This window comes from Paenochrobactrum sp. BZR 201-1 (assembly GCF_044987585.2).
Classification (GTDB): Bacteria; Pseudomonadota; Alphaproteobacteria; order Rhizobiales; family Rhizobiaceae; genus Paenochrobactrum; species Paenochrobactrum pullorum.
This window is the reverse complement of the sequence record NZ_JBJDRZ020000013.1, coordinates 1-51,439: the sequence shown is the minus strand read 5'-3', so window position 1 is coordinate 51,439 and position 51,439 is coordinate 1. Positions and strand designations below refer to the sequence as shown.

Genomic DNA, 51,439 nt, shown 5'->3' with positions numbered 1-51,439 from the left:
TAGCTAATTGCCCATACTGCATATAGTAGGGTTACAAGCCAAGATATAATAATCGCATAATCTATGATCTTTTCCATTGTGAGCGAATAGCTGAGCACTCAAGAAGCGGCAATTATCCTAAAGGATGACACTTTAACAAAACCCGCCACGCCCCGGCGCACCAAGGTGGGTTGCTTAATAGCGGCGGCGCCTTTAGCTCGACTATCAGAAACTTGATAAGAATCATCCTATATGTAAGATACTTAGTGCTTGGCAGTATTGCCGAGCTTTTTGTGTAACTATCAGATTTAGGAGGTTCTTATGAAATTCGCCATGAATACATTTGATAGCCCCAATCGTGATGGTGCGCGGGTTAAAGCCAGAGAGCTTACAAAAATCTACACTACTCCGCAAATCCCGGTTGTGGAGATAGCAGAGATGAACGGTGTTAATGTTGTTTTCTCTGATATGGGAAAGTTTGCTGAAAAGGTAGCTGACTTACTCGATTTTCGTTCCAAACGGATTTACGTAAATGTAGCTGACCGACCTCAAAGGCAGAGGTTTACTGTCGCCCATGAGTTAGGGCATTGGATATTACATAGAGAGGCTTTCGAGAAAAACCCCAAGGCTTACCCAGTTCTTCCACGGTTTCAAGCTGTTGAACGTAGCAATGCTTTTGAGCAAGACGTGAATGCTTTCGCTTCGGAAGTTCCTCGTCCCTAAGCACTTCTTACGCCTGTAGCCAAAGCTCCCGTATCTATGCTTGCTGATATTTTCGATGTTAGCAAAACTATGATGGAGATACGACTACAATATGCTTGATGATACGGCGTCTCAAACCGTAAAACATCTGAGCCTACCATAGACGATATTCTCAAAGAGATAACTCGCTTTGGTGAGCCTGTGCCTACAAACCGTCCTGAAGCGATTGATGATGTAGTCCGGGAAAGAGAGTGGGCTGATGATGAATTAGCGTGCGCTAAACTGTCAGCCTTTCAAAATCACCATGATAGCAAAAAGAAGTGGTCGGATTTGGCTGGTGGGATTTTACTTCATATGCTTGGCTGCTTCCTATTCTGCTGGTGCAGAATTTTGCACAAATTGTTGGTCTAGCGATTGTGATTGTAAAGGCATTATTTGGGTCTTTCAAAAAATAGTGTCCTGCCTGTTCTGTAGCCGTCAGTAGTAATCTCTAGCCCTGCCTAGTGCGGGGTTTTTGTTTAGAGAAGGGCAGGTGCTTAAACACCCACCTCAATCTCATGTCGCGCGGCTTGCGCTAAGAATGATGAGCGCGTTAAACCACGGTCTTTTGCAACACTGTCGATTGCTTTAAGAATGCCACGTTCAAATGTGACATTCACTCGTATGACTGCGTTATCGTCTTCGATGAGGGGTACAGATACGAGATAAGCGCCTTCGGCTAATTCAGCGCGCACATCGTCACGAGCTAAGATGTCGGCATGACTGGACGCCTCAGGCAAAGTTTCATCCTCAGCATAAAGCTGCAAGGCTTCAATTGCGTTCTTTACGATATCTTCAGCTTCGTCAGACGCAGAAAAGACATTTGGTAGATCAGGAAACTGAATACCATAGGCGCTATCTGCATCTTTATGTACCAATGCGAAATAGTGTTTCATTTGGTTTTCCTCTTATGTGGAGCTTTGCTAAAACAATGATTATTGCGGTTAAGGGGCTGGTTATTCCCAGCCCGCTTGTTTCGCTATCGCCTTTGCCGTTCCAATCGGAAGGTCTTTCTTAGGGTGGGGAATTATGATTGTAACTTCCCCTTTTCTGAACTTGTGGTGAGAACCTTTCACCGATATTAATTCAAACCCTTCGCTTTCTAGGCGTTTAATAATCTTCTTACTGTCTCGTAGCATCAGCCCTCTGCGCTTCTTAATGTGTATATAAATACACAACAACGGGTATGCAGTCAATAGTGGTGTGTAAAATAATACACATAAACTAGGATAATTATGACTGCTGACATCATAGACTTCACGGGCACCACTACACTGGACATAGACCCAGATCGTATTTTGCAAAGCGCAGTTGGCCAGATGGAGCAGGTCGTTATCATTGGTTGGGATAAAGACGGGCAGACATTCACTACGCATGAAGTGATTAATGGGAAGCGGGTTAAAGTCCAAGATAGTTTCCGACAGTTTTCCAGCCCCTCTGATAGCGTCTCCGGCTACGCTGATTTTCTGAGTTCGAATAAACGTTATCAACCAATGCTTCAGGCTCAAGGACTTGATGCTCAGGTGGCAGCGCTCGGGCGTTCAAACCAGAGCTGATCGCTTCAGCTGGTGGTTTGCTTTCAGGGCTTGGCGGTATGGCCGCTGGATCATCGCCAATTCAGTGGGCGCTTGCCATTATCATGGTTGGGGCTTTTGGTATCGGTGTTTATTTCCTGATTAAACGCATGCAGGAACAATCTGCATGAGGCTCACACTTCAACACATCACCGGCGCGATTATCGGAGGGGCAGTTTCAGGCCTCTTTTTTTATGCGCTTGGGGTTCATGACGGCAAACAACAGGCCGCGCTTAAAGCTGCCGAGGCAATTAATCAGGCAATCCAGAACAGGGCAGGGATTAATGAAACAATCAACAATATGGATGCTGAGCGTCTCTGTGTTGAGCTTGGCGGGGTGCGCGACCAGTGCGAGCAATTGCGCGGGATGGCAGAAGATCAGCCTTAAGCCTGAAACGGCTGTCTATGTGGCAAGCAATGATAAGCAGGCTGGCAAAGCGATTGCCGGTCACAATGCATATGGAAATAAGGTGGGGTGCTGGTGATGGACGATCCATTGACACCATACGGTCTAAAGGTATCGGTGGCGGTGTGCTTAGAGCGCTTTCGCATAAAAACTATACATTCCGCGAGGTCATTGCGTCACCGGTGTGTGGTGTGCTTGCGGCAGGATACCTGACGGAGCCATTCGTTCATTATTTGAGGGCTGTACACTTCCCACTCCCGCCAGATGATGGGAGCAATGTCGCTATGCATGCGGGGGCGTTCCTAGTAGGGGTGTGTGGTATGTGGATCAGCGATGCTGTCTTTGAGTTGATCAGCAGGCGCTTGAAAAGCGATAAAAATTAATAATAGGTTCATTGAACCTAAAGGCCGCTACTTATAGTACTGGCCTTATTCATTTAAGTCTTTGATTTTATGGAGGATCGAATGGTGGGCGTAATAGGGATTGAACCTATGACCCCTACAATGTCAATGTAGTGCTCTCCCGCTGAGCTATACGCCCATTCGATGAAGCGCATACACCATATCAAGATGCGCTCGTCAATGCCTTTTGTGTATAAAAGTTGTTTTTTTTAGCGTGTCTTTTCAAAGGCGTGGAAAAAACACGCTGTTTTTTCACTAATCAAGCAGCAATCAGCATCTTTTCGATTTCAATCACCAAATCACGCAGGTGGAAAGGTTTGGAAAGTACCTTTGCATCTTTTGGTGCATCCGAATCGGGGTTAAGCGCAACAGCTGCAAAACCGGTGATGAACATCACTTTCAGATCCGGATCGATTTCGGTCGCACGACGCGCTAACTCGATACCGTCCATTTCCGGCATGACAATGTCGGTCAGAAGAAGAGAAAAAGGCTCTTCGCGCAAGCGCTCGTAAGCGCTGGCACCATTGTCAAAGTGGGTTACATGATAGCCGGCCTTTTCCAGTGCTTTCACCAGAAAGCGGCGCATATCATTGTCGTCTTCAGCAAGAAGGATTCTCTTCATTGGTCCGTCCGAGTGTCATGTCGTTTCAGGCTTATGCTTTTGGGGGCGTACACCTGTTGCGACTCAATAGCTTTTGCTGTCTAGCAAACCCTTTTTAGGTAAATATGGAATGAATTTTCGTTAAAACAACGCCAAAAACTTTAAAAAATGCTACATAATGTCGAGTTTTGACGAAAATATGATGGAAGATTGAAAGTGCAAAGCTTGTTAGGATCAGATAAATATTCCTAAAATCGACAAGCTGTTTTCAAGATGTGCGCAGGATAACCGATCACTTGGCTGAATATGATGATTTTTTAATGACACCGGCATTCGATGTTTTGGCACCAGCCGAACAGCGCATTCCGTTCGTTTTTAATTCACCTCACAGCGGTTCGCATTATCCTGACAGTTTTCTTGATGCGTCTGCGCTTGATCGTTTGACCATCCGTTCATCTGAAGATTGCTATGTGGATGAGCTTTATGCATCAGCGGTTTTGTTGGGAGCACCAATGTTAAGGGCGCGTTTTCCACGCGCTTATCTCGATGTGAACCGTGAAGCCTATGAGCTGGATCAGCGGATGTTTTTTGAAGCAGTACCAGCTTATGCCAATACGTATTCAGCACGTGTTGCAGGTGGTCTGGGCACCGTTCCACGGCTTGTGGGGGAGGGGCGGATGATTTATCAGGGCAAAATACCGCTGCAATCCGCACTCGACCGGATCGAAAAACTTTATAAACCCTATCATGCACAATTGCGTCAATTGCTGGATAAAACACGTGACAAATTCGGCTATGCCGTGCTGATCGATTGTCATTCGATGCCGGCAGGTTTGGAGCAGCCCAATGGACGACGGGCAGATTTTATTATTGGCGACCGCTTTGGCCGTGCCTGTCATATCGGCTTGGCGGCTGCAACTATCGATCTTTTGCAAAATTATGGTTTTGATGTTGCCTATAACAAGCCTTACGCGGGTGGTTTTATCACCGAACATTATGGCAAGCCCGCCGAAAATATTCACGCATTGCAATTAGAATTGAACCGCAGTCTTTATATGAATGAAAAGACGCTTGAAAAACTTGTCAGTTTTGATCTGTTGCGTCGTGATTTGTATAGTTTTTTAAGTGATTTGACGGCATTGCCGGACAGTGCTTTGGGCTATACGCAACTAGCCGCGGAATAGGATTTATTCGCCGGTGGCAAATGTAAACATCTTTGTATAAATCAACAGAGATTTGTAGTTATGCAGGGAGAGCGGGTTTGCTTATTGATCAGGCATTTTTTCAAAAATTGGCAGATGTAGCCGCAGCCGAAAGCTTGCCGCGGTTTCGTCAGTTTAATGAAATTGATAATAAATATACGGTTGGCTTCGATCCGGTAACGGAAGCGGACCGCGCGGCAGAGCGTGCAATTCGTGCAGTCATTAGCGAAGAATTTCCTGATCACGGTATTTTGGGCGAAGAATATGGCGCGCATAATACCGATCACAGCCATGTCTGGGTTATTGATCCGATTGATGGAACGCGTGCTTTTATTTCCGGTTTGCCGGTATGGGGAACATTGGTGGGGCTGACAATTGATGGTGATGCCAAGGCCGGAATGATGTCACAGCCATTTACCGGTGAACTTTATTTCAGTGATGGAAGGGGCGCTTATCTCAGTCATGGTTCGGCTCCTTTGCGAGTATTGAAAACCCGTCAAACGAAGAATTTGAAAGAAGCGACACTATTCACCACCACTCCGTCGCTTTTTAAAGATAAAAAACATGCTGGCTTCAAGCGCTTGCAACAAGAGGCACAGCTGACACGTTATGGTGTGGATTGCTATGCTTTTGCCATGCTGGCGTCAGGTTTTGCTGATGTGGTGATTGAAACGGGGCTGCAACCTTATGATATTGTTGCTCTTATTCCAATTATTGAGCAGGCAGGCGGCGTGATTAGCCAAATTGACGGGGGGGCAGCCGAAGCTGGCGGCGATGTGATTGCTGCCGCAACCCATGAACTTTATGAAGCAGCTATTGCGACTTATCTTGGCTGATGATCGGCTTGTTTTGGGCGTCGGGAATAAAAGCATCGAACGCCGCCCAAAATTGCTGTCGGTAATGATCATCTTCCTGCATCAACTCGTGACGGGCGCCATCAATCGTGATGAAAGACGCTCCTCGGATTTTACGGGCATAATCTTGTGCAGCTCTGCTGGAGACGATTGTATCGCCACCAGCCAAAATGAAAAGCGTTGGTATTTTCGGGGAGGTCAGATTTTTCGGACGATTTAATTGGTGAATGGCATGTAGTGCATTGAAAACCCAAGTAAAAGTGGGGCCAGCCAGTCCGAGTGTCGGATGGTTATAAATGATCTTCTGATTGCGCTCGTAGCGTATTTGATCGCTAGTGAGAATATTACCGGAAAATTCACGCTTATTGCCTGGGGGAATTCCACGTTTGGCATAGGTTTTGCCGAAGCCAGAAAATGTCATCAAACGGCTCAAGCGGCGCAAGTTTTTTTCGGACAATTTGTTGCTTGGAAAGCCTAATAAAGGTGCGGCGAGCACAATGCGGTCAATATACGGTATAAGATGCGGCATGGCTGAAAGTGTGATCAAACCACCTGCAGAATGCGCGAGGATATAATAGGGTGGCGGGCATTCGTTTAAAACGATTGAATGGATAAATTGCTCCAGATCATCGGTATAATCTTTGAAGCGGCGCACAAAGCCACGGTTTTTATTTTTGATGAGTCGGTCGGAATGTCCCTGACCCCGCCAATCCATGGTTGCGGTATGAAAGCCGCGCATATGCAAATCATCGATGGTTTCGTAATATTTTTCAATACACTCATTGCGCCCGTGCAGCAGAATGATTGTGCCACGATTGTGCTGCGGATGCGAAGGCACCAAGGCGTAACGCAATTTTTTATGATCTTTGCTGGTTAAAAACCCGGCCTGAAACTGTTGTGGTTTCAGATTGTCGCTGGTCTCGAATAAAATCTCGTCGGCTTTTTCATGTGTATCTGGTTGGGCGGAGGTGGTCACATGAAGGCCTTTCAGGGAACAAACTGATATAATTCAATATTTATATAGGAAAGATATTATGATTGCAGTGGTTAAAAAATTAAGTTTGAGAGAATGTTAGCGTGTTTTTTTAAAAAATAAACCGGAGCGGATGAAAAAACCAACCGCTCCGGTTTGTATATTGCCCATATAAGGGACGTTATCCGGGCAATATTAATTTATGTGCGGGTAAAGTGCGGACGACCGATATAACGCTGGCCGACAATTTTACCGCTGCGGGCATTGACGATGAGCATAACCTGACGACCTTTGTTATTATGGGCACGTACATAATATTCATCGCGTTGCTGACGAATATTATGTGTGCGATAGCCTTGGCGATGCAGCATTCTTTTAATTTCGCCCGGCTTCATCATCTGATTGCGGTAGTTGTGCGGCGGTTTTTTCCAATCATGGTGCGGGCTGTGGCGGCCACGATCGTTCCATGAAGAATGAACTTTAACGGTTAGTTCGTTAGCCGGCGCAGCTGCCGCAGGAAGCGATATGCCGGTGACGATGGTTGCAAGGGCTGCCAGAGTAATAAGCGCTTTTTTCATCTTCAATTTCCTTCAACTTCAAATTTCAATGCCCCGGATATTGAGGGAGGCGTGGTTATTTTGTCGATGATGCCAATATAAAAGATGCTGCCTGAACGAAATCAGAAGTCCTTGTTCATTTCATATTCATACGGATTGCGGCCGTTAAAGTGGTCAAAAAAAGCTAAAAAACTTCAAATAAAAAGTCTTGAAAAGGAGAAATATGGTTCCCACATCTGGATTGTAGCCGCCACATAAGGGGCTGCCGGCAATAAGAATTCGCCATATCGGGGGTTCTGCCGCCATTAACGCAACTTTGTCGCTCTTAAGGAGGGCTTTATTCATGCGTCATGTAGATTTTTCTCCATTGTACCGTTCCACTGTCGGTTTTGACCGCCTGTTTTCAATGTTTGATTCCTTGGCTCAGCCAACAGAAGGTGCGCAGAGCTATCCGCCTTATAATATCGAGCGGACTGGCGAAAATAATTACCGCATCACCATGGCGGTGGCCGGTTTCTCCGAAAATGAGCTTGAAATTGAAGCTCACCGCAACCAGTTGACCATAAAGGGCCAAAAGTCTGAAGAAGAAGGTGATAATACCAGCGAAGTTCTTTATCGCGGTATTGCATCCCGTGCTTTTGAACGCCGGTTCCAGCTTGCTGATTTCGTGGAAATTTCGGGTGCCAGCCTGAAAAACGGTCTGCTTCATATTGATCTGATCCGGGAAATCCCTGAACAGATGAAACCGCGTAAAATTGAGGTGACACAAGCTTCATCCAATGGTGCGCAGATTGAAGCGAATGTGAATGCTTCGAAGCACTAATTTGTATTAAAGAGGAGCCCCGATGGCTGATAGCCATCAGGGCTTTTTTTATCTGTGTTTTGGTTCAGGCGATTAAAGCACCAAACCGGTCAATTTCTTCTTCGGTGTTGGCAAAGCTGGTGACAAATCGGGCGAAAATTTCGCCTTCACTTATTTTGTCTGCTTCTGAATGCGGCGGGTTCCAATCGTAAAAAATGGCACCTGCCTTTTGCAAACGGTCATAAGTGGTTTGTTTCATGATCGCAAAAACTTCGTTGGCCTGCGGCTTCCATGCCAAGCGAACCTGCGATGATGCATCAATATGAGCCGCCAGTTTTTGTGCAAGCTTATTGGAATGACGCGCCAAATCCAGCCACAGATCATCTTGCAAATAGGCATCAAATTGTGCCGCGATGAAACGGGTTTTGGAGAAGAGCTGTGCTGCACGTTTGCGGATAAACGGCAGATCCTTAGCGCGGTCCGGATTCATGAACACAAGAGCTTCGGCGCACCAGCAACCATTTTTCGTGCCGCCAAATGAGACAATATCAACCCCTTGACGCCATGTCATGTCTGCAGGAGATATGTCAAGTGAAACAAGCGCATTGGCAAAGCGTGCACCATCCATATGCAATGGTAGATTATGTGTTTTACAAATGGATGAGAGTTCTGCAATTTGATCAAGTGAGTAGAGTGTGCCGACCTCGGTCGCCTGTGTGAACGTTACCGCCATCGGCTGTCCGGCATGAATGAAAGCCGGATTGAATCGCTTCAGTTCTTTACGCAATTTGGACGGATCAATACGACCATTGGCACCATCAACCGGATGTAAACGGGCACCACCAGTGAAATATTCCGGTGCGCCGCACTCATCTTCAATCACGTGGGCTTCGCGGTGGCATAAGGTGACACCGCCCGGGCGGTTGACGCTTGCCAGTGCCAGTGAGTTGGAAGCAGTGCCGGTGCCGACAAAATAAACCGCCACTTCGCGTTCAAACAGTTCATTGAAACGCTGCTCTACTTTTTTGTCGAGTTCGCTTGTGCCATAGGCGGCGGCAAAACCACCTGCATGTTGGGCGAGACTTTCTGCAATGGTCGGGTGAGCGCCTGCCCAGTTATCGGATGCAAAATGCAAGATGGTCTCCATTCATATAAGGCCAGATGTGATGAAGCTGTTATGCCTTTGCAATGAAGGGCCGTCCAGAGCTTCCCGAAACTTATGATCATTTATTTGTGATGGAGCGGAAATAATCGGCACGATCAGGATAGGGGCTGTAAGATTTTTCCGGCTTAACGGGATTAAGTGTGGCGGAGGCAGGCGCTGCACCAAGCAAAACACCGCTTTGATCTGCAGCGTAATCTCGCAAACTCACCGCTGGCAGGCGATTAATACGTGAAACTAAGCCAATACCGGTTTCAGTGGTTGCTGAGGCGTTTGGCTCACTTTGTTGTTCAGTCACACTTAAAATTTTACGCAACGGTTTTTCAACATAAAAGGCTAGTTTTCTTTTGCCTGCCGAAGTGAAACCTATGCCGTCGGTGCTGCGTAATTGTGCATCCTGTCCGTTGATATCAAGTCCGGTTATCGTGGCATTACCATCTTCGCCGGTAAAACCATCCCAAACATCAATAAAACTGGCACCCGATTGCTCGGCTGTGCGGCGGTAAACTTCATTAAGCGCCAGCATATTTTTGGACATGGCGCGCGAAACATATGGTGGCTGTCCCACCCAAATCAGCGGATAACCGGCGCCTTTTACTGTTTTGATAAAATTATCAATGCGCGCCTGATAGTCAGCTGTCCACTCATCACTTAAAAAGGGATGGATTTTGCCATTTGTGGTAATGATCTGGCGATCATTGGCACCGATCATCATCACGACGGCTGCAGGTTTTTCCTGCTCTAATAGCGCCGCAATTGATTGGTTCCAATCATAATAGTCCTGCCGGACAAAACCGGAGGAGCCATTGGACAAATCGCTGATGCGCACGGATGGATTATCATTAAAAGCTTCTGTCAAACCATCGGCAAGGCCTGAGCTTGAAAAATCACCCAGTATCAGAACATTGTTGGCATCATCGAGTTTCTGTACAAGATGCTTGGGCAATGGAACAGGTATAGGGATCCGTGCCGGCGAAGGTTTGCGCGGGGCAGGCGGAATTGGTTTTCGGACTGGTGCCTGACGCTGCGGGGTGGCCTGTCTCGGTGCAGGTGGTTCTGGTGGAGCCGCTTTTTTCTCACCAAAAAGCATATCAAACAAAGTTTTAGGCTGTGCTGCAGCACTTTGCGGTAATAGCAGGACAGCCATAAGCCCCGCCGACAAAAGATAAGTCAGCGGGGCTTTTTTAACAGTTAATTTGCTTGATAGACACATGGCGTTTTAACGTCTGCGCAAAACGTTCAAGACCTCTTTGCTCGGGTGGCCGTCAGCACTCAAACCGTTGCGTTTTTGAAAGGCTTCAATTGCCGCGCGAGAGCCGGAGCCGATTTTGCCATCAATTTTGCCATCATAATAGCCAAGGGCTTTGAGATGGTTTTGCAATTCTTCGCGCTCGTTCATGGTGATCGGGGTAAATGGACGATTCCAGTCGCGTACCAATCCCTGATAACCACCAATACGATCCGCCAAAAGGCCGACAGCCAGTGCATATTTATCAGCATTATTATAACGTTTGATAACGTTGAAGTTTTTACCCATCAAGAAAACCGGGCCTTCACGACCGTCCAAAACGCGCAAAGTTACGCTTTCGTTCGGGCGTGGGAAAGGGCGTCCATTGGCGCGCTTGACACCAAGTTTCTCCCATTCTGAAACAGTCAGCGAGCCTGCCGGGAACTTGCGGCCAGCTGGCAGGATAACTTCATAGCCCCATGTCTGACCTGTTTGCCAGCCATTACGGGCGAGCAAATTGGCAGCGGTACCCAAAGCATCAGGTACAGAGTTCCAGATATCACGTTTGCCATTGCCATCCATATCGACCGCATAGGCTTGATAGCTGGTCGGGATAAATTGGGTGTGGCCTAACGCACCTGCCCATGAGCCGGTCAGATGTTTGCGGGAGATATCACCAGTCTGCAAAATTTTCATTGCAGCAATCAGCTGCGTACGGCCGAATTTGGCGCGCTTTGGATCTGCATAAGCAAGGGTTGCCAGTGAGCGGATTGTGTCCATCATCACATCGTCACGTTTGAGAATTTCACCGTAATTACTTTCCATTGACCAGATGGCAAGCAAGACATTCTTATCAACGCCAAAACGTTGTTCAATCCGTTGTAACCATGGCCCCCATTTGCGTGCCATTGCCTGACCGGTTGCAACTGAATGCTCGTTGACGCGATTATCGATGTAATTCCAGATCGGATCGACAAATTCAGGTTGATAGCGGGCTTTACGCAAAACTTCCGGATCGGGTGCTGTAACACCGGCAAATGCCTGATCATAAACACGGGCGTTTATACCGTTTTGAATGGCTGTATTGCGAAAACTTGCAACCCATTGACGGAACTTAGCGTCGGCTGATGCAGGCGCAGTTGATAAACCCATCAACAGAGCAAGCACTGCAGAAGAGAGCGCAATCTTGGTTTTCGAAATTGTCTTCACTGTGAATGGAAATCGCAGCATAGTTCTGTGTTTCCCTTCTCTTTTAGGGGGCTTTCAAACGGATGAAGCCTGAATGACTCCATTTTAACAGATTTTAACATGTGCTGGTTAGCATTTAGTTTACCATGCACCAGTAATTCGAAAATATTGAGACTTTAAGGTATCAAAATGGATGCCAAGCAAAAATGTTAAAGATGCATATTTAAAGTGATGGATTGTAGCCTTTTATATTAAATAGTGGAAACCTTTGTATTATAAGCTAAACAAAGAAAATGTTGTTATTTATAAAGAACTGAGGAGTGGCATGAGTTCAGTGAAAAAAATCCGTAAAGCTGTTTTTCCGGTAGCAGGTTTGGGGACGCGCTTTTTGCCTGCAACCAAATCAATTCCGAAAGAAATGCTGACGGTTGTTGATAAACCGGTCATTCAATATGTGGTTGATGAAGCTCGTGAAGCCGGTATTGAACATCTGATATTTGTTACCGGCCGCAACAAAGCAGTTATCGAAGATTATTTCGATGCCCAAGTTGAACTTTATACAACGCTGCAAGAACGCGGTAAAACGGCGGAGCTGGAGCATATGCGACAGTTGCAGCCGCAACCGGGTACGACAAGTTTTACCCGTCAACAGGTACCTTTAGGTCTTGGCCATGCCGTTTGGTGTGCGCGCGAATTGGTTGGTAACGAGCCTTTTGCGCTGCTTCTGCCGGATATGGTGATGCAATCCGAACGCGGTTGCCTTGCTGATATGGTGGCTCTCTATGAACAAACCGGCGGCAACATCATTGCCGTGCAGGAATGTGATCCGAAAGATGCGCATAAATATGGTATTGTCGGACAGGGCGAGAGCGTAGCGAACGGTTTTGAGATTACCAAAATGGTTGAAAAACCGGCAAAAGGCACTGCGCCTTCCAATCTTTACATCAATGGTCGTTATATTTTGCAGCCTGAAATCTTTGATCTGCTCAGCAAGCAGGAAAAAGGTGCCGGCAATGAAATTCAGCTGACCGATGCGATGTTGAAACTGGCGGATGAACAAAAGTTCTACGGCTTCAATTATCAGGGGCTGACTTTTGACTGCGGCTCAAAAGAAGGTTTTATCGAAGCCAATGTGGCTTTCGCTTTGTGGCGCAATGATATCCGTCCGAATGTGGAATATTCAATTGAGCACTTGCTGAAAACAATCAAAGCAAGATAAAATCTTACTATGAAATGCATATAAAAAAGGGGCCTTAAAAGCCCCTTTTTTATTATTTGAAGTCGGTCAGTTAGCCGTTTTGAATTTGGCAACTGACAAGAAAGTGACGGCTTGACCACTGAAGCTGTTTACACGCTCTGTGGATGGAATGTCACGTTGGAAACCTGCAGTGTAAACCATGGCGGGCGCTTCACGCATGGCGTCATTACGCAAAACCGGATTGGTAACAGGGACGGCATTGGCAACGGATTCAGTTGACATAGCCAGTTGCGAAACAGGTGCTGTCGCCGGCTGAACAATGGCTGCTTTGTTGGCCTTGGCTCTGTTGCCGTTTGGCTTGGCTGATTTTGCAGTCGTGCGTGACTTGGTGTCGAGGCTTGCGACCTGAACACTATTCTTCGGAGCTGTATTCGCAGCCACCACAGGAGTTGGTACCGGTGCCTGTGCAGGTGGCGCTGCAACTGGTTTTGATGCCGGTATTATTTGGGCCGTTGCAAAATCATCGTCAGCTGGCGGCGCAATCAGTTCGCCTTGTGCGGCGATAGCTGCAAGTTGCTGGCTGGCAGCACGAGGCGTTGGTGCTGCATTTGCGGCTGCGGTCTGCTCGTTTTTGAGAAGGTCGGCAATCGCATCACTATTCGATGCAGACGCCATTTGCATTTCACCAGAAAGACTTGCCGGACGACTTGCAGGAACGGGAACGAAGCCTGCGAGCATGGTGGGTGCCGCATCAGCAACGGGGGCTTGCGTATCAGTTGCAGCTGCCATCGCAATTGCATCTTCAACGGCGCTTGCCGGACGGCGTGCCGGTACGGGAATAATGCTGTGTGCGACAGCGGTGTTTTGTGTTTCCGCAGGTGCTGCGGCAATTGCAAATGGAATATTGTCAGGTTCGGCAGGCAGTGCCGGAGCGGTTGGGACAGCAGCAACGGGTGCTGCTGGTCGCGGAGCTACTACCGGAAGCGGGACATTACGCGTCGGCAGCGCAGCGATCAAAGGTTCTGCCGGTGCCGGAGCCGGTGCTGTTGCCGGTACGGCAGTCGGTACTGAAGGGCGTGGTGCTGCTGTTGCCGGACGGCGTGCCGGAGTTGCGGCGCGGATATTGTCGTCATTGACGTCTTCTTCTTCATCTGCACCGCCGCCAAACAAGGCGCCGAATAAAGTGGCACTGCGTTTTTTGGATGGAGCAGCACTGGCAACAACAATATCGCCGCCGGAAGATTTACGACGCTCGACTTCAGCCAAAGCTTGCTTGTAGCCTGGCAGGGGCTTGCCGTCGGACGGAATATGAACGGTTTTCCCATCCGGGAAGAGAGCCAGCAATTCCTTGCGGCTCATGCGTGGCCACGCACGAACACCGCCCACGTCCAGATGGATGAAAGGCGAACCGGACTTTGGATAGTATCCAACGCCACCAATTTGATAACGCATGCCTAATTGGCGCAGTTTTGTCAGTGGAACACCGGAGATAAAGAAGTCCATAGCTTTACCACGGGTATGTTGGCTGTTTTCAGCCACACCACTCGTGGTAGAACGCAACATTTTGTTGGTTGCAGGAGAACGATAGGCCGAGACAACCGTAATATAATTGGAAGAACCGGTCCCTTTATAAACTTGCCATACGAGATCGAACAGACGCGGGTCCATTTTCGTTGGCTCATTACGGCGCCAGTCACGCAAAAACACATTAAGCTTTTGCAGGCCTTCTTTCAGGTAGCGGCCATCTTTTTTAAATGTGATTTCGGCGCGCTCGCCGGTATGCACATAATAAAGTTTCAGACTACGGGTTTCTGCCGAGGCGACATTGGGCATCATAACTGTTGTAGCAGTAACCGCGAAAGCTGCACCTGCAATAATGCAGCGCAGGAACTTTGCTTTGATGCGGTTATATCCCGTTTTGATAATCAAGGTGCTGTCCATCAATTCGTATAGCCTTACCGTTCTTTCAGTCGGATCACTGACTAGTATCGGATTTATTGGTTAATGGAGGCTTAGTGAACATCAATTGCGTTGGTACTATGGCGAAAAAGACACAGTTCAGCATCTCTTTTTGCCATGCTTAACAAAGTATTAACAGGATTTCGCCGCAATTTACCAGTGTTTTTGCCTAAAATGTCCTGATTTACAGGATTCAATTTATTAATATGCAAAAATAAGATCGACAGCGTCAAATGTGTTTCAGATCAAAAAAATAGGTATTGACGCCATGTCGATTTAGCGAATCACTTGGGCGATGATTAATTTTACACAATAAACCAACGAAGCAGTGTAAGGTTTGAAGCGCAAAATGGCTTTATTTGCCAGAATCGAAATGGATGACAGGAGACCCTCAATGAGCGGTGCAAACAGTAAACTCGGCACTTTACCTGAATGGAATCTGGATGATCTTTATAAAGGTCCTGATGCGCCGGAACTGTCCCGCGATATTGAAAAATGTTTCACCGATGCAAAAGCGTTTGAAAAGCGTTGGGCCGGAAAACTGAATGAAGAATTGATGAAGTCAAATGGTGGTGATTTTGCCCAGAGCATTGAGGCTTATGAAAATTTAAGCGAATTGATGGGGCGTATCGGCTCTTATGTCGGCCTTTATTATTATGGCGATACCAGTGATGCGAACCGCGCCAAGCTTTATGGTGATGTGCAGCAGAAATTGACCGACGCCAGTACGCCTTTGATTTTCTACACATTGGAACTGAACCGCATTGATGATGCAGTGCTGGATGCAGCGATTGAAAATAATCCGGCCATTGGTCATTATCGACCTTGGTTGGTCGACTTGCGTAAAGATAAACCATATCAGTTGGAAGACCGTATTGAACATTTGCTGCATGAAAAGTCAGTGACCGGTTACAGCGCATGGAACCGTTTGTTTGATGAAACCATGTCGTCTTTGCGCTTTGAGGTGAATGGTCAGGAATTGGCGATCGAGCCGACCTTGAACATGTTGCAAGATGCTGATGGTGCGGTTCGTAAGGCGGCCTCTGATGCTTTGGCAAAAACTTTTGCCGCCAATATGCGTATTTTTACGCTCATTACCAACACGCTGGCCAAAGATAAGGAAATCTCTGACCGCTGGCGCGGCTTTGAAGATATTGCCGACAGCCGCCATCTGGCCAACCGTGTCGAGCGTGAAGTGGTGGATGCTTTGACACAGGCAGTCACGGATGCTTATCCGCGCATTTCACATCGTTATTATGCTTTGAAAGCCAAATGGCTTGGTCTTGAAAGACTTGAAAACTGGGATCGCAATGCGCCGCTGCCGGAAACCCCGCAAGCGCTGATCAGTTGGGATGAAGCGCGTGAAACCGTGCTTTCTGCCTATCGTGGTTTTGCGCCGGAAATGGCGGATATTGCACAAGAGTTTTTTGATAAAAACTGGATTGATGCGCCAGTGCGTGCAGGCAAAGCGCCGGGTGCTTTTGCACATCCGACTGTTCCTTCCGCCCATCCATATGTGTTGCTCAATTATATGGGCAAACCACGTGATGTGATGACGTTGGCACATGAACTTGGTCACGGCGTGCATCAGGTTCTGGCAGCCCGTCAGGGCGCGTTGATGGCGTCCACACCGTTGACATTGGCAGAAACGGCTTCTGTATTTGGTGAAATGCTGACTTTCCGCTCACTGCTAACTAAAACCACCGATAAGCGTGAGCGCAAAGCCATGCTGGCGCAAAAAGCCGAAGATATGATCAACACGGTTGTGCGCCAGATTGCGTTTTATCAGTTTGAGCGTCGCGTTCATACCGAGCGCGCACAAGGTGAATTAACGGCCGAGCGTATCGGTGAAATCTGGGTGGAAATTCAGCATGAAAGCTTGGGCGATGCTGTTCATATCAATCCGGGCTATGAAACTTTCTGGACATATATTCCGCATTTCATCCATTCACCGTTCTATGTTTATGCTTATGCGTTCGGCGATTGTTTGGTAAACTCGCTTTATGCGGTTTATCAAAATGCCGAAGAAGGTTTCCAGCAAAAATATTTTGATCTGTTGAAGGCTGGTGGCACCAAACATCATAGTGAGTTGCTGGCACCTTTCGGCCTTGATGCGAGTGATCCGGATTTCTGGCAGAAGGGTTTATCAGTCATTGAATCCATCATCGACGAATTGGAAGCAATGGAAGACTAAGCGGCCAGAAGTTGTTTTAAACATGAGCTGTTTTAAATGATCAACGATGCCGTTATTCTTTTCGCAGATGAGAAAAAGGGCCGCGAAATGTCTTTCGCGGCTCCTCTTTATATCATTGAAGCCAATGAACCGCATGCGTTTGAGGCAGCTTTTCAAGCCTGTCAGCAAGCTCATGATGACGGGTTATGGCTTGCAGGATTTTTGTCTTATGAAGCGGGCTATTTATTAGAGCCGCAATTGCGCAAAAGCCTTCCCGAAGGGCGTAAAGCGCCGCTTTTGTCTTTTGGGGTGTTTGAAAAGCCGGTCGAAGCGCCTTTGGCGCAGAACGATGCTGCCGCGCGCATTTATAATTTTCAACCGCAATGGAATCTGGATGAATATCGCCAAAATTTCAATAAATTACAGTCTCATTTGCGCGCTGGTGATTGCTATCAAGGCAATCTGACTTTTCCGATCAAAGCGCAGTGGGAAGGTGATCCATATGCGCTTTTCCTGGCGCTTGCTAAACGCCAGCAGGTCGGCCATGCGTGCTATTGTAATTTTGGTGCGGCAAGTCGTGCGCCGATTATTCTTTCCCGCTCGCCGGAATTATTCTTTGAAGTGGATCAGGAGCGTTGGATTGAAACACATCCGATGAAAGGCACGTCGCCTCGGGGTAAAACGCCTGAAGAAGATGATTATTGGCGTGATTTTTTAAAAAATGATCCGAAAAATCAAACCGAAAACCGGATGATTGTTGATTTGCTGCGCAACGATATTTCATTGATCAGCGAGACCGGAACGCTTCATGTGCCGGAACTTTTTGCCGTGCAGCGTTTTGAAACCGTGCATCAGATGATCAGCCGTGTGCGGGCGCGGTTGAAACCGGATTTAAGTTTGGGTGCTATTTTTGCGGCACTTTTCCCATGCGGCTCTATCACCGGCGCGCCTAAAATCAGTGTGATGCGGATATTACAAGGCTTGGAGCGCACACCGCGGGATATTTATTGCGGCTCACTTGGCTGGATTGCGCCATCAGGCGAGATGCGTTTCAATGTGGCGATCAGAACCATATCGCTCTTTGACGGTGGACAGGCTATTCTCAATGTCGGAGGCGGCGTTATCTTGGATTCAACCGCAGAGGAGGAATATGCAGAATGTCTGTTGAAAGCCCGCTACGCGACCGATCATCAACCACTGAAATGACACCAGCTTTTCAGCTCATAGAAACCTTGCGCTATGAGCCGGATACAGATTTTCTGCGGCTGGATTTGCATCTGGAGCGGTTGGAAAATTCGGCGCGCGCATTAGGTTTTCCGTTTGACATCAATGCTGTGCGTCAGCAATTGGCGGCAAAAGGGCAGGGCGTCAAAGCTTTGCGTGTGCGTTTGACGCTTGATCCGGAAGGCGTGATTGATATTGAAACATCGTCCTATGAGGCTTTGCCTGCAAACACTATTTGGCGGCTCGGCATTGCCAAAACACGACTTCGTCATGATGATCCCTTGCTGAAACATAAAACGACGCGGCGTGAATTATATGTGGCAGCACGCGAAGAATTTTCACGCGATGAGGTGGATGAGGTATTGCTGTTCAATGATCTGGAGCAATTGTGCGAGGGCACCATTACAACGGTCTTTTTGGATAAAGGTGATAAAGTTTGCGTTACACCTGATATATGTTGCGGGTTGTTATCCGGTATTTTGCGTGAAGAATTGTTGCGTAAAAAGATTGTCAGCGAAGCTGTGCTTGGGCTTGATGATGTGCTAAATGCTCATCATATTTTCGTCGGTAATTCTTTGCGTGGTATGATAAAAGCAGACTTGTCTTCACGTTTTGTGCGTTTATAAGGCTTTGAAGGCTGCGATAAAACTGCAACACTCATGTGCTTGATAAAAAAGTGCTCTTGTTTTGCAATGGATTTGATACCATCAACATAATGAAGATTTTTTCGGGAGAGCTTAACATGAACCGCTTCCGCACTATTGCAACACTGGCCGCGTTGGGCTTGTCCTTGGCAGCTTGTGAAACATCGGGACCTAATTTTGGCGGCGGCGGTATCGCTCCGCAAGTGACACCAGCTGGCATTGACGGCAATTGGGTTGATGCCAACGGCATTACATCCAGCTTCAATAGCGGTGTTTTCATCACCCGCACCACTGACACTAACGAAAAACTGGCTGAGGGCAGCTATCGTTATCAGTCGCCGCGTTTGGTCGAAATTGAAATGCGTTCGCTGGTACGCGGTACTGTTTCCAAGGTCAATTGTGCAATGGTTTCGCAAAATCAGCTGAATTGCACATCATCGGCAGGTGCGCAGTTCTCGTTGCAGCGTCGTGCTTGATTTTCATGAGCCTTGACCGATGGTTTTATCAAGCCGCTCTGGGAAAGAGCGGCTTTTTCATTGGCTAAGTGTTTAAACATTTGCTTATTTAGTCGTTCAGTTTAGGACGGTATTGAAATTTGTCCGGATTTGTCTAGTTTTCGGGCAATACAGGAGACAGACAATGCGCGTGAATGATTTAGCTTATACCAATCCGGATATCGAACAGGTGCCGCCGCCTAAAGTGGGTGTATTGCTGGTTAATCTGGGCACACCGGATGGTACTGATTATAAGCCCATGCGCCGTTATCTGGCTGAATTTCTGACCGATAAGCGTGTCATTGAATGGCCGCGCGCGATCTGGTTGCCGATTCTTTATGGCATTGTGTTGATGACACGTCCGAAAAAATCCGGCGCTTTATATGCCCGTATTTGGAATCGTGAAAAGAATGAATCGCCGCTGCGCACCTATACACGTTCGCAAAGCGAGAAACTGGCAGAGGCGCTCAAAGATCACGACAACGTGATTGTTGATTGGGCAATGCGTTATGGTCAGCCGTCGATTGAAACAGTGACTGACAGATTGCTGGCGCAAGGTTGTGAGCGGATTGTGATGTTTCCGCTCTATCCGCAATATTCGGCGACCACCACTGCAACGGTCAATGACAAGTTCTTTGAAGTGTTGATGAAAAAGCGCTTCATGCCTGCTGTGCGAATTGTGCCTACATATCAGACCGAGCCGGTTTATATTGAAGCCTTGGCACGTTCGATTGAAAAACATGTCGCCAGCCTCGATTTCGAGCCTGAGGTGATTTTGGCATCCTATCACGGTATTCCGCAAAGCTATGCCAAAAAGGGCGATCCTTATCCGGAACAGTGCTATGAAACTTCACGTTTATTGCAGGCACGTTTGGGTTATGATGATAAAAAATTCCGCAGCACTTTCCAGTCGCGTTTTGGGCCTGAAGAATGGTTGCAGCCATATACTGATGAAACCGTCATTAATCTTGCCAAGCAAGGTGTTAAGTCAATGGCTGTGTTTAATCCGGGTTTTGTGGTAGATTGTCTTGAGACTGTGGATGAGATCGGCAATGAAGCAGCCGAAGAATTTCATGAAAATGGCGGCGTCAATTTCAGCCATATTCCGTGCCTCAATGACACCGTAGACGGTATGAAAGTGATTGAGACGCTGGTGCGCCGTGAATTGCAGGGCTGGGTATAAGCTGCAAATGATATTTTTTTGGCACGTTGCGTGCCTGTTTTAAAAAGGTTTTACGATGACAGGTTTTGATATCGTATTGGTTATTCTTGGGTTCTTGGTGCTGATAACGCTGTTTGCAGGCGTCAAAACCGTGCCTCAAGGTTATCATTTTACTGTGCTGCGGTTTGGCCGTTATACCCGCACGCTTGCCCCGGGGCTTAACCTGATCGTACCTTTTTTTGATCGTATCGGTGCCAAGCTCAATATGATGGAGCAGGTATTGGATGTGCCGACACAGGAAGTTATCACCCGTGATAATGCGACAGTGAGCGTTGATGGTGTGGCCTTCTATCAGATCCTTAATGCCGCGCAGGCAGCCTATGAAGTTTCTGATTTGAACTATGCCATTTTGAACCTCACCATGACCAATATCCGTACGGTTATGGGGTCGATGGATCTTGATGAATTGCTCTCCAACCGCGACACGATCAATGAACGTTTGTTGCATGTGGTGGATGATGCGGCGCATTCATGGGGCATTAAAATGACCCGCGTCGAGATCAAAGATATCAATCCGCCGAAAGACCTGATTGAATCTATGGGGCGCCAGATGAAGGCGGAGCGCGATAAACGTGCGCAGGTGCTGGAAGCTGAAGGTGACCGCAATGCGCAGATCTTGCGTGCGGAAGGCTTGAAGCAGGCGCAGATTCTGCAGGCTGAAGGCAAGCGTGAAGCAGCATGGCGCGAAGCGGAAGCCCGCGAGCGTCTTGCGGAGGCCGAAGCTAAGGCCACTACGCTTGTTTCTGACGCGATTGCCGAAGGTAATGTGCAGGCAATTAACTATTTCATCGCGCAGAAATATACTGAAGCTTTGATCGAAATCGGCAGTGCGAAGAATAACAAGATCGTGATGATGCCGTTGGAAGCAAGCTCGCTGATCGGTTCGCTGGGTGGTATCGGCGCGATTGCCAAGGAAGTTTTTGGTTCCGGCAGCGATGACAATGCGGGTGATCATGCGCCTCAGCGCAACCGCTCGGTTCCAACGACGGGTAAAAAATAAGCCGTCAACTGAAAGTAGGGGGCAGAGGATGATTGTAAATTTGATTGCACAATCAGGCCATTGGAGCTGGATTGTTCTTGGCCTTATTCTGCTCGTTCTGGAAGTGTTATTACCGGGAATTTTTCTGGTATGGTTTGGCGCTGCTGCTCTTGTTACCGGCACATTGGTGCTGTTGCTTGGCAGTGCGCTCGGGCTTGGCTGGCAGGTACAACTTGTCGTTTTTCTGGTTTTGTCGGTTACTTTTCCGCTGATCGGGCGCCGTTTTTTTGGTTCCAGCAAGCGTGAAGTTGATGAACCATTGCTTAACCGGCGCGGCGATCAATTGATCGGCCAGCGTGCTGTCTTGATTGAAGCTATTGTCAACGGTCACGGCCGCCTGAAAATCAATGATACGATTTGGCGTGTCAATGGCGATGATATGCCGGTTGGTACATCGGTGCTGATTACCGGTTTCGATCAGGGTACTTTAGTGGTGGAAGCACTGGCCTAAAGCTTGAAGAAGATAATGAAAAGCCCGGAATTGACCGGGCTTTTTTGTTTTATGCGGCTTTGATACGTAATAAATCGTGGAAATGAATAACGCCGACAGGGCGGTTTTCTTCTGTCACAATCAATACACTGATATTGTGCTCTTCCAACAGGCTCATTGCGCTGCTGACTAATGTTCTCGGGCTTACCGTTTTCGGTGAGCGGGTCATCACATCATCAACGCTGAGTTCAGACAGATTACGATGCAAATTTCGTGCCAGATCACCTTCGGTGACAATACCGGCCAACAACCCGTCTTGATCAAGTACCGCCACACAGCCAAAACGCTTGTGTGAGAGAACTTTCATCGCTTCCGGCATCAAAGTGCCGAGCGGAACGGTCGGGACACGATCGCCTTTATGCATCACTTCGCTGACATGGGTCAGGCTTGCACCCAGCGAGCCGCCTGGATGGAAGGTACGGAAATCGCCGGGGGTGAAGTTGCGTGCTTCGAGCAGTGCAACCGCCAAGGCATCACCAATGGCAAGCTGCATCAAGGTTGATGTGGTTGGTGCCAATCCATGCGGGCAAGCTTCGGTAACGCGCGGCATTAAAAGGCAAGTGGTTGCGGCACGGCCAAGGGCTGAATCTTCACCGGCTGTTATTGCAACCAGAGGAATACGATAGCGGGAGGCAAATTGCACAACGCCTTTAAGTTCTGCTGTTTCACCTGACCATGAAAGGGCGAGGATCACATCATCTGAGCTGATCATGCCGAGATCGCCGTGATTGGCTTCAGCAGAATGGACAAAAAAGGCAGCTGTACCGGTGGAGGCAAATGTTGCCGCCAGTTTGGAACCGACATGGCCGCTTTTGCCGATGCCGGTTACGATAAGACGCCCTTTGCTGGCGCCAATGACCCTGACAGCTTCGGCAAAGGGTGCCGCGAGGCCGTTTTGCAACGCATTTTCAAGCGCCGACAAACCGTTTTTCTCGGTGTTCAGGGTTCTTAATGCGGAAGCAAGAGCTGCCTCGGCATCGTCTTTAACGGAAGGTCTGATCAAGTCTTGCATGGTGTGAACCGATAAGCTTTTCGTGTCTGTTTGTCCAATGATAAAGCATGACACAATTGCACGAATTTGTGTGAACTACCGTGAGCTACATAGGTCTTTCTAAAGATGTATATCAAATAACATATTCAATTTATTATTAAAATCATTAAGGCGTGAAAGCCTTGTCAACTAAATATTAACCATAAAGAGTTAGATCTTATAAACCATGAATTGACTGGTTTGTAGAATACTTTGATGGTTGAGACGCTAAAAAACAATGCAAGTTTAAGTCGTTCAGTGTGTAGTTTGCCACTGAAGCGGCTTTTATTTATCTTGTTTTTTGCACTGAATACAGGGCAGGTTTTTGCTCAAACAGCACAGCAAGCCGCAGAAGAGCCAAGCTTTTGGGTAAGTACCAAGGCGGCGCGCTTTATCCAAAATGAGGATGAAGGGCCAAACCGAGCAACTCGCGAAAACCTGCCGCAAAAACCGGAGCAGGGTTTGGGCGGGCGACCGGAGACTGATCCTTATGCGGCACTTGGTATCCGCAGCGGTAGTTTCATTTTGCGCCCCACACTTGAGCAGGGTTTGCGCGTCACCAGCAATGCCAATAATAGCAGCACGGGTAGAAGTGCGGTTCTATCTGAAACACAATTACGTCTGGGTATTCAAACGGATTTATCGCGCCATGCTGCCTTTTTCAACCTGTCTGGAAACTGGGTGAAAAACATCTCCGGTGATCATGTGTCGGAGCCGTTTTTATTCATCAACAGTGGTTTGCGATTGGATATTGATAGCTTAAGCCGTCTGGACTTAGGCTTTGATTATATGTTGCGTCGCGAAAGTGCTTCCAGTCCGAATAGCTTGGCCATTGCGGATGAAAACCCGCTTTTGCATACACTTACCGGCAAAATAGGCTTCCAAAGGGAAGGTGCTTTGCTTTTCGGTCGAGCAGATGTACAATTTGACCGTAACATTTATGGTGATGCAGATTTGATTGGTGGGGGAACCATCAGCCAAAGCGATCGTAATAATAATTATGTCAGCACCAAGCTTCGGGGCGGTTTTCAAGTGTCGGCGGCGCTCAAACCTTTTGTCGAAGTGGAAGCGGGTAAACGCTTCTATGATGACAAATATGACCATAACGGCTTTCAGCGCAGCGGTGATCAATATTCTGTCAATGCGGGGCTGATGTTTGATATGGGCGAAAAATTCAACGGTGAGTTTTCCGTTGGTTATTTACGGGCGCAATTGGATGATGATCGTTTGCGTAATATCGACGGATTGGCATTCAATGCTTTGGTGAATTGGTCGCCGCAGCGCGGCACGGATGTGGCGCTCAATGCCCGTACCCTTGTGGAAGGGGCGACAGCTGCCAATGTCAGTGGCTCGCTGCTTTATCTGGCAAATTTGGAAGTAAAGCATCAAGTGCGCTCCAACCTGATGCTGACGGCTGGGCTGGATACGCGCATACGTGATAATAAAGACAATACCGGTTTTGATTATACCTATGGCGCACAAATTGGTGCCACTTACTCGATCAATCGCCTTGTAGCGCTGAATGCGCGATTGCGTCATGAACAAATGAGGAGTGATCTGGCATCGCGGGAGTATAAATCAAACAGCATTTATGTCGGCATAAAATTGCAGCGATAAAAAAGCCCTGAAGGTTCAGGGCTTTTCTGTTGGTTTAAGTTTTCAGCTTGCAGGCATCGCTTGCAAGCTTTGTGATGGCATCCCACTCACCGGCTTCAACCAGATTTTGCGGTGCGACCCAAGAACCACCAACACAGACAACATTCGGCAGACTTAAATAATTGTTGGCATTGGCAAGGCTGATGCCGCCGGTCGGGCAGAAAGAAAGATCAGCTAGAGGTGATGACATTGCTTTCAAAAAGGCAGCACCACCGGATTGTTCGGCGGGGAAGAATTTCAAATAGCGGTAGCCTTCATCACGAAGGCTCAACATTTCGCCTGGTGTAATGGCGGCGGGCAATAAAGGCACGGCGCTGTCATTGGCAGCATCAAGAATATTGCGGCTAACTCCGGGGCTGACGATAAAACGTGAACCGGCGGCAACCGCATCCTGATAATTTTTAGCGTCCAGAATAGTGCCTGCACCGACAATGGCTTCCGGCACTTCATCGGCAACGGCTTTGATTGCTTGCAACGCGGCACGGGTGCGCAGTGTAATTTCAATGGCAGGCAGACCACCCTTAGCAAGCGCACGCGCAAGCGGAACGGCATGTTCTGCTTTATCGATGAGCAAAACCGGAATGACCGGTTGGCCTGTAAGTACTGGCTTGAGAAGATCGATCTTTTGAGACATGTGAGCTCCGGTGGTTATGAACTGTTCCGCATCTGTAATTTTTTTATAAAACGATTTAAATGGCGGGAATGGGTTTGTCTAGACTGATACTGGCTCCCGTGTGCGGCATTTCATGGGCAAGGCGGATTTTCCAGCCGACCCATGCTGATTCAAGCTTCATGTCATACTGGTTTTTGGCATAATTGGGCCCGTTATAACGTTTGGCAAAATGCGGCCAGTTTTGACTGTGCAGAGTTTCTTTCAAATTAGATTTGAGAATGAAGCGTGTCATTAGCATGATTTGCCCCGAGACGGAACGGCGAGCGAGCGTGACCATCTCGTCAATGGTTGTAAAACCCAACCATTGCCAATGTGCGCCATCACTTGCCCCAAACCCCAAGAAGTGGATTCCAAGGCGGCTTTACGGTTGATTTTTACGGCACGACCCAACAAATCCCATCGGGCAGTTTGGCTGGAAGGGTTACGGATTGTTCCGGCAGTTGGATGGGCCAAACCTTGCGCGCGTGCCTGATCACGTATCGCTCCTGTCAGTCTTCGGTCAAAATAATGGCCTTCAAAATGAATGGCGGGCTCGGCTTTGCCATTGACCGGATAGGACGTTCTCCCGCCTGATTCAATTTCGGCAACAGCCAGCAAAGCAGCCGGATCAAGCTGATGTTTAAAAGCAATTGTCAGAACTGCCTTGATCGTCTCATTATTAAACATGCAATGCTCCTTTTCTTGGCGTAAAAAGACCATTGTCGCCGATCCAGGCGCTTGGGGGATAAATGTGCGCTTGAAAATTGTGCTTTTCAGCGCTACGTCAGGAACAGAAAAAGCATGTTTCTGCTGATGGAATATGACTATTGATTAAAATCAATGCGTTAGAGATATTTTGCGACAATGAAGAATATCTGGCTCATAACTTGCATTTAAAAATCGAACTGGCACTGAAAAATATGAACACGTCTGCACCCGTTTTTACCGTTGCCGCACTCTATCGATTTGCGAAACTGCCGCAATTTGAAGCGTTGCGCGAACCTTTGACTGAGTTGTGCAACAAGCACGATGTCAGAGGCACGCTGCTATTGGCAAGTGAAGGCATCAACGGAACCGTGGCAGGTACGCAAGAAGGCATTGCCGCGCTGATTGATTATATCGAGGCCATTCCGGAGCTTAAAGGTCTGGAATTGAAATATTCCACCGCCAGCAAACTGCCTTTCTATCGCTTGAAAATTAAGCTGAAGCGTGAAATCGTAACCATGGGTGTGGAAGGTATCGATCCGCTGCAAAGCGTCGGTACCTATGTTGCGGCAAAAGATTGGAATGATCTGATCAGCGATGAGAACACCATTCTCGTTGATACGCGCAATGATTATGAATATGCAATCGGCACTTTTGAAGGTGCGATTGACCCGTGCACCACAACATTCCGCGAATTTCCGGAATGGGTGGAGCAACATCGTGATGAGCTGGAGGGCAAAAAAATTGCGATGTTCTGCACGGGCGGTATCCGCTGCGAAAAAGCAACTGCTTTTGTCAAAGGCTTGGGTTTCGATGATGTTTACCACCTCAAAGGCGGCATTTTGAAATATCTGGAAGATATTCCGGCGGAAGAAAGCAAGTGGGAAGGCGAATGTTTCGTTTTCGATGAACGCGTGTCTGTTGGACATGGTTTGGTCGAAGGCGACATTGAACTTTGCCGTGCTTGCCGCCGTCCGGTCACGGCTGAGGGTAAGTTGTCGCCTAAATTCCAGCACGGCATTTCATGCGAAATTTGCTATGATGAGCGCACTGATGAAGATCGCGCACGTTATGCCGAGCGCGAAAAACAAATCATGCTGGCGAAAAAATATGGTCGCGCCCGCCATATCGGCAGTTAAGGCAAGTTTTTATCTGCGCCATTGCTAATAAAATCAAAGCTCCCTTCGGGGAGCTTTTTTTGTTTGTTGAAGTGAAAATTATATGTTTAATTCATTATATCCGTCAGAATATAACGATGGTCAATCATGATTATGGGAGGAGGCACGTTTGAGGGTGCTTCTGAGGTGGAGATCAATGAAGAAAATTTTATTCAGCTGTGCGGTTGCATTATCTTGTTTGGTGACATCATTGGCATATGCCACAGAACAGGTGACTGTTTTTGCGGCAGCCAGCATGAAAGATGTGATTGAAGAAGCTGCCAAACAATTCAAAGAAAAAGACGGCATAGATGTGGTGTCTTCTTTTGCGTCATCTTCGGTTTTGGCCAAGCAGATTGAAGCCGGAGCGCCAGCATCGATTTTTATCTCTGCCGATCTCGATTGGATGGATTACGTGCAAGAGCGCAAGTTGATTGACGATGGATCGCGTGCGGTGATTGCAGGCAATGCGCTGGTTATCGCCGCCCAAAAAGACAAAGCCGAAAGTGATCTGGAAAAGCTGTTGGGTGCGCGTTTTGCCATGGGTGACCCTTCCAATGTGCCAGCCGGTAAATATGGCAAGGCTGCACTTGAACACTTAAACATGTGGAGCAAAGTGGAAGGCAATGCCGTTTTTACTGAAAATGTGCGTGTTGCATTGCAATATGTCAGCCGTGACGAGGTTAATGCCGCGATTGTTTATGCATCCGACCGCGCAGTCGTCGCTGATTTGGTGGAAGCTTATCGCTTTCCGGCCGACAGCCATCAACCTATTCTTTATCCGGCTGCATTGATTAAAGGTGCAGGCGATGAAGCGAAAGCTTTTCTGGCATTTTTGGAAAGTGATGCCGGACAAGCCATCATCGCCGACAAGGGTTTTGTAAAGGCGGCTGAGACAAAATAGTGAACCTTTCTCCACAAGACTGGCAGATTATCGCCCTTTCGCTCAGGATCGCTTTTACTGCGATCCTGTTCGCATTGCCGCTGGCTTTCATTGTTGCCTGGGTTTTGGCACGGTTTAATTTTCCGGGTAAAAGCTTTGTACAGGCATTGGTTACCATGCCATTGGTTTTGCCGCCGGTGGTCACAGGCTATCTGCTGCTGATTTTATTTGGCAGCAAGGGTGCCCTTGGCGCACCTTTGCAGGAATGGTTGGGGGTAAGCTTTTCATTCCGTTGGACGGGAGCAGCATTGGCTGCCGGTACGATGGCATTTCCTTTACTCGTGCGCCCGATCCGCTTGTCGATTGAGAACTTGGACAGAGGCTTGGAAGAAGCAGCCCGCACTTTGGGGGCAAGTTGGTTGATGAGTTTCTGCACCGTCACTTTGCCAGCGCTCTTGCCCGGTATTATCGCTGGTGCCGTGCTGGGTTTTGCTAAAGCGCTTGGCGAATTTGGCGCAACCATTACATTTGTCTCCAACATTCCGGGGCAAACGCAAACGCTATCTCTGGCAATTTACTCACTGTTGCAATCGCCAAGCGGTGATAGCGCTGCTGTGAAGCTCATTTTGGTTTCGGCAGTTCTTTCGATTGTCGCGGTGATTTTGTCGGAATGGTTGCAACGTAAATTGTCTGGTCAAACTGCGGCAGGTGAAAAATGACGGGCCTTGTTGTTTCGCTCACCGGCTATAATGGTGCTTTTCCGGTGACCGCGCATTTTACCGCTGACCAAGGAGTGACGGCTTTATTTGGTCATTCGGGTGCAGGTAAAACCACCTTGCTGAAGATGATCTCGGGTACGTTGCGCCCCACAACAGGACGGATTGCCATTGGAGATCATGTGCTGTTCGATAAAGATAAAGGCATTTTTTTGCCCCCTGAAAAACGTCGCATTGGCTATGTTTTTCAGGATGCACGCCTTTTCCCCAATATGTCGGTGGCTAAAAACCTGACTTATGCACAATGGGCTGGCAAAAGACGCGCGTCGCGCTCGTTCGATGATATCGTCGGACTGCTGGGCTTGGAACAATTGCTCAGCCGCAAGCCGACCCATTTGTCGGGTGGCGAGCGACAGCGCGTGGCTATCGGTCGTGCGCTTTTGTCTGATCCGGCACTTTTGCTGCTGGATGAACCTCTATCATCGCTTGACCGGATGCGACGGCAGGAAATTTTACCTTATCTGGAAATGCTGCGCGATGAAAGCGGCGTACCGATTGTCTATGTCAGCCATGAAATTGATGAAGTCGCACGCTTGGCCGATACTTTGGTTCTGCTTTCTGCCGGCCATGTTGTTGCCAGCGGGCCAGTGGCCGAAGTTTTCCCGCTGATTGATAATCAGGGTGACGGCACTGGCGTGTTGTTGGAAGGCACAGTGACGGACTATGATGTAGCTTACCAAATCGCGACGATTGATCTGAACGGAACGCCATTTCAGATTACCGATCAAGGGGTTGAAAAGGGGATGCGCCTGCGCTTACGCGTGCGGGCGCGCGATGTTTCGATCTCGCTGGAAAAGCCGAAAAATTTAAGTATCCGCAACATACTGCCGGTGAAAATCACGGCAATTAATGACGAAAGCGGCTCTTTTGCGTATCTCACACTTTCCTATGCTGGACAGCAAATGGGAGCAAGATTGACGCGTAAATCCGTGGCTGATTTGTCATTGCAAGTAGGCGATGATGTCTATGCCATGGTGAAAGCCATTTCAGTTGATAGAACCGCATTGCGTTAATGCGGTTTTATTGCTCCATTGATATAATAGCTGGAGCATAGAAAATGACTGATCTAACGAACTGGACGCCACGGGAATATCCGCAACGACTTATTCTGGACGGACGATATGTGCGTTTGGAGCCTTTGGACACCGAGCGACATGGCGATCAGCTTTATGCTGCATCGTCGGTTGCTGATGTCGATCAGCGTTTTCGTTACTTGTTTGACGAGCCACCCGCAAGTCGTGAAGATTTTACGCCTTGGTTGGAAAAAAGTGCAGCCAGTACCACAACGCTATTTTTTGCCGTGATTGACAAGAAAACCGGCTTGGTTGCAGGGCGTCAGGCTTTGATGCGGATTGAACCGCAATATGGCGTTATTGAAATCGGCAATATTTATTGGGGGCCAGCAATTTCGCGCCAACGCGCGGCGACGGAAGCGCAATTTTTGTTCATGCAATATGTGTTCGATGGTTTGGGTTATCGTCGTTATGAGTGGAAATGTAACAACAATAACGAGCCATCCAAACGCGCAGCACTGCGTTTTGGCTTTACGTTTGAAGGTATATTTCGCCAACATATGGTTGCCAAAGGTCTGAACCGGGATTCGGCTTGGTTCTCCATCATCGACAGTGAATGGCCAGCTTTGAAACGAGCTTATCAGGGATGGCTCAATCCGGATAATTTTGATGAAACTGGCGTTCAGCTTCGTAAACTTGATAGTTTCATTGCTGATGAGAAGGGCGCTTGAAGAAGAGGCTTGCTCTGGCTCACACAATCATGCAAGAAAATGGCAGGCTAAGTTAAATGCAGAGCCTGCCATATAGGTATCTGCTTGACGCATGATTTTATGCCTTTGCTGCAGGAGAGATTATGAATAAGCAAAATACTGGCAAAGCGCAGCAGGCTGACAAGGCAAAACCTGAATGGCGCGGGCCTGCCATTGCTGCGGCCTGTATCATGTTTGGTTTTGCGTTTTTTGGTTATTTATTGCCGCCGATCATGCTGTGGCTTGGTGAATATTCACTGGTGGCGGCAGCTGTTTTTGCGGTCATTTTTGTCTTGGCATTTTTTGGAGTGTTCTGGCTGCGTGCCCGCAACCAGAAAGGCTTATAATTTACCCGATGAGTGCGGCTGCAAAAAGCAACGCACCTACAAGCGTAATGAGTAGTGCAGCACCAACTTCAATCAGCGCCTGTACGCGGTAAGACATGGCTTTATGCCCTGCCAGTTTCAGTACGAGATTTTTAGCGGTGACTGCTAAAGTTGCCAGCGCTGCTACGGTCAAGAATGTGCCTAAGGCCATAGCAAAAACCGAAATCAAACCGCCCACCACCAAGCCGTTTAAAACGGCAAAAGTCAGCACGATCAATGCGCCGGAGCAGGGGCGTAAACCAACAGCCATGATCGCTGACCAAGCGGTTTTCCAGTTGAAGTCGCCGCTTAATTGCGACGGGTCAGCCATATGAGCATGGCCGCAAGCAGCGCAATTCATTTCACTGCCGACAAAGGCATGATCGAAACCGGTTTGCTTTGCTTTGCTGGCACTGTAATTGAGGCGAACCGGTTTTGACGTGCCAAAGCTTGGTTTTTGTGCAGCATTTGAGAGGCTGCTGGTGGCAATGGTGGCTTGAGGAGCAGTGATAACGGTGCTGACAGTTTGCGGCTTGCCTTTAATCAGTGCAGGTAATTTCCGACACAACAACCAGAAGCCAAACAGCATGATAAGGCCGAAACTGGCGACTTCCATGAAACGTGCCGTATCATTGATGCTGATACCGGAACCGCGAAGTACAAACCAGCCAAGGCTTACGACAAATATCGCCATGAGCGCCTGCAAAAGCGATGATATAAAAGACAGCAAAATTCCACGGCGCAGAGCGGTTTCATTGGCAATCATATAAGAGGAAATCACCGCTTTGCCGTGACCGGGGCCAGCTGCATGAAACACGCCGTAAAGGAATGAAATGCCGATAAGAATATGCGCGTTCCACGGGCTTTCACGCATGGCTTTCAAAGCGTTGGTCATGGCCAGATAAAAGCTGCGTTGTTGTTCATTAAGCCATAAAATCAGGTGGGCGAAAGGGCCGGTCGGTCTTAATGCAACTTCATTGCTGCCGATGCCAAGCGATGATTGCGCCAGTGCATAATGGGTAGATGCCAGCAGGATAAGCAGGCCTAAGGTATAAAGCATTCGTTTCTGCGGCATTACTTCTTGGCTCCGCAGCTTAATTCTAAACGGGTGGCGAATATTTTTGACATATCTGTCCCCATCGGATCATTAAAGAAGGCATCGGTGAGCGTGCCTTGGTTTTGTGCCAGTGCTTCATCCGGATCAGGGCGGATGACTTGCGATTTGCAACCTGAAGGCAAGCCGTCCACATGCAAATCTTCATCGGTGAGAAAATCAATGGCTGTATAGAAAGTCGGGTCATAAACACCGAAGCTGACAATATGGCCTGATTTTATGTTGAGTGGCTGTGCCGGTTTGGTTTCAAAAAGTATCAACAATTGATTATCAACAAAATCAGCACGCAAATGTGAGGGTTCACTCATTTTGACATCTTTGCCGTCATCCAGAACGGTCTGGAAATAGTTGAACTCTTTCAAGGAGTCGCCAATGGTTTTCGATAGCTCATTCAACTCGCCCTGATCGAGAATGAGATCGCCGTTTTTATCAAATTCCATCAAGACGGTGCTGGAAAACAGATCATCAAAACGCCAGACGTGGGCAAGACGCTCGACAGCTCCGTTTTTATCCAGAGTAAGTTCCAGCCGCGCATCAGCAAAAACATGCGGATGTGCTGAGGCCTCATCTGTCATAAAAGTGCATGACAAAGCGAAGACGGTCAATCCAGCACAAAAATGCTTTAAATGTGCGTTTCGCAAAGAAAATTGGAGCATTGGGAAATCCTGAAAGAATGCGCAGCATCAAACGTTGCGAAGGCGGCAGAAGTGAGGCTGTTGCAGCAAATAGGTTTAAGCCGCATGCAGTCTTTTTTGTCCTATAATTTGCCTGAAAATGCTTCACACTTTGCGGGAGGCTCCCTCATTATGCTCTTTGAACCATTGGCTTAAAAAATCTACCAAGGCACGCACTTTGGCCGGTAAATATCGTTTGTGGGAATAAACGACATAAATCCCGCCATCAGTGAGCATAAATTCATCAAGCACCGACACCAATGTGCCCTTAGTGATTTCCTCTTCGGCCACAAAAGCCGGCAGTGAGCAAAAACCCAAACCACGAAGCCCGGCATGTTTGGTGCTGATCGGACTGTTGACCTCCAACGGGCCGCTGACCGAAACGGCCACAGCCGAACCATCCGGATTGCGGAAATACCAATTGTTACGTGAACGGCTATTGGTATCAATAATGCAAGGGCGGCTGGCTAGATCTACCGGTCGTTCCGGTCTGCCAACACGCTCGATGAGTTCGGGCGAGCCGCAAAGGACGGTGTGAAATGGTGCCAGTTTTTTGGCGATCAATGACGAATCTTGCAAACGAGTGATACGGATTGCCAGATCGAAACCTTCCTCGACCAAATCAACAAAACGGTCGTCCAAGCTGACATCTAATGTAATCTCCGGATGTGCCAAGCAAAATTCGATGAGAGACTGGCCGATTACTGCATCGGCAAATGTGCGCGGAGCTGAAAGTTTGATGCGTCCGCGGGCATCGCCGCTGCTTTCAGAAACAGCATCTTGCAGGTTTTCAATGTCGCGGATGATTTCCACCGCACGGTGATAATAAGTATGTCCTGCTTCGGTTAACGAAAACTGGCGTGTGGTACGGTTAAGCAAACGTGCGCCCAATTCGTCTTCCAATTCGCGCACATATTTGGAAAGCAGTGCTTTGGAACGGCCAATTTTGCGGGCGGCGGCAGAAAAACCTTCTGCCTCTACAACATCAATAAATGCCCGCATACGGGTGAGAGTGTCCATCAATGGCTCCTGTTATGAGGCTTTAACGTGTAGAATTTGTTTGGCCAGCGCGATGAGCGCCATGTCACTGTTGCGTGGGCCGATCAAAGCAATGCCAAAAGGCGCGTCATCGACGGTACTTAATGGCAAAGTGATTTGTGGCAATCCTGAGAGGCCGGACAAGCATAAAAGTTGCAACGCCTGCTCGCGGTAAATTTGCTGCTGTTCATAGGGTTCTTGGCTTAATGGTGCAATGCCCGGGACAGTGGGCAGCACCAGCACGCCGTCATCACCTAAGATATCTTCAAACTCTGCGGTAAAGCGGCTGCGTCTTATCCGTTGCGCGGCAAAATCCTGCGCACTGACATTGGCACCATAGGCAAAGCGCTCTGCCACGCCTTTGCTTAAATGTTTGTCGCCTGATGAAATCCATTCGCCATGACTTGCCCAAGCTTCAGCGCCCTGAATTTGGCGGAAGCAGAGATAGAGCTCGTCTAGTGAACTGGTCGGTTGGGCGGCGGGTTTGAGGGTGGTGAATTGGTCACGAACAGTTGTAAACATGGTGCGATAAGCATCTGCTGATTGCTGATTGAGCAAAAGCTGCTCCAAAATCGGCATGAAGAAAAGCTTGGTCAGCACTGTTTGATGCTGGTCTTGACCAAGAAGTGCAGCGCTGACTTTTTCATAAAGGTCGATATCCTTGGCAAACCAGCCGACCGTATCAAGTGACGGCGCAAGCGGCATGGCACCTTTTTTGGAAATACGGCCATGCGTTGTGCGCAAACCAATCAAACCACAAAATGCAGCAGGTGCGCGGATTGAGCCGCCGGTATCCGAACCCAATGCAATATCTGCAAGGCCACCTGCAACGGCCGCTGCCGAGCCGGAGGAAGAGCCACCGGTCACGCGCGACGGGGCAGCCGGATTAATTGGATGTGGGAAATGATCATTTTGCCCCATCAATGAAAAGGCCAATTCATCGGTTTGGGTTTTGCCGATAAATTTCGCGCCCTGATCGAGCAGGAGCTGTACGCAGGCTGCATTATTGGTGGCTGGTTTTGATTCCGCCTGTTTTGCCGGATTGCCACAACCGGTGATCAGTCCCTTGACATCAAATATATCTTTAACGGCGAGTGTTGTGCCTGAAAGGGAACCGTGAGCGGCGTTGGCAACGTCCGCAGAATTCGTATTGACGAACGCATTATAAGGATCAGAGACCGCCATTGTTCACTTTCCATCAAAAAAGCACTGCTCTTGTTCATTCTACAGCCGATTTTATGCAGGAGGGAAGCGATAAATATAGAAATATTATAGGTTTTTTATGATGGTTTATCGTTTTTTGAGACTTATTTGCATCAGTGCGAAATGTTAAAAAAATTAATTTCATTAACCGGATATTTGCCATTGAATGGTCATGATTTTTCTCTTATATCGCAATTGCCCAAAGTCGCACGTGCCTGTGGGTGTCCGCCGGTCCTCAAATGGTGAGGGAAAATCGGTATGGTACCTGGACCTAACCGCTCCAGTTGATCTGATGGCCAACCGCCAGATCAAGGACATCTTGAAGCAACGACGGTGCGGGCCTTTCTGGTGTCTTTCGGCTGTCCAAAAGTCGGGAACTCAAAGAGGCACACCTTCATTGCCGGTAGTGCGGAAGCGGTCAACTCTTCCAATCCAAGGCAGACAAAGCGGAATAACGCTTCACGGCGTTGTCCCATCATCGCTATGAACTTTCACATGATTTCAGTGTCTCCAAAGGCTGGTCTCGTGCGGAAGATTTCATACTTACTTTGTCCCTTTGTGAAGCGGTGCGCTGAAAAACGCCCGCATGGGAGTTTGTACTATGGCTACACAGCGTATCATTGATTTCCTCGACACCCGCCGCCCTGAAGGTCCATGCCTCGTGCTGGACTTGGATGTTGTGCGCGAAAATTATTTAAGCTTTGAAAAAGCTCTGCCGGAATCCCGTATTTTTTATGCAGTCAAAGCAAATCCGGCACCAGAAGTCTTGCGTCTTCTGGCATCCCTTGGTTCATGTTTTGACACAGCCTCGGTTGCAGAAGTTGAAATGGCACTGGATGCAGGAGCAACAGCTGACCGTATTTCTTATGGCAATACCATCAAGAAAGAACGCGATATTGCCCGCGCTTTTGCTCATGGCGTTAATCTCTTCGCTGTCGATTGCGTTGAAGAAGTAGAAAAAATTGCCCGTGCCGCCCCCGGTTCACGCGTATTTTGCCGCGTTTTGACCGATGGTGAAGGTGCTGAATGGCCGCTGTCACGCAAATTTGGTTGCGTACCTGCCATGGCGGTCGATGTGTTGCGCACTGCAAAAGAGCTCGGCCTTGATGCTTATGGCGTTTCGTTCCATGTGGGTTCACAGCAGACAGATTTGAGCTCATGGGATCGCGCTTTGGCCGACACCTCCATGGTGTTCCGCGAATTGGCTAAAGAGGGTGTGAACCTTCGCATGGTTAATATGGGCGGTGGTTTCCCCACCCGTTATTTGAACGATGTACCAACCGCGCAAGCCTATGGCATGGCGATTTTTGATGCTTTGAGCAAATATTTCGGCAATCGTTTGCCGGAAACCATTATCGAACCAGGCCGTGGCATGGTTGGTAATGCGGGCGTTATCAAAGCGGAAGTTGTGCTGGTTTCGCGCAAAGCCGACAATGACAATGTGCGCTGGGTTTACCTCGACATTGGCAAATTCGGTGGTTTGGCTGAAACCATGGATGAAGCGATCCGCTACCAGATCGTGACATCACGTGATGGTGATGAAATGCAGCCATGCGTATTGGCAGGGCCGACCTGCGACAGTGCGGATGTGATGTATGAAAAGAACCCGTATCCGCTGCCGGTTTCATTGTCGATCGGTGATGAGGTGCTCATTGAAGGAACGGGAGCCTACACCACCACTTATTCGGCCGTTGCTTTCAACGGTTTTGAGCCGCTTCGCTCTTATGTAATTTAAAAAACAAGCCGCCTGACACAATCAGGCGGCTTTTTTCTTGGGTGCTTTTGTAATTTGTAAATTGAACAAAATATCAGCGCGGCATATATGTAAGCCTGAATTGATCAAGATAGCTGATGCGGATTTTGTATTTACGTTTAAGCTAATATGATCATTGGCCTGCATAATGCTTTAGGCTATATCGCCAAGTAATTTTACGAATGACAGAAGGACAGATCATGGAAAAAGCCGATATTGGCATGGTTGGACTTGGCGTGATGGGTTCTAACCTCGCACTGAATATTGCCGAAAAAGGTTTCCGCGTTGCGGCTTATGATCGTGATCCGGCCGTTGTGCAGCAGTTTTATAAAAATGCCGGTGCATTGAGCGATAAAATCATTCCTTGTGAAACATTTGAAGCGCTGGTGGAAAACACCCGTAAACCGCGCCCGTTCATCTTTTTAATTAAAGCTGGCCAGCCGGTTGATGATGAAAGCGCGCGTTTGCGCCTTCTGCTCGACAGGCAAGATATCATTATCGATTCCGGCAACTCCGATTACCGCGATACGGTTCGTCGTCTCAAAGAACTTGGTCCAAATGATCCGACCTTTGTTGGTATGGGCATTTCCGGCGGTGCCGAAGGTGCGCGTCATGGTGCATCGATGATGGTGGGCGGCACAGAAGCAGCCTATGAGCGTATTGCGCCGATTCTAAATGCTGTTGCTGCACAATATCAAGGTGAAGCATGTGTTGCCTTGATGGGGCCGGATGGTGCCGGTCATTTTGTCAAAACCATTCATAATGGTATTGAATATGCCGATATGCAGATGATTGCCGAAATTTATGGCGTGCTGCGTGATGGCCTCGGCCTTTCAGCACCTGCAATCGGTGATATTTTTGCCAAGTGGAATAACGGCCCACTTAATTCTTATCTGATTGAAATCACTGCTGAAGTGCTGCGCACACAGGATCCGGAATCCGGTCAGGCGATGGTGGATATCATTCTCGATTCTGCCGGTCAAAAAGGTACCGGACGCTGGGCTGCTATCGAAGCACAGATGATGGGTGTTCCGGCATCTGCTATTGAAGCAGCCGTTGGTGCGCGTGCGGTTTCGTCTATGCGCACTGAACGTGCTTTGGCTGAAAAGACGTATGGTGTCTCAGATCATTCCGTTCAATTGGAAGATCAGGCGATTTTTATTGATCAGCTTGAACAGGCATTGCTGGCCGGTAAAATCGCTGCTTATGCGCAGGGTTTTGTGGTGATGCAAGCGGCTTCGAAAGAGCATGGCTGGAATATTCCGTTGGCGACAGTTGCCCGTATTTGGCGCGCCGGTTGTATCATCCGTTCGCAGTTCTTGGATGATATTGCCAAAGCCTTTGATGAAGGCGAAGCAGATAATCTGCTGCTGACTTCGGTTTTCGTTGAGAAAATGAAGGCTTCATCGGGTGCTTTGCGACAGGTGGTGGCAAAAGCGGCGTTGAGCGAATTGCCGATGCCGGCCTTGAGTGCGGCTTTGAGCTATTTTGATAGTTTCAAACAGTCTCGCGGAACAGCCAATCTCATTCAGGCGCAGCGCGATTTCTTTGGTGCGCATGGTTTTGAACGTCTTGATAAAAAAGGCGATTTCCATGGTCCTTGGGGCGCGTGAAGTAAAAAATCCTGAAATTAAAAAAGCCGCTGGGATTTTCAGCGGCTTTTTTGTTAATTTTGCAAAATGAGAAGATCATGCGCGGCGAAGGAGACCTTCACTTTGTCGCCACGTTTTGGCGGAGCAATCGCTGGATCGTTGAAACTATCCAGTGACAATTGATTCTGATTGAGCTTCACGCGCGTTCTGATAACCGAGCCCAAAAAATGCACATCTTCGATGGTAGCCGAGACAGTCACATCCTCCGGGTTTTTATTGTTCAACCGAATGGCTTCCGGACGTAGCGCTAAAGTCACGGGTGCTTTATCGGCCACACCGGTAATTGGCTGAGGTAATGTAATGAGATTTCCATCCAGATTGATCTGGTTGGCTAAGAGATTCTCCACATGGCCTTCCAGCATATTGAGCGTGCCGACAAAGGACGCCACAAAACGGGTGGAGGGTTGATTATAGATCTCGAAAGGTGTGCCGACCTGATCAGCTTTCCCTTCATGCATCACTACGATTCGATCAGAAATCGACAGTGCTTCTTCCTGATCGTGGGTGACGAAGATTGTAGTAATGCCGAGCTTTTGCTGAATGGCGCGAATCTCTTCGCGCAATGAAACACGGATTTTTGCATCTAGCGCAGAAAGAGGTTCATCCAGTAGCAGTACTTGCGGCTTGGTTGCCAAAGCACGGGCGAGTGCCACACGTTGCTGCTGACCACCCGACATCTGATACGGATAGCGGTCGGCCAGATGTTCCAAGCGGATGAGGCTCAGCATTTCTTTGACCGTGGCATCGCGTTCTTGTTTGGACTTACCGGCAATGCGCAGACCAAAGGCCACATTTTGCGCAACCGTCATATTTGGAAACAGCGCATAAGCCTGAAACACCATACCGATATTGCGTTGGTTGGGTTTGAGATCAACCACATCCTTGCCGTCAATTTCGATCATGCCACGGTCAGGCGTTTCAAAACCGGCAATCATGCGTAAAACAGTGGTTTTACCGCAGCCCGAAGGACCCAAAAAGGAGACAAACTCACCCTTTTCAACGGCGAGGCTGAAATCATGCACTACCGTGTTGGTGCCAAAGCTTTTTTGTAAGTTTTTTAAATTTAAAAAGGCCATGAGATGAATTACCCGCCCGTGGTTTTGAATTTGTTGAGGCGCGAGACAAGCTGGATCAATGCCATGCTTGCCCATGTTATGCCAAATGCAATAATGGCGAGTGCTGATGGTTCATAGGCGCGGTTGGCGCCGACAAGTTGCAGATATGGCCCAAAAGCCGGACGGTTGAGAAGAGAGGCAAGCGTAAATTCGCCGATCACAATCGCAAAAGTAATGAAAGCACCGCTCATCACGCCGGAAAGCACATTGGGGAAAATAATCCGGAACATGATGGTCGGCAGTTTTGCCCCCATGCTTTCGGCGGCTTCCGTTAAAGTGCGTACATCAATAGTGCGCATGGCGGTATCAATGGCGCGGTACATATAAGGCAATGACAAAGTGACATAGCCGAACATCAACAACAGGTCCGTTGCTTGTGTCGAGGCGGTAAATGGCAGCCATGATGACGAGTTATAAATGCGCAAATAGCCGAAGACGATGACGATGGCCGGAATGACCAATGGCATCAGCGTGATGAATTCGATCACAGGGCGCAGTTTCGGCAAACGCAGACGCACCCAATAGGCGGTTGGTACCACCAGCAAAATGCCGAAGATGATGGTCATGATGGCTAACAGAATCGAATAGCCGAAGGTTGCCTGAAAATTGGGGTCGGTGAAAACAACGCGGTAAGCATCAAAAGAATATTCACCGCGACGCATACGTAGCGAAAATTCAAAGGTGCCGATCAGTGGCACCAGAAAATAAATAGCACCGATCAGAAAGGCTATCCATGCACCGATGCGCTGCGGGGTGAAATAGCGGGTCTTTTTCATCGCTGCCACCTTTCCGCACGCATACGCAACCAAATATAAAGCAGGTTGGAAATGCCGGTAATGACAATCATGCCGAGTGCCAGCGCGTAGCCTAAGTTTTGGTTATGCAGCACATCCCCGCGAATCTGTGCGTAAAGCATGATTGGCACGATGTTCAGCGTCGAGCCGGTAAGGGCATAAGCCGTGGCAATGGCGCCAAAAGCATTGGCAAACAGTAAAAGCGATGTGCCGAGCAGACTTGGCCAGAGGATCGGAAAGGCCACCATGCGCCAATATTGCAGCTGGTTGGCACCTAAAATGGAAGCAGCTTCGCGCCATTCTTTTTTCAAACCATCAAGCGCAGGGGTGAGAATCAGCACCATCAGAGGGATTTGGAAAAACAGATAGGTGAGGGTGAGGCCGAAGAAGCTTAAAAGGTTGAAGCCGGTGCCATAAAGATTGAAACCGAACCACTCTCGTAAAAGGATAGTGACAAAACCTGTGCGGCCAAGTGTTGCCAGAAATGCGAAAGCCAGCGGCACACCGGCAAAGTTGGATGCAACACCGGAGAAAGTTAAAACTGTCGGACGCAGCCATTTGGGCAAATTGCCAAGCACAATGGCCCAGGCCAGAAAGAAACCAATAATCGCACCACCCAATGCGGAGGCAAAGCTGATTTTGATCGACACCCAATAGGCGCTTAAAATATTGGCCTGAAACAGATCGATAATATTCTGGAAAGTGAAATTGCCTTGCCCGTCCTGAAAGGCACCGACAACCAGAAACATTGTCGGCCAGAGCAAAAATAAAATGGCAAAAAGGAAAAAAGGCGCAACTCCGACCCAAGCAAAAGAAAGTTTTCGTTTGCGTCTTGGTACTGCTGCCGGCTCGTCGTCAAGATAATTGTTGCTGATTGCGGTCATGCTGTTCTTTTAAGAGAAATCCTGCGGCTTGAAAAGACAAGCCGCAGGACATGTGGTTTAGCAAATATTATTGTACGTTGGCACCGACAACGCTATCCCAGCTTTTGGTGATAACGGCCTGTGATTTTTCCAACTCTTCCAGTGAAGGGAAGACAGCTTTTTCGTAAGCTTCTGCTGGTGGCAGCTTGTCGAGCAGGTCCTGTGGGATTTTGCCTTCTTTAGCCAGCGCGTTAAAGCGAATCGGGTGGCAATAGCCTTTCAGGTAACCGATCTGACCTTCATCAGAATAAAGATGTTCCATCCAGAGTTTGGCTGCATTTGGATGTGGTGCATAGGCGCTAATGCCCTGTACGTAAACACCTGCTACGACGCCACTTTTTGGAATGATAACTTCAACTTCGGGATTGCCGTTCAATGTGTCACGGTCGGCCAAAGCGTTGTAATCCCAACGGATAACAATCGGGGTTGAGCCTTGCGCCAGAGAAGCGGCTTTACCGATTACCGGTACGAAATTTCCGGCTTTATTGACATCGCGGAAAAATTCCAGACCTTTCTGGGCTGCATCTTCACCAGGCTCTGCGCCAAGCGACAGGCCGGCAGCATAAACGCTTAAGATTGCCTGCGTTGAGGCACGCGGATCGCCGGAATGGGCAACTGCATTGGCAAATTCAGGCTTCAGCAGGTCAGCCCAATCTTGCGGCGCATCTTGGATGATGTCTTTGTTTACTTCAAAAGCCAGCACGCCATAATAGTCACCATACCAATAGCCTTCGGCATCTTTGGCATCATCGGGAATCGAATCCCATGTGGACACTTTATAAGGCTGCAATAAACCATCCGCTTTAGCGGTGGTGCCGAAGGTGAAGCCGACGTCGATCACGTCCGGAGCCTGCGGGCCTTTATTGTCTTTATTGGCTTTGATAGCTTCAATTTCATCGCCTGAGCCCGCATCAGGGTTCAGTTCGTTGACTTTAATGCCGTATTTATCTTTGAAACTCTGAATAATTTCGCCATAGCCGCACCAGTCGTGGGGCAGGGCGATTGTGGTGAGCTCACCTTCGGCTTTCGCCGCAGCAATCAGTTCTTCAGATGGTGCGGATGCCGCGATGGACACACCCGCAACTGCAATTGCAGTCGATAATGACAATAAACGCGCTGCATGAGACAACATAGTTAAACTCCCTGTTCAGGCTTGAGTTTTATGGCGCTGGTATGATTCCAATGCTCATATTTAATCCGATAATCACGCTGCATGACACCTGAATGACATTTTTCATAAATGCATTGTGGTTGCATGAAGGGCACCGGATAAACCCAAGGCTGTCGGAAAGTGAACCATGTTTTTACGAAGTTAGCAATCAGGCTTTAGTCGTCAAAACGGCCGGTGAAGCACCGGCCACACTGATTTTATGGCAGTTTTTTTAATGTCCACCGCCGCCACCGGCTGCTTTATCTGGTTTCCTGGCCAATAAACAAAGAATAGCCAATCCGCTAAACAGCACAGTTAAGATGTGGAAAACATCAATAAAAGACAAAAGTGTTGCCTGCTGGTGCACCATGCCGCTGATTTTTGAAAGTGCAATGGTCGGGCCATCTAATCCGGCTGCATTAAATTTAGCGGTCAAATTGGCCAACATATCTTCGGCTTCACGGTCGCCCCAGCGGATATGTTCAGCAAGGCGTTGATAATGCATGGCATTACGATCGGTCAGGATAGTATTGATGACTGCCAAACCAACTGCACCCCCCAAATTTCGGGTGAGGTTAAAGAGGCCGGCCGCATTTTTCAACCGTGACGGGGGCAGTGTACCCATCGCCAGATTGTTGATCGGCACCATACAAATCATCAGCGAGCAGCCACGCAAGATTTGGGGCAGCAATAATTCATAAAAATCCCAGTCGGCAGTCAGGCCCGTCACCAACCATGTGCCTGCGCCAAAGCCGATGAAGCCGATCATCATCATATAACGCGGATCCATCTTGTTGGATAGAAAGCCAGCCAATGGCGCTGTCATAAACATGGCGAGACCAGAGACAAACAGTGCTTCACCGATCATCAGAGAATCATAGCCACGCACCCGCCCGAGATAGAGCGGGTAGAGATAGGTCAGGCCGTAAAGACCCACGCCCATTACAAAGGAAAACAGTGAACCGAAGGCAAAATTGACATTTTTAAAGGCGCGCAGATCGACAATGGGCTCTTGTGCGGTGAAGGCGCGATAGAAGAAGATGACGGCACCGATTGTCAGCACAATGGACATGACAAAAATAGTTTTGTCGTCCAGCCAGTCGTTGCGCGGGCCTTCTTCCAGCACATATTCAAGCGAACCGAGAAAAGCGGCCATACCGGCCAAGCCCCACCAATCAAATTTAGACAGAAGCGATTTGTCGCCTTTGTCGAAGTCGATTAGTTTCCATGCGGCTACTGCCACGATAATACCCGGAATAACATTGACCAAAAACAGCCAGTGCCATGAAAATGTGTGGCTGAGATAGCCGCCGATTGTTGGCCCGACCGTTGGCGCCATTGTGGCAACAAGGCCGATCATCGGGGACACAATCGAGCGTTTGGATGGTGGAAAGATTGTAAAGGCTGCGGCAAAGACGCTTGGGATCATGCCTCCGCCGATGAAGCCTTGCAGCGCGCGGTAGACGATCATCTGTTCAATATTGGTGGCAGTCGCACACAGAACACTGGCAAAGGTAAAACCAGCGGCAGACAATGTGAACAGCACACGGGTGGATATCAGCCGTCCCAAGAAACCTGACAGCGGAATCATAATGACTTCAGCTATCAGATAGGAGGTCTGCACCCATGATATTTCATCAGAACTGGCAACAAGACCGGCCTGAATTTCGGCGAGCGATGCCGAGACGATCTGAATATCAAGGATTGCCATAAACATCCCGAAAACCATCGCCAGAAAGGCAATGGCTTTTTTAGGATCAATGCGATCATCAGCAACAGGCAATGATCCGGCGGTTATATCGGCGGCCATAATGACGCGCTCCGTTCAGGCTTTAAAAATCAACAAACAGGTTTATTGTGCTGGTGATGTGCGGGTGTCGATATCGACTACCACGCTCAGACCCGCACGCAGATTTCCTGATGCGAGGGCTTCAGCCGGAATAGTGACACGCACTGGCACACGCTGCACAACCTTGGTGAAATTACCCGTCGCATTTTCCGGCGGCAGCAGCGAGAAAACTGCACCCGATGCCGGTGCGATAGAGGCAACTGTGCCTTCAAATGTCTGGTCTTTCAGCGCATCAATGGTGATGTGAGCGGTTTCACCGCCATGGATTTGGGAAAGTTGCGTTTCTTTGAAATTGGCTTCGATATAAAGCTCATTGACTGGAACAAGAGCTGCAATGCGCTGGCCAGCATTGACCAGATCACCTGTCTTGGCCGAAAGATTGCCGATAACACCATCAAATGGTGCTTTCAAAGTGGTGAAGGCCAGATCACGTTCTGCCTTGTCGCGGGCAAGCTCCAAAGAACGGGTGGTGCTTTCAGCTTCTTTATATTGCGCTTCCAGAACATGGATATTGGCTTTGGCGGCAGCAATGGTCGCCTCTGCACTGGCAACATTGGCCTGCGCCTGATCCAATGCCGATGTTGCATTATCGAGATCAGAATTGGAAGCGATGCGGGTGCTGTGCAATTGGCGGGTACGTTCCATCGCGGATTTGGCGTTGGTCAGCACGGCCTCTGCGGAAAGCTTGCCAGCTTCTGCTTGCTTCAAACTGGCTTTGGCAGCAAGTGTCTGGGCATCAATACGCAGCAAAGTTTGTTTTTGCGTTTCAAGTTTTGCATTGGTTTCATCCAGTGCAATGCGATAATCGCCATCCTCCAGGATGAAAACCGGATCGCCTGCTTTAACCGATTGGTTGGCATGTACCGGAATTTTTTCAATATATCCGCTGACTTTCGGCGCGATTGCAGCGATATCACCCTGAATATAAGCGTCATCGGTGGATACCATGAAGCGGCCTACTATCCACCAGTTATAACCATACCAACCGCTTATGCCTAAAGCAGCCAATACCAAAACAGGCAGCACAATGCGTTTGCCTGCACCCTGTTTCTTTTGTTCTGAAACATGGGCGCCGGTCGGTGTAGCAGATTTTTGGTTTTCCAAATGATCAGGCTGCTTGGTCTGATCTGCTGTAACACCTGGAAAAGGTCGGATTTCAGCGGCCTCGGTTGTGGTAGATGCTGATGATTGAGCCGTCATTGGGGGAGCCTCTTCAAGAGGTAGGTATTAATGAGTTGCGATATAAGGATGCATATTGATTGAACTCACGGGTTCGATGTTGACATAAGGCATAGCAGCCCTCATATCAAGAGAAATCGAACCGGCGGGTTCTAAAAACTTGTGTAATGATTGTCGCAAGACTAAAGGATAGGCTTGCCCTCAAGAGAGAACGACATGTGTGAAAAGCCGGAGCACCTAGCTGAAACAGATGACAGCAGTAAAATATCGATGACATATGGCAGCCGGCACGGTGCGGGTCAGGATCCGGTCAAACGTGCGCAAATTTTAGCTGGTGCCCAAAAGATTTTTTTCAATAAAAGCTTTGAAGCGGCAAGTATGAACGATATTGCGCGTCAAGCCGGTGTTTCAAAGGGCACACTTTACGTTTACTTTGCTGATAAAGACGCTCTGTTTGAGGCGATTTGTTATGAATATCGCCGTGATATGTTTTCGGAACTGGCGGGGATTTTAGAAAACGGCCCTTATAACAAAGAACGGATCATTATTTTCGGAACCGTGATCGCGCAGCGCTTTTTGGCAGAATCCGCGGTGAGTGCACAACGGATTGTATTGGGGATACGTGACAGAAATCCGGATGTGACTTGCAGCTTTTATCAAAGCGGCCCCAAACATATGTTGGAAAAGCTGGCGCATTATCTTGAGCATCTTGTCGAATTAAAACAATTGCAAATTGCGGATACACATCTGGCCGCTTGCCAGCTGGTTGATTTGTTTTTTGCAGGTCTTTATCGCCCGCGTTTGTTCGGGGTGATCACTGAGGAAGAGGCTTTGCAGCGCATAGAATATAATGTGAAAAATGCTGTCGATTTATTCTTCAAAGGGTATGCCGTAGAATAATGATTGATATGTTTCACCATTTATTTAAACTTATTTAAAGCTCCCACATAATAGGGAGCAATATATTTATGTATAGTTGATGGTGAGTGCTTGATTATGACTATCATGATTTTACCCATTATTATTTTCCCGGTTAAAAATGCATGTTTCTTCTTTTTTTCTTTTCAATTTACTCATTTTAAGTCATAAAACATAGGTTATTTTAGCGATAGCTTATCTAAAGTGTTGCTAACTGACAAAAAATTATGCCTTTAAGGTTCCGCCCATCCTCCCAGGCGTTTGGCCGAGTGAAGTGGTAGCGGTTTGACCATGATAAATTTTGCATGTGCTGATCGTGTGCTGCTTTTAGCAAGGATAATTATTATGAAATATGATTTGGTTCACTTCCCGAATTTCAAGGACACTTTTTTTGGACAGAAGTTCAAGGGTGATATTTTAACGGAATTGCAGCGTATAAAACTAAATACAGGATGCAAACATATTGTGCATGCCTTTTGTAACTGTGCATTTGAGGGGACTAAAATTGCTGACAGCGACATCACTGTTGTCGCAACAGTGCCAGCCACTTGGGTGGCGCGTTATTCGGCAAAAAATTATTTTGCTGTGGATCCGCTTTTTAATGACAATATCCCTGTGGTGACAGGGGACGGATGTGATTTAGTGCAGGATATGTCGTTAATGGCTAGTGACAATCCGGCGGCAAGCGCCATGTATAAAGATGCCACCAAACATGGGATCGGATCCTTATTTATCGCTGTATCGACACTATATTCCAACGGTATTTCAGGTTGTTCTTCTTTTTCGTTTGATGAAACGGAAGAAAACAGATGTGATTTTGTAGTCCGCATGAGGCCTGTTCTTTTGGAGGCCAGCCGTCAGCTACACGCTATATCAGCAGGTGAAGGCACTGTGCAATCACCACAGGCAGCTTTGCTGACGGCGCGTGAAATTGAATGTTTGACATGGGCGGCTATTGGTAAAACCGATGGTGAAATTGCCGAGATTTTGTCTATTGCCCGTTGGACGGTGGTGACTTATTTGCAAAATGCCAAGATCAAGCTTGGTTGTTCAAACCGGACGGCAGCAGTGGCTGCGGCTTTGACATTAGGGATTATTAAAGAACCTGAAGTGTCACACCTGATCTAAAATTGATGAAAAGAGCGGTTGATGTTTTTCGCAACCGCTCTTCAATGGTTCAAGCCGCAGCCTGACATTGTGCACAAAGGCCACGGAGTTCCAATGTAGTTTTGGCCGGTTTAAAACCGTGTTGGCTACCCCATTGGCGCACCCGGTCTTCAATCAGCGGATCAGCAAATTCATCTACTTGCCCGCATTTTTCACAAATTGCAAAAGCGGTGATGCCGTGTGCGGAACAATGTGGATCGGCACAGGCTACAAAAGCATTCAGGCTTTCCACACGATGCACCATGCCAAATTCCAGCAATTTATCGAGCGCTCGATAAATTTGCAGTGGTGCGCGAATACCATCATCGCGCAACTGATCTAAAATTGTATAGGCACTAAGCGGGGCTTCGGCCTTGCGCAGAACGTCAAAAACAAGAGATTGATTGCGCGTCAACTCGGTTTCAGCATGATGATGATGTGCACTCATTGTTTTTATATCCGTTTCAACATTTTTTTGTTTAATGATAGCAGGCTTAGCACGAAAATGCCAAATGCCGCCACCACGATCGATGGTCCGGACGGTGTATCATAATGGAGTGATCCGAAAAGTCCTGCGGTGACCGCCAGTGATCCGACAACTGAGGCGATAATAGCCATTTTTTCGGGTGTTGTTGCGAAGCGGCGTGCTGTGGCCGCCGGTATGATCAGCATAGCAGTGATGAGCAGAATTCCTACGATTTTCATGGCGATAGCAATCACGACGGCCAGCAAAATCATGAAAACGGTTTGCGACAGATCAGGGTTCATGCCTTCGGCGCGGGCCAGATCTTCATTGACGGTTGAGGCCAAAAGCGGCCGCCAGAGAAAAGCCAGAATAGCAAGCACGACAGCGCCGCCACCATAGATAAATAAAATGTCTGTTCTTGAGACGGACAGAATATCACCGAACAAGAATGACATCAGGTCAACACGCACCCATGTCATGAAGGCAACAATGACAAGCCCAAGCGCTAATGTGGAATGGGAAAGAATACCGAGCAAGGAATCAGATGAAAGACTTTGCTTGCGTTGCAACAGCAGTAAAACAACCGAGATTGATAGCGCGACCAAAAACACACCGAGAATCATATTAATGTTGAAAAATAAAGCAAGCGCCACACCAAGCAAGGCAGAGTGAGACATGGTATCGCCAAAATAAGCCATGCGGCGCCAGATGATGAAGCAACCAAGGGGGCCGGTGGTAATGGCAAGGCCGATACCGGCAATAAGGGCGCGGGTGAAAAAATCGTCAAGCATGGTGCCCGCCTTTGTGATCCTCTTTGTGATTATGGTGCCCGTCTTCATGATGACAGTTGTCGGTTATGGTGCCGTCTGTATGCAAAACACGCCCGTCGGCCAGATGGGTATGGTCATGCTGATGTTGATAAACGGCTAACGGCAGAGCAGCACGCGCTCCGAACAGCCGCATATAATCGGGACTGGCGCTGACTTCTTCCGGCGTGCCACTGCAGCATATATGTCCGTTGAGACATAAAACGCGGTCTGTTGCTGCCATGACCAAATGCAGATCATGGCTGATCAGCAAAATAGCGCAGCCTGTCTCGTCCCGTATTTTTTGGATCAATTCATAGAGTACGGCTTCACCGTTGAAATCGACCCCTTGTACCGGCTCGTCCAGCACCAGAATATTCGGGTTTCTGGCAATGGCGCGTGCAATCAGGGCGCGCTGCAATTCACCTCCGGAGAGATTAACAATCTGGGCTTTTAAAAGATGTGCAATGCCGACACGTTCGAGCGCTTTCAAACTCTCTTTTTTACTGACCTTTGCGGTAAGCGTCATCAAACGCTCAACCGATAAAGGGAGCGTTCGATCAAGATTGAGCTTTTGCGGCACATAGCCAATACGGACATCAGACTGATGGGATACAAAACCTTCATCTGGCTTGATAATATGCAAAGCCATCTTGGCTGTCGTGCTTTTGCCCGAACCATTGGGGCCGATAAGCGTTACAATCTCTCCGGCACTGACAGTGAGATTGATATTGCGTACCAGCCAGCGGCCATCACGAAAAACGCCCGCATCTTTAAGCTCTATCAAAGGATGCTCGGCATGCTTTGCTGTGCTTTTATTTATGATTTGGTTGGCAGGGGGCATAAATTTTATCCAAAAATGGCTTGCGCGCTTCAATTCGTGACGTTATAGCATTACATCGAATTGTTATACAATAACATATGTCAATTTAATGATGGTAGTCATATCTTTTCAAGAGGTTTATAATGAGCTTTATGCGTAAATTTTTAATGGCGTCGGTTTTGTGTGCATCAAGTGCTTTGGCGGTGCAGCCGGTCTACGCTTTAACAGATACGGATGTTGTCGTTTCAATTAAGCCGCTGCATTCGCTGGTCGCGGCAGTGATGAAAGATGTGGCGGTTCCGCAGCTCATTGTGAAGGGGGCGGGCTCCGGTCATACTTACAGTTTAAAGCCATCGGACGCCAATATGCTGGAAAATGCCAAGGTAGTTTTCTGGACAGGGCCTTCTATGGAAATGTTCTTGAGCAAGCCGCTCGAAACGCTGAGTAAGAAGGCCGAGCAAATCCAGCTTGGCGAAGTGGACGGCTTGACCAAATATGATTTCCGCGAAGGTGGTGCGTTTGAAGGTCATGACCATGGTGATCACGGAGATCATGGCCATGATCATGATCATTCCCATGGTTATGATGCGCATTTATGGCTCGATCCGGCCAATGGCGAAGTCATGGTTGAGCAAATTGCCAATGTTTTGAGTGAAGCCGATCCGGCCAATGCCAAAACATATAAGGCCAATGCTGAAAGCTACAAAGAGCGTATTGCAAAACTGGATACGCAACTCGGCCAAGAACTTGAAAGTATCAAGGGCAAACCATTTGTTGTTTTCCATGACGCTTATCAGTATTTCGAAAAACGCTATGCTTTAAATACGGTTGGTTCGATCACGGTGAGTCCGGAAAACGCGCCAGGCGCTGCACGTATTAAAGAGATACATGATAAGATTGCAGGTCTTGATGCAGTTTGCGTTTTTTCGGAGCCGCAATTTGAGTCGCGTTTGGTGCATACGGTTATTGACGGTACACCAGCCAAAACGGGCGTTCTTGATCCGTTGGGCGCAGAGTTAGAAGACGGCCCAGAGCTTTATCTCAATTTATTGCGCAATCTGGCCGCTTCATTGAAGACATGTCTTAATTAATCAAGGCAGCAATCGCTGGATTGGCGCTTTGCTCTAAAGTGCGATTGTCGAGAACATCGGCAATCGCTTTACGAACATCCAGCATAACGTGGCGAACTTCGCAAAACTCTTCATTACAATCATCGCAAGGTCGATAATCGGATTTACTCGCACATGATATCGGTGCCAGTGCTCCATCAAGCACACGTATTATATTGCCGATATGAATTTCACTGGCAGGACGCGCCAGACAAAAGCCGCCGCCTTTCCCTTTGCGGCTGTTAACAAAGCCGGCATTGCGCAATTCCGTCAAGATATTATCCAGAAATTTTCGCGGGATTTGGTGTTTGGTGGCAATCTCACCAACCGATACCAAAGTTTCTTGTTCTGAAGTGGCCAGATGGATCATGGCTTTCAGGCCATATTTCCCTTTTTTTGTTAGCATTGCACTGGACTCCCTTATAATACCCGCAATTTCAGGATTAGGTGCAATAAGCCTCGGGTACAAGCCCCCCCCTATATATAAGGAAGTCGTTCCGCTCCTGATTGGGGATAAATAACGGGTGATTTCGATTCCTTGATTGGTTGTGGTTTTGTGTTTCGATTTGGTTAATTTTGTTAGTTTTCCCTGTTGAAAAGAAAATTGTAATTTTTGTAAAATTGTCGTTG

General features: G+C 48.1%; 50 protein-coding genes, 1 tRNA gene and 2 pseudogenes. 26 read left to right on the top strand and 27 right to left on the bottom strand.

Annotated elements, in window-relative coordinates; all coding sequences use genetic code 11:
- Positions 1–300: 300 nt before the first annotated feature.
- Entirely contained in the window at positions 301–702 is a 402-nt protein-coding gene (locus ACI0FR_RS09810; protein ID WP_374831962.1) for an ImmA/IrrE family metallo-endopeptidase, read from the top strand.
- Positions 703–1,217: 515 nt separating this feature from the next.
- Here ACI0FR_RS09810 and ACI0FR_RS09805 read toward each other — a convergent pair.
- A complete protein-coding gene (locus ACI0FR_RS09805; RefSeq protein WP_404907703.1) occupies positions 1,218–1,616 on the bottom strand; it encodes a type II toxin-antitoxin system HicB family antitoxin in 399 nt (132 codons plus the stop codon).
- Positions 1,617–1,676: 60 nt separating this feature from the next.
- Positions 1,677–1,859, bottom strand: a complete 183-nt coding sequence (locus ACI0FR_RS09800) for a type II toxin-antitoxin system HicA family toxin (protein ID WP_374831958.1) — start codon at positions 1,857–1,859, stop codon at positions 1,677–1,679.
- Positions 1,860–2,075: 216 nt separating this feature from the next.
- On the opposite strand from ACI0FR_RS09800, the pseudogene ACI0FR_RS09795 reads away from it, so the two are divergent.
- Positions 2,076–2,264, top strand: a pseudogene (locus ACI0FR_RS09795) (glucosaminidase domain-containing protein); the annotation flags it as partial.
- Between the two features lie 157 nt (positions 2,265–2,421).
- Entirely contained in the window at positions 2,422–2,682 is a 261-nt protein-coding gene (locus tag ACI0FR_RS09790; protein WP_404907702.1) for a hypothetical protein, read from the top strand.
- 483 nt (positions 2,683–3,165) lie between these two features.
- On the opposite strand, the gene ACI0FR_RS09785 is transcribed toward ACI0FR_RS09790, so the two are convergent.
- Positions 3,166–3,240 (bottom strand) — tRNA-Val (locus tag ACI0FR_RS09785).
- 120 nt (positions 3,241–3,360) lie between these two features.
- The gene (gene cpdR / locus ACI0FR_RS09780) at positions 3,361–3,723 is read right to left on the bottom strand and encodes a cell cycle two-component system response regulator CpdR (RefSeq protein WP_374831954.1); all 363 of its coding nucleotides are present in this window, start codon (positions 3,721–3,723) and stop codon (positions 3,361–3,363) included.
- Between the two features lie 299 nt (positions 3,724–4,022).
- Between cpdR and ACI0FR_RS09775 the strand changes: the two genes are divergently transcribed.
- Positions 4,023–4,886 carry an N-formylglutamate amidohydrolase gene (locus ACI0FR_RS09775; RefSeq protein ID WP_404907701.1) on the top strand — a complete coding sequence of 288 codons (864 nt, stop codon included), beginning with the start codon at positions 4,023–4,025 and terminating at the stop codon, positions 4,884–4,886.
- A 77-nt stretch (positions 4,887–4,963) separates the two neighbouring features.
- On the top strand, positions 4,964–5,740 hold the full coding sequence (gene hisN, locus ACI0FR_RS09770; RefSeq protein ID WP_404907699.1) for a histidinol-phosphatase: 777 nt from the start codon (positions 4,964–4,966) through the stop codon (positions 5,738–5,740).
- Here the strand turns inward: hisN and ACI0FR_RS09765 are convergent.
- Both ACI0FR_RS09765 and ACI0FR_RS09760 read right to left on the bottom strand, forming a co-directional pair.
- Positions 5,718–6,734: an alpha/beta fold hydrolase gene (locus tag ACI0FR_RS09765; RefSeq protein WP_404907697.1), complete on the bottom strand. Its 1,017-nt coding sequence runs from the start codon at positions 6,732–6,734 to the stop codon at positions 5,718–5,720. The genes hisN and ACI0FR_RS09765 overlap by 23 nt on opposite strands.
- Positions 6,735–6,931: 197 nt before the next feature.
- Positions 6,932–7,309, bottom strand: coding sequence for a hypothetical protein (locus ACI0FR_RS09760; protein ID WP_404907694.1), 378 nt, complete (start codon positions 7,307–7,309; stop codon positions 6,932–6,934).
- Between the two features lie 322 nt (positions 7,310–7,631).
- Here ACI0FR_RS09760 and ACI0FR_RS09755 point away from each other — a divergent pair, with 322 nt between their 5' ends.
- The gene (locus ACI0FR_RS09755; RefSeq protein ID WP_404907693.1) at positions 7,632–8,111 is read left to right on the top strand and encodes an Hsp20 family protein; all 480 of its coding nucleotides are present in this window, start codon (positions 7,632–7,634) and stop codon (positions 8,109–8,111) included.
- A 64-nt stretch (positions 8,112–8,175) separates the two neighbouring features.
- On the opposite strand, the gene ACI0FR_RS09750 is transcribed toward ACI0FR_RS09755, so the two are convergent.
- The 3 genes from ACI0FR_RS09750 to ACI0FR_RS09740 all read right to left on the bottom strand — a co-directional run bounded on the left by ACI0FR_RS09750 (position 8,176) and on the right by ACI0FR_RS09740 (position 11,710).
- The gene (locus tag ACI0FR_RS09750) at positions 8,176–9,225 is read right to left on the bottom strand and encodes a threonine aldolase family protein (protein WP_374831943.1); all 1,050 of its coding nucleotides are present in this window, start codon (positions 9,223–9,225) and stop codon (positions 8,176–8,178) included.
- Between the two features lie 88 nt (positions 9,226–9,313).
- Positions 9,314–10,399 (bottom strand): SGNH/GDSL hydrolase family protein, encoded by a 1,086-nt coding sequence (locus ACI0FR_RS09745; RefSeq protein ID WP_404907691.1) that lies wholly within the window; start codon positions 10,397–10,399, stop codon positions 9,314–9,316.
- Positions 10,400–10,471: 72 nt separating this feature from the next.
- Entirely contained in the window at positions 10,472–11,710 is a 1,239-nt protein-coding gene (locus ACI0FR_RS09740) for a lytic murein transglycosylase (protein ID WP_404907689.1), read from the bottom strand.
- A gap of 283 nt (positions 11,711–11,993) precedes the next feature.
- On the opposite strand from ACI0FR_RS09740, the gene galU reads away from it, so the two are divergent.
- Positions 11,994–12,887 (top strand): UTP--glucose-1-phosphate uridylyltransferase GalU, encoded by an 894-nt coding sequence (gene galU, locus ACI0FR_RS09735; protein ID WP_374831937.1) that lies wholly within the window; start codon positions 11,994–11,996, stop codon positions 12,885–12,887.
- A gap of 66 nt (positions 12,888–12,953) precedes the next feature.
- On the opposite strand, the gene ACI0FR_RS09730 is transcribed toward galU, so the two are convergent.
- Positions 12,954–14,702, bottom strand: coding sequence for a DUF882 domain-containing protein (locus tag ACI0FR_RS09730; protein ID WP_404907717.1), 1,749 nt, complete (start codon positions 14,700–14,702; stop codon positions 12,954–12,956).
- Positions 14,703–15,219: 517 nt separating this feature from the next.
- Between ACI0FR_RS09730 and ACI0FR_RS09725 the strand changes: the two genes are divergently transcribed.
- From ACI0FR_RS09725 to ACI0FR_RS09695, 7 genes are all read left to right on the top strand, one after another.
- Positions 15,220–17,019, top strand: a complete 1,800-nt coding sequence (locus ACI0FR_RS09725) for a M3 family oligoendopeptidase (RefSeq protein ID WP_404907686.1) — start codon at positions 15,220–15,222, stop codon at positions 17,017–17,019.
- A 36-nt stretch (positions 17,020–17,055) separates the two neighbouring features.
- Entirely contained in the window at positions 17,056–18,204 is a 1,149-nt protein-coding gene (locus tag ACI0FR_RS09720) for an aminodeoxychorismate synthase component I (protein ID WP_404907684.1), read from the top strand.
- On the top strand, positions 18,156–18,848 hold the full coding sequence (locus ACI0FR_RS09715; RefSeq protein ID WP_374831931.1) for an aminotransferase class IV family protein: 693 nt from the start codon (positions 18,156–18,158) through the stop codon (positions 18,846–18,848). Before ACI0FR_RS09720 ends, ACI0FR_RS09715 begins: the two co-directional genes overlap by 49 nt.
- Before the next feature lie 116 nt (positions 18,849–18,964).
- Positions 18,965–19,342, top strand: a complete 378-nt coding sequence (gene omp10 / locus ACI0FR_RS09710) for an outer membrane lipoprotein Omp10 (RefSeq protein ID WP_374831929.1) — start codon at positions 18,965–18,967, stop codon at positions 19,340–19,342.
- 163 nt (positions 19,343–19,505) lie between these two features.
- Complete coding sequence (hemH, locus tag ACI0FR_RS09705; RefSeq protein WP_374831927.1) at positions 19,506–20,543, top strand: ferrochelatase; 1,038 nt, start codon at positions 19,506–19,508, stop codon at positions 20,541–20,543.
- Positions 20,544–20,598: 55 nt separating this feature from the next.
- Positions 20,599–21,582: an SPFH domain-containing protein gene (locus tag ACI0FR_RS09700; RefSeq protein ID WP_374831925.1), complete on the top strand. Its 984-nt coding sequence runs from the start codon at positions 20,599–20,601 to the stop codon at positions 21,580–21,582.
- A 28-nt stretch (positions 21,583–21,610) separates the two neighbouring features.
- Positions 21,611–22,072, top strand: a complete 462-nt coding sequence (locus ACI0FR_RS09695; protein WP_374831923.1) for an NfeD family protein — start codon at positions 21,611–21,613, stop codon at positions 22,070–22,072.
- Between the two features lie 49 nt (positions 22,073–22,121).
- On the opposite strand, the gene ACI0FR_RS09690 is transcribed toward ACI0FR_RS09695, so the two are convergent.
- The gene (locus ACI0FR_RS09690; protein ID WP_374831921.1) at positions 22,122–23,123 is read right to left on the bottom strand and encodes a KpsF/GutQ family sugar-phosphate isomerase; all 1,002 of its coding nucleotides are present in this window, start codon (positions 23,121–23,123) and stop codon (positions 22,122–22,124) included.
- 312 nt (positions 23,124–23,435) lie between these two features.
- Between ACI0FR_RS09690 and ACI0FR_RS09685 the strand changes: the two genes are divergently transcribed.
- Complete coding sequence (locus tag ACI0FR_RS09685) at positions 23,436–24,758, top strand: outer membrane beta-barrel protein (RefSeq protein WP_404907680.1); 1,323 nt, start codon at positions 23,436–23,438, stop codon at positions 24,756–24,758.
- 34 nt (positions 24,759–24,792) lie between these two features.
- Here ACI0FR_RS09685 and ACI0FR_RS09680 read toward each other — a convergent pair whose 3' ends face one another.
- Positions 24,793–25,431 carry a 2-dehydro-3-deoxy-phosphogluconate aldolase gene (locus tag ACI0FR_RS09680; protein WP_374831917.1) on the bottom strand — a complete coding sequence of 213 codons (639 nt, stop codon included), beginning with the start codon at positions 25,429–25,431 and terminating at the stop codon, positions 24,793–24,795.
- A 55-nt stretch (positions 25,432–25,486) separates the two neighbouring features.
- Positions 25,487–26,136 (bottom strand): annotated as a pseudogene (locus ACI0FR_RS09675) (N-acetylmuramidase family protein).
- Between the two features lie 233 nt (positions 26,137–26,369).
- On the opposite strand from ACI0FR_RS09675, the gene trhO reads away from it, so the two are divergent.
- The 6 genes from trhO (at position 26,370) to ACI0FR_RS09645 (ending at position 31,079) form a co-directional block, all read left to right on the top strand.
- The gene (gene trhO, locus ACI0FR_RS09670) at positions 26,370–27,293 is read left to right on the top strand and encodes an oxygen-dependent tRNA uridine(34) hydroxylase TrhO (RefSeq protein WP_404907714.1); all 924 of its coding nucleotides are present in this window, start codon (positions 26,370–26,372) and stop codon (positions 27,291–27,293) included.
- Between the two features lie 175 nt (positions 27,294–27,468).
- On the top strand, positions 27,469–28,215 hold the full coding sequence (gene modA / locus ACI0FR_RS09665) for a molybdate ABC transporter substrate-binding protein (protein WP_404907677.1): 747 nt from the start codon (positions 27,469–27,471) through the stop codon (positions 28,213–28,215).
- Positions 28,212–28,913: a molybdate ABC transporter permease subunit gene (modB, locus tag ACI0FR_RS09660; protein ID WP_374832153.1), complete on the top strand. Its 702-nt coding sequence runs from the start codon at positions 28,212–28,214 to the stop codon at positions 28,911–28,913. The genes modA and modB overlap by 4 nt, the downstream gene beginning before the upstream one ends.
- Entirely contained in the window at positions 28,910–29,983 is a 1,074-nt protein-coding gene (modC, locus tag ACI0FR_RS09655) for a molybdenum ABC transporter ATP-binding protein (RefSeq protein ID WP_404907675.1), read from the top strand. Before modB ends, modC begins: the two co-directional genes overlap by 4 nt.
- A gap of 44 nt (positions 29,984–30,027) precedes the next feature.
- Positions 30,028–30,714, top strand: a complete 687-nt coding sequence (locus ACI0FR_RS09650; protein WP_374831911.1) for a GNAT family N-acetyltransferase — start codon at positions 30,028–30,030, stop codon at positions 30,712–30,714.
- A 122-nt stretch (positions 30,715–30,836) separates the two neighbouring features.
- On the top strand, positions 30,837–31,079 hold the full coding sequence (locus tag ACI0FR_RS09645; protein ID WP_404907674.1) for a hypothetical protein: 243 nt from the start codon (positions 30,837–30,839) through the stop codon (positions 31,077–31,079).
- A 1-nt stretch (position 31,080) separates the two neighbouring features.
- On the opposite strand, the gene ACI0FR_RS09640 is transcribed toward ACI0FR_RS09645, so the two are convergent.
- From ACI0FR_RS09640 to ACI0FR_RS09625, 4 genes are all read right to left on the bottom strand, one after another.
- Positions 31,081–32,157 (bottom strand): nickel/cobalt transporter, encoded by a 1,077-nt coding sequence (locus ACI0FR_RS09640; protein ID WP_404907711.1) that lies wholly within the window; start codon positions 32,155–32,157, stop codon positions 31,081–31,083.
- A 14-nt stretch (positions 32,158–32,171) separates the two neighbouring features.
- Positions 32,172–32,867, bottom strand: coding sequence for a DUF1007 family protein (locus ACI0FR_RS09635; protein WP_374831907.1), 696 nt, complete (start codon positions 32,865–32,867; stop codon positions 32,172–32,174).
- Positions 32,868–32,990: 123 nt separating this feature from the next.
- Positions 32,991–33,905 carry a LysR family transcriptional regulator gene (locus tag ACI0FR_RS09630; protein WP_404907672.1) on the bottom strand — a complete coding sequence of 305 codons (915 nt, stop codon included), beginning with the start codon at positions 33,903–33,905 and terminating at the stop codon, positions 32,991–32,993.
- 12 nt (positions 33,906–33,917) lie between these two features.
- A complete protein-coding gene (locus tag ACI0FR_RS09625; RefSeq protein WP_404907670.1) occupies positions 33,918–35,108 on the bottom strand; it encodes an amidase in 1,191 nt (396 codons plus the stop codon).
- Between the two features lie 619 nt (positions 35,109–35,727).
- Here ACI0FR_RS09625 and ACI0FR_RS09620 point away from each other — a divergent pair.
- Positions 35,728–36,861 (top strand): type III PLP-dependent enzyme, encoded by a 1,134-nt coding sequence (locus ACI0FR_RS09620; RefSeq protein ID WP_374831901.1) that lies wholly within the window; start codon positions 35,728–35,730, stop codon positions 36,859–36,861.
- A 218-nt stretch (positions 36,862–37,079) separates the two neighbouring features.
- Entirely contained in the window at positions 37,080–38,492 is a 1,413-nt protein-coding gene (gene gndA, locus ACI0FR_RS09615) for an NADP-dependent phosphogluconate dehydrogenase (protein ID WP_404907668.1), read from the top strand.
- A 53-nt stretch (positions 38,493–38,545) separates the two neighbouring features.
- Here the strand turns inward: gndA and ACI0FR_RS09610 are convergent, their stop codons facing one another.
- The 6 genes from ACI0FR_RS09610 to ACI0FR_RS09585 all read right to left on the bottom strand — a co-directional run bounded on the left by ACI0FR_RS09610 (position 38,546) and on the right by ACI0FR_RS09585 (position 45,562).
- Complete coding sequence (locus tag ACI0FR_RS09610; RefSeq protein ID WP_374831896.1) at positions 38,546–39,607, bottom strand: ABC transporter ATP-binding protein; 1,062 nt, start codon at positions 39,605–39,607, stop codon at positions 38,546–38,548.
- Positions 39,608–39,615: 8 nt separating this feature from the next.
- Complete coding sequence (locus tag ACI0FR_RS09605; protein WP_374831894.1) at positions 39,616–40,422, bottom strand: ABC transporter permease; 807 nt, start codon at positions 40,420–40,422, stop codon at positions 39,616–39,618.
- Complete coding sequence (locus tag ACI0FR_RS09600) at positions 40,419–41,324, bottom strand: ABC transporter permease (RefSeq protein WP_374831892.1); 906 nt, start codon at positions 41,322–41,324, stop codon at positions 40,419–40,421. Before ACI0FR_RS09600 ends, ACI0FR_RS09605 begins: the two co-directional genes overlap by 4 nt.
- Before the next feature lie 67 nt (positions 41,325–41,391).
- The gene (locus ACI0FR_RS09595; protein WP_404907666.1) at positions 41,392–42,495 is read right to left on the bottom strand and encodes an ABC transporter substrate-binding protein; all 1,104 of its coding nucleotides are present in this window, start codon (positions 42,493–42,495) and stop codon (positions 41,392–41,394) included.
- 250 nt (positions 42,496–42,745) lie between these two features.
- Positions 42,746–44,323 (bottom strand): DHA2 family efflux MFS transporter permease subunit, encoded by a 1,578-nt coding sequence (locus ACI0FR_RS09590; RefSeq protein WP_404907665.1) that lies wholly within the window; start codon positions 44,321–44,323, stop codon positions 42,746–42,748.
- Between the two features lie 42 nt (positions 44,324–44,365).
- Complete coding sequence (locus ACI0FR_RS09585; protein ID WP_404907663.1) at positions 44,366–45,562, bottom strand: HlyD family secretion protein; 1,197 nt, start codon at positions 45,560–45,562, stop codon at positions 44,366–44,368.
- A 249-nt stretch (positions 45,563–45,811) separates the two neighbouring features.
- On the opposite strand from ACI0FR_RS09585, the gene ACI0FR_RS09580 reads away from it, so the two are divergent.
- On the top strand, positions 45,812–46,441 hold the full coding sequence (locus ACI0FR_RS09580) for a TetR/AcrR family transcriptional regulator (RefSeq protein WP_374831884.1): 630 nt from the start codon (positions 45,812–45,814) through the stop codon (positions 46,439–46,441).
- A gap of 363 nt (positions 46,442–46,804) precedes the next feature.
- Positions 46,805–47,587: a helix-turn-helix transcriptional regulator gene (locus ACI0FR_RS09575; protein WP_404907709.1), complete on the top strand. Its 783-nt coding sequence runs from the start codon at positions 46,805–46,807 to the stop codon at positions 47,585–47,587.
- 49 nt (positions 47,588–47,636) lie between these two features.
- Here the strand turns inward: ACI0FR_RS09575 and ACI0FR_RS09570 are convergent, their stop codons facing one another.
- From ACI0FR_RS09570 to znuC, 3 genes are read right to left on the bottom strand one after another with little or no spacing between them, the layout of a single operon-like run.
- Entirely contained in the window at positions 47,637–48,053 is a 417-nt protein-coding gene (locus tag ACI0FR_RS09570; RefSeq protein ID WP_374831880.1) for a Fur family transcriptional regulator, read from the bottom strand.
- 5 nt (positions 48,054–48,058) lie between these two features.
- The gene (locus ACI0FR_RS09565) at positions 48,059–48,910 is read right to left on the bottom strand and encodes an iron chelate uptake ABC transporter family permease subunit (RefSeq protein ID WP_404907660.1); all 852 of its coding nucleotides are present in this window, start codon (positions 48,908–48,910) and stop codon (positions 48,059–48,061) included.
- Entirely contained in the window at positions 48,855–49,721 is an 867-nt protein-coding gene (gene znuC / locus ACI0FR_RS09560) for a zinc ABC transporter ATP-binding protein ZnuC (RefSeq protein ID WP_404907658.1), read from the bottom strand. Before znuC ends, ACI0FR_RS09565 begins: the two co-directional genes overlap by 56 nt.
- A 122-nt stretch (positions 49,722–49,843) precedes the next feature.
- On the opposite strand from znuC, the gene ACI0FR_RS09555 reads away from it, so the two are divergent.
- The gene (locus ACI0FR_RS09555) at positions 49,844–50,791 is read left to right on the top strand and encodes a zinc ABC transporter substrate-binding protein (protein WP_404907656.1); all 948 of its coding nucleotides are present in this window, start codon (positions 49,844–49,846) and stop codon (positions 50,789–50,791) included.
- Here ACI0FR_RS09555 and ACI0FR_RS09550 read toward each other — a convergent pair.
- Positions 50,784–51,215 carry an RrF2 family transcriptional regulator gene (locus ACI0FR_RS09550; RefSeq protein ID WP_404907707.1) on the bottom strand — a complete coding sequence of 144 codons (432 nt, stop codon included), beginning with the start codon at positions 51,213–51,215 and terminating at the stop codon, positions 50,784–50,786. The genes ACI0FR_RS09555 and ACI0FR_RS09550 overlap by 8 nt on opposite strands.
- Positions 51,216–51,439 lie beyond the last annotated feature (224 nt).

Excerpts from the sequence above, each read along its gene's own strand:
- ACI0FR_RS09810 (WP_374831962.1), top strand. The coding sequence starts at position 301 with ATGAAATTCGCCATGAATACATTTGATAGCCCCAATCGTGATGGTGCG.
- ACI0FR_RS09805 (WP_404907703.1), bottom strand. The coding sequence starts at position 1,616 with ATGAAACACTATTTCGCATTGGTACATAAAGATGCAGATAGCGCCTAT.
- ACI0FR_RS09800 (WP_374831958.1), bottom strand. The coding sequence starts at position 1,859 with ATGCTACGAGACAGTAAGAAGATTATTAAACGCCTAGAAAGCGAAGGG.
- ACI0FR_RS09790 (WP_404907702.1), top strand. The coding sequence starts at position 2,422 with ATGAGGCTCACACTTCAACACATCACCGGCGCGATTATCGGAGGGGCA.
- cpdR (WP_374831954.1), bottom strand. The coding sequence starts at position 3,723 with ATGAAGAGAATCCTTCTTGCTGAAGACGACAATGATATGCGCCGCTTT.
- ACI0FR_RS09775 (WP_404907701.1), top strand. The coding sequence starts at position 4,023 with ATGACACCGGCATTCGATGTTTTGGCACCAGCCGAACAGCGCATTCCG.
- ACI0FR_RS09760 (WP_404907694.1), bottom strand. The coding sequence starts at position 7,309 with ATGAAAAAAGCGCTTATTACTCTGGCAGCCCTTGCAACCATCGTCACC.
- ACI0FR_RS09755 (WP_404907693.1), top strand. The coding sequence starts at position 7,632 with ATGCGTCATGTAGATTTTTCTCCATTGTACCGTTCCACTGTCGGTTTT.
- ACI0FR_RS09745 (WP_404907691.1), bottom strand. The coding sequence starts at position 10,399 with ATGGCTGTCCTGCTATTACCGCAAAGTGCTGCAGCACAGCCTAAAACT.
- ACI0FR_RS09740 (WP_404907689.1), bottom strand. The coding sequence starts at position 11,710 with ATGCTGCGATTTCCATTCACAGTGAAGACAATTTCGAAAACCAAGATT.
- galU (WP_374831937.1), top strand. The coding sequence starts at position 11,994 with ATGAGTTCAGTGAAAAAAATCCGTAAAGCTGTTTTTCCGGTAGCAGGT.
- ACI0FR_RS09730 (WP_404907717.1), bottom strand. The coding sequence starts at position 14,702 with ATGATGCCCAATGTCGCCTCGGCAGAAACCCGTAGTCTGAAACTTTAT.
- ACI0FR_RS09725 (WP_404907686.1), top strand. The coding sequence starts at position 15,220 with ATGAGCGGTGCAAACAGTAAACTCGGCACTTTACCTGAATGGAATCTG.
- ACI0FR_RS09720 (WP_404907684.1), top strand. The coding sequence starts at position 17,056 with ATGATCAACGATGCCGTTATTCTTTTCGCAGATGAGAAAAAGGGCCGC.
- ACI0FR_RS09715 (WP_374831931.1), top strand. The coding sequence starts at position 18,156 with ATGTCTGTTGAAAGCCCGCTACGCGACCGATCATCAACCACTGAAATG.
- omp10 (WP_374831929.1), top strand. The coding sequence starts at position 18,965 with ATGAACCGCTTCCGCACTATTGCAACACTGGCCGCGTTGGGCTTGTCC.
- hemH (WP_374831927.1), top strand. The coding sequence starts at position 19,506 with ATGCGCGTGAATGATTTAGCTTATACCAATCCGGATATCGAACAGGTG.
- ACI0FR_RS09700 (WP_374831925.1), top strand. The coding sequence starts at position 20,599 with ATGACAGGTTTTGATATCGTATTGGTTATTCTTGGGTTCTTGGTGCTG.
- ACI0FR_RS09695 (WP_374831923.1), top strand. The coding sequence starts at position 21,611 with ATGATTGTAAATTTGATTGCACAATCAGGCCATTGGAGCTGGATTGTT.
- ACI0FR_RS09690 (WP_374831921.1), bottom strand. The coding sequence starts at position 23,123 with ATGCAAGACTTGATCAGACCTTCCGTTAAAGACGATGCCGAGGCAGCT.
- ACI0FR_RS09680 (WP_374831917.1), bottom strand. The coding sequence starts at position 25,431 with ATGTCTCAAAAGATCGATCTTCTCAAGCCAGTACTTACAGGCCAACCG.
- trhO (WP_404907714.1), top strand. The coding sequence starts at position 26,370 with ATGAACACGTCTGCACCCGTTTTTACCGTTGCCGCACTCTATCGATTT.
- modA (WP_404907677.1), top strand. The coding sequence starts at position 27,469 with ATGAAGAAAATTTTATTCAGCTGTGCGGTTGCATTATCTTGTTTGGTG.
- modC (WP_404907675.1), top strand. The coding sequence starts at position 28,910 with ATGACGGGCCTTGTTGTTTCGCTCACCGGCTATAATGGTGCTTTTCCG.
- ACI0FR_RS09650 (WP_374831911.1), top strand. The coding sequence starts at position 30,028 with ATGACTGATCTAACGAACTGGACGCCACGGGAATATCCGCAACGACTT.
- ACI0FR_RS09645 (WP_404907674.1), top strand. The coding sequence starts at position 30,837 with ATGAATAAGCAAAATACTGGCAAAGCGCAGCAGGCTGACAAGGCAAAA.
- ACI0FR_RS09640 (WP_404907711.1), bottom strand. The coding sequence starts at position 32,157 with ATGCTTTATACCTTAGGCCTGCTTATCCTGCTGGCATCTACCCATTAT.
- ACI0FR_RS09635 (WP_374831907.1), bottom strand. The coding sequence starts at position 32,867 with ATGCTCCAATTTTCTTTGCGAAACGCACATTTAAAGCATTTTTGTGCT.
- ACI0FR_RS09630 (WP_404907672.1), bottom strand. The coding sequence starts at position 33,905 with ATGGACACTCTCACCCGTATGCGGGCATTTATTGATGTTGTAGAGGCA.
- ACI0FR_RS09625 (WP_404907670.1), bottom strand. The coding sequence starts at position 35,108 with ATGGCGGTCTCTGATCCTTATAATGCGTTCGTCAATACGAATTCTGCG.
- ACI0FR_RS09620 (WP_374831901.1), top strand. The coding sequence starts at position 35,728 with ATGGCTACACAGCGTATCATTGATTTCCTCGACACCCGCCGCCCTGAA.
- gndA (WP_404907668.1), top strand. The coding sequence starts at position 37,080 with ATGGAAAAAGCCGATATTGGCATGGTTGGACTTGGCGTGATGGGTTCT.
- ACI0FR_RS09610 (WP_374831896.1), bottom strand. The coding sequence starts at position 39,607 with ATGGCCTTTTTAAATTTAAAAAACTTACAAAAAAGCTTTGGCACCAAC.
- ACI0FR_RS09605 (WP_374831894.1), bottom strand. The coding sequence starts at position 40,422 with ATGAAAAAGACCCGCTATTTCACCCCGCAGCGCATCGGTGCATGGATA.
- ACI0FR_RS09600 (WP_374831892.1), bottom strand. The coding sequence starts at position 41,324 with ATGACCGCAATCAGCAACAATTATCTTGACGACGAGCCGGCAGCAGTA.
- ACI0FR_RS09595 (WP_404907666.1), bottom strand. The coding sequence starts at position 42,495 with ATGTTGTCTCATGCAGCGCGTTTATTGTCATTATCGACTGCAATTGCA.
- ACI0FR_RS09590 (WP_404907665.1), bottom strand. The coding sequence starts at position 44,323 with ATGGCCGCCGATATAACCGCCGGATCATTGCCTGTTGCTGATGATCGC.
- ACI0FR_RS09585 (WP_404907663.1), bottom strand. The coding sequence starts at position 45,562 with ATGACGGCTCAATCATCAGCATCTACCACAACCGAGGCCGCTGAAATC.
- ACI0FR_RS09580 (WP_374831884.1), top strand. The coding sequence starts at position 45,812 with ATGACATATGGCAGCCGGCACGGTGCGGGTCAGGATCCGGTCAAACGT.
- ACI0FR_RS09575 (WP_404907709.1), top strand. The coding sequence starts at position 46,805 with ATGAAATATGATTTGGTTCACTTCCCGAATTTCAAGGACACTTTTTTT.
- ACI0FR_RS09570 (WP_374831880.1), bottom strand. The coding sequence starts at position 48,053 with ATGAGTGCACATCATCATCATGCTGAAACCGAGTTGACGCGCAATCAA.
- ACI0FR_RS09565 (WP_404907660.1), bottom strand. The coding sequence starts at position 48,910 with ATGAAGACGGGCACCATAATCACAAAGAGGATCACAAAGGCGGGCACC.
- znuC (WP_404907658.1), bottom strand. The coding sequence starts at position 49,721 with ATGCCCCCTGCCAACCAAATCATAAATAAAAGCACAGCAAAGCATGCC.
- ACI0FR_RS09555 (WP_404907656.1), top strand. The coding sequence starts at position 49,844 with ATGAGCTTTATGCGTAAATTTTTAATGGCGTCGGTTTTGTGTGCATCA.
- ACI0FR_RS09550 (WP_404907707.1), bottom strand. The coding sequence starts at position 51,215 with ATGCTAACAAAAAAAGGGAAATATGGCCTGAAAGCCATGATCCATCTG.